At 64.3% G+C, this 56556-nt stretch carries 59 protein-coding genes and 4 tRNA genes (1 of these 63 running past the window's edge); 26 read left to right on the top strand and 37 right to left on the bottom strand.

Translation table 11 applies throughout. From position 1 onward, the window contains the following. Positions 1–12: 12 nt before the first annotated feature. The 3 genes from R2770_11625 to R2770_11615 are packed head-to-tail and all read right to left on the bottom strand — an operon-like array spanning position 13 to position 3485. Positions 13–978: a hypothetical protein gene (locus tag R2770_11625; protein ID MEZ5281109.1), complete on the bottom strand. Its 966-nt coding sequence runs from the start codon at positions 976–978 to the stop codon at positions 13–15. A gap of 24 nt (positions 979–1002) precedes the next feature. After that, on the bottom strand, positions 1003–1656 hold the full coding sequence (locus R2770_11620; GenBank protein MEZ5281108.1) for a response regulator transcription factor: 654 nt from the start codon (positions 1654–1656) through the stop codon (positions 1003–1005). Continuing rightward, positions 1647–3485: a Cpe/LpqF family protein gene (locus R2770_11615; protein MEZ5281107.1), complete on the bottom strand. Its 1839-nt coding sequence runs from the start codon at positions 3483–3485 to the stop codon at positions 1647–1649. Before R2770_11615 ends, R2770_11620 begins: the two co-directional genes overlap by 10 nt. 107 nt (positions 3486–3592) lie before the next feature. Between R2770_11615 and R2770_11610 the strand changes: the two genes are divergently transcribed. Next, positions 3593–5074 (top strand): serine hydrolase, encoded by a 1482-nt coding sequence (locus R2770_11610; protein ID MEZ5281106.1) that lies wholly within the window; start codon positions 3593–3595, stop codon positions 5072–5074. Positions 5075–5085: 11 nt separating this feature from the next. Here the strand turns inward: R2770_11610 and R2770_11605 are convergent, their stop codons facing one another. Next, positions 5086–5817 (bottom strand): DUF2071 domain-containing protein, encoded by a 732-nt coding sequence (locus tag R2770_11605; GenBank protein ID MEZ5281105.1) that lies wholly within the window; start codon positions 5815–5817, stop codon positions 5086–5088. 19 nt (positions 5818–5836) lie between these two features. Here R2770_11605 and R2770_11600 point away from each other — a divergent pair, with 19 nt between their 5' ends. Then, entirely contained in the window at positions 5837–6469 is a 633-nt protein-coding gene (locus tag R2770_11600; GenBank protein MEZ5281104.1) for a TetR/AcrR family transcriptional regulator, read from the top strand. A 35-nt stretch (positions 6470–6504) separates the two neighbouring features. Here R2770_11600 and R2770_11595 read toward each other — a convergent pair whose 3' ends face one another. From R2770_11595 to R2770_11560, 8 genes are all read right to left on the bottom strand, one after another. Next, positions 6505–7404 carry a nitroreductase family protein gene (locus R2770_11595; GenBank protein ID MEZ5281103.1) on the bottom strand — a complete coding sequence of 300 codons (900 nt, stop codon included), beginning with the start codon at positions 7402–7404 and terminating at the stop codon, positions 6505–6507. Between the two features lie 78 nt (positions 7405–7482). Then, positions 7483–8409: a cysteine synthase family protein gene (locus tag R2770_11590; GenBank protein ID MEZ5281102.1), complete on the bottom strand. Its 927-nt coding sequence runs from the start codon at positions 8407–8409 to the stop codon at positions 7483–7485. Between the two features lie 44 nt (positions 8410–8453). Beyond that, positions 8454–8990 (bottom strand): SRPBCC domain-containing protein, encoded by a 537-nt coding sequence (locus R2770_11585; GenBank protein MEZ5281101.1) that lies wholly within the window; start codon positions 8988–8990, stop codon positions 8454–8456. Next, a complete protein-coding gene (locus R2770_11580; GenBank protein ID MEZ5281100.1) occupies positions 8987–9334 on the bottom strand; it encodes a metalloregulator ArsR/SmtB family transcription factor in 348 nt (115 codons plus the stop codon). The genes R2770_11585 and R2770_11580 overlap by 4 nt, the downstream gene beginning before the upstream one ends. Positions 9335–9383: 49 nt before the next feature. Further along, complete coding sequence (locus R2770_11575) at positions 9384–10061, bottom strand: class I SAM-dependent methyltransferase (GenBank protein ID MEZ5281099.1); 678 nt, start codon at positions 10059–10061, stop codon at positions 9384–9386. A gap of 596 nt (positions 10062–10657) precedes the next feature. Further along, entirely contained in the window at positions 10658–10927 is a 270-nt protein-coding gene (locus tag R2770_11570) for a ribbon-helix-helix protein, CopG family (protein MEZ5281098.1), read from the bottom strand. Further along, complete coding sequence (locus R2770_11565) at positions 10924–11175, bottom strand: hypothetical protein (GenBank protein ID MEZ5281097.1); 252 nt, start codon at positions 11173–11175, stop codon at positions 10924–10926. The genes R2770_11570 and R2770_11565 overlap by 4 nt, the downstream gene beginning before the upstream one ends. A gap of 301 nt (positions 11176–11476) precedes the next feature. Continuing rightward, positions 11477–11701 carry a hypothetical protein gene (locus R2770_11560; GenBank protein MEZ5281096.1) on the bottom strand — a complete coding sequence of 75 codons (225 nt, stop codon included), beginning with the start codon at positions 11699–11701 and terminating at the stop codon, positions 11477–11479. A gap of 780 nt (positions 11702–12481) precedes the next feature. Between R2770_11560 and R2770_11555 the strand changes: the two genes are divergently transcribed. Then, positions 12482–12844, top strand: a complete 363-nt coding sequence (locus R2770_11555; protein ID MEZ5281095.1) for a hypothetical protein — start codon at positions 12482–12484, stop codon at positions 12842–12844. 73 nt (positions 12845–12917) lie between these two features. Here the strand turns inward: R2770_11555 and R2770_11550 are convergent, their stop codons facing one another. Beyond that, positions 12918–13748, bottom strand: a complete 831-nt coding sequence (locus R2770_11550; protein ID MEZ5281094.1) for a phosphotransferase — start codon at positions 13746–13748, stop codon at positions 12918–12920. A gap of 688 nt (positions 13749–14436) precedes the next feature. Continuing rightward, positions 14437–14510, bottom strand: a tRNA-Gly gene (locus R2770_11545). An 83-nt stretch (positions 14511–14593) separates the two neighbouring features. Here R2770_11545 and dcd point away from each other — a divergent pair. Both dcd and R2770_11535 read left to right on the top strand, forming a co-directional pair. After that, a complete protein-coding gene (dcd, locus tag R2770_11540; protein MEZ5281093.1) occupies positions 14594–15160 on the top strand; it encodes a dCTP deaminase in 567 nt (188 codons plus the stop codon). Positions 15161–15217: 57 nt separating this feature from the next. Then, complete coding sequence (locus tag R2770_11535; protein ID MEZ5281092.1) at positions 15218–16432, top strand: MFS transporter; 1215 nt, start codon at positions 15218–15220, stop codon at positions 16430–16432. 40 nt (positions 16433–16472) lie between these two features. Here the strand turns inward: R2770_11535 and R2770_11530 are convergent, their stop codons facing one another. Together R2770_11530 and R2770_11525 are read right to left on the bottom strand one after the other, a co-directional pair. Further along, the gene (locus tag R2770_11530; protein ID MEZ5281091.1) at positions 16473–19010 is read right to left on the bottom strand and encodes a heterodisulfide reductase-related iron-sulfur binding cluster; all 2538 of its coding nucleotides are present in this window, start codon (positions 19008–19010) and stop codon (positions 16473–16475) included. 46 nt (positions 19011–19056) lie between these two features. After that, positions 19057–19479, bottom strand: coding sequence for a cyclic nucleotide-binding domain-containing protein (locus R2770_11525; protein MEZ5281090.1), 423 nt, complete (start codon positions 19477–19479; stop codon positions 19057–19059). Between the two features lie 103 nt (positions 19480–19582). Between R2770_11525 and R2770_11520 the strand changes: the two genes are divergently transcribed. The 7 genes from R2770_11520 (at position 19583) to R2770_11490 (ending at position 26990) form a co-directional block, all read left to right on the top strand. After that, positions 19583–20071, top strand: coding sequence for a winged helix-turn-helix domain-containing protein (locus tag R2770_11520; protein MEZ5281089.1), 489 nt, complete (start codon positions 19583–19585; stop codon positions 20069–20071). 161 nt (positions 20072–20232) lie between these two features. Next, the gene (dnaK, locus tag R2770_11515) at positions 20233–22059 is read left to right on the top strand and encodes a molecular chaperone DnaK (GenBank protein ID MEZ5281088.1); all 1827 of its coding nucleotides are present in this window, start codon (positions 20233–20235) and stop codon (positions 22057–22059) included. Beyond that, on the top strand, positions 22056–22601 hold the full coding sequence (locus tag R2770_11510; GenBank protein MEZ5281087.1) for a nucleotide exchange factor GrpE: 546 nt from the start codon (positions 22056–22058) through the stop codon (positions 22599–22601). Before dnaK ends, R2770_11510 begins: the two co-directional genes overlap by 4 nt. Before the next feature lie 57 nt (positions 22602–22658). Further along, entirely contained in the window at positions 22659–23612 is a 954-nt protein-coding gene (locus R2770_11505) for a DnaJ C-terminal domain-containing protein (GenBank protein MEZ5281086.1), read from the top strand. 37 nt (positions 23613–23649) lie between these two features. Further along, the gene (locus tag R2770_11500; GenBank protein ID MEZ5281085.1) at positions 23650–24054 is read left to right on the top strand and encodes a helix-turn-helix transcriptional regulator; all 405 of its coding nucleotides are present in this window, start codon (positions 23650–23652) and stop codon (positions 24052–24054) included. Beyond that, positions 24055–24384, top strand: coding sequence for a hypothetical protein (locus R2770_11495; GenBank protein ID MEZ5281084.1), 330 nt, complete (start codon positions 24055–24057; stop codon positions 24382–24384). A gap of 71 nt (positions 24385–24455) precedes the next feature. Further along, positions 24456–26990, top strand: coding sequence for an AAA family ATPase (locus tag R2770_11490; protein MEZ5281083.1), 2535 nt, complete (start codon positions 24456–24458; stop codon positions 26988–26990). Positions 26991–27005: 15 nt separating this feature from the next. Here the strand turns inward: R2770_11490 and R2770_11485 are convergent, their stop codons facing one another. Continuing rightward, complete coding sequence (locus R2770_11485; protein MEZ5281082.1) at positions 27006–27635, bottom strand: hypothetical protein; 630 nt, start codon at positions 27633–27635, stop codon at positions 27006–27008. Positions 27636–27754: 119 nt separating this feature from the next. Here R2770_11485 and R2770_11480 point away from each other — a divergent pair, with 119 nt between their 5' ends. Next, positions 27755–29035, top strand: a complete 1281-nt coding sequence (locus R2770_11480) for an adenylosuccinate synthase (protein ID MEZ5281081.1) — start codon at positions 27755–27757, stop codon at positions 29033–29035. A 2-nt stretch (positions 29036–29037) separates the two neighbouring features. Continuing rightward, positions 29038–30465: an adenylosuccinate lyase gene (purB, locus tag R2770_11475; protein MEZ5281080.1), complete on the top strand. Its 1428-nt coding sequence runs from the start codon at positions 29038–29040 to the stop codon at positions 30463–30465. A gap of 79 nt (positions 30466–30544) precedes the next feature. Here purB and R2770_11470 read toward each other — a convergent pair whose 3' ends face one another. Together R2770_11470 and R2770_11465 are read right to left on the bottom strand one after the other, a co-directional pair. Then, entirely contained in the window at positions 30545–30931 is a 387-nt protein-coding gene (locus R2770_11470; protein ID MEZ5281079.1) for a hypothetical protein, read from the bottom strand. An 84-nt stretch (positions 30932–31015) separates the two neighbouring features. Further along, complete coding sequence (locus tag R2770_11465) at positions 31016–33106, bottom strand: alpha-galactosidase (GenBank protein ID MEZ5281078.1); 2091 nt, start codon at positions 33104–33106, stop codon at positions 31016–31018. Positions 33107–33274: 168 nt separating this feature from the next. On the opposite strand from R2770_11465, the gene R2770_11460 reads away from it, so the two are divergent. Next, the gene (locus R2770_11460; GenBank protein MEZ5281077.1) at positions 33275–33859 is read left to right on the top strand and encodes a hypothetical protein; all 585 of its coding nucleotides are present in this window, start codon (positions 33275–33277) and stop codon (positions 33857–33859) included. Between the two features lie 35 nt (positions 33860–33894). On the opposite strand, the gene R2770_11455 is transcribed toward R2770_11460, so the two are convergent. The 6 genes from R2770_11455 to R2770_11430 all read right to left on the bottom strand — a co-directional run bounded on the left by R2770_11455 (position 33895) and on the right by R2770_11430 (position 36852). Continuing rightward, a tRNA-Phe gene (locus tag R2770_11455) sits at positions 33895–33967 on the bottom strand. Position 33968: 1 nt separating this feature from the next. Next, a tRNA-Asp gene (locus R2770_11450) sits at positions 33969–34043 on the bottom strand. 82 nt (positions 34044–34125) lie between these two features. After that, a complete protein-coding gene (locus R2770_11445; GenBank protein ID MEZ5281076.1) occupies positions 34126–34500 on the bottom strand; it encodes a DUF983 domain-containing protein in 375 nt (124 codons plus the stop codon). 183 nt (positions 34501–34683) lie between these two features. Then, on the bottom strand, positions 34684–35787 hold the full coding sequence (locus tag R2770_11440) for a crosslink repair DNA glycosylase YcaQ family protein (GenBank protein MEZ5281075.1): 1104 nt from the start codon (positions 35785–35787) through the stop codon (positions 34684–34686). A 36-nt stretch (positions 35788–35823) separates the two neighbouring features. Next, positions 35824–36414 (bottom strand): TetR/AcrR family transcriptional regulator, encoded by a 591-nt coding sequence (locus tag R2770_11435; protein ID MEZ5281074.1) that lies wholly within the window; start codon positions 36412–36414, stop codon positions 35824–35826. A 45-nt stretch (positions 36415–36459) separates the two neighbouring features. Next, entirely contained in the window at positions 36460–36852 is a 393-nt protein-coding gene (locus tag R2770_11430) for a PGPGW domain-containing protein (GenBank protein MEZ5281073.1), read from the bottom strand. Positions 36853–36888: 36 nt separating this feature from the next. Between R2770_11430 and R2770_11425 the strand changes: the two genes are divergently transcribed. From R2770_11425 to R2770_11415, 3 genes are read left to right on the top strand one after another with little or no spacing between them, the layout of a single operon-like run. Beyond that, positions 36889–37869, top strand: coding sequence for a hypothetical protein (locus tag R2770_11425; protein MEZ5281072.1), 981 nt, complete (start codon positions 36889–36891; stop codon positions 37867–37869). 50 nt (positions 37870–37919) lie between these two features. Further along, positions 37920–39446: a M1 family metallopeptidase gene (locus tag R2770_11420; GenBank protein ID MEZ5281071.1), complete on the top strand. Its 1527-nt coding sequence runs from the start codon at positions 37920–37922 to the stop codon at positions 39444–39446. 28 nt (positions 39447–39474) lie between these two features. Next, entirely contained in the window at positions 39475–40221 is a 747-nt protein-coding gene (locus R2770_11415) for a glucose 1-dehydrogenase (protein ID MEZ5281070.1), read from the top strand. A gap of 32 nt (positions 40222–40253) precedes the next feature. Here the strand turns inward: R2770_11415 and R2770_11410 are convergent, their stop codons facing one another. The 4 genes from R2770_11410 to R2770_11395 all read right to left on the bottom strand — a co-directional run bounded on the left by R2770_11410 (position 40254) and on the right by R2770_11395 (position 44677). Next, the gene (locus R2770_11410) at positions 40254–41024 is read right to left on the bottom strand and encodes a L,D-transpeptidase (GenBank protein MEZ5281069.1); all 771 of its coding nucleotides are present in this window, start codon (positions 41022–41024) and stop codon (positions 40254–40256) included. A 5-nt stretch (positions 41025–41029) separates the two neighbouring features. Next, positions 41030–41506, bottom strand: a complete 477-nt coding sequence (locus tag R2770_11405; protein ID MEZ5281068.1) for an Ig-like domain-containing protein — start codon at positions 41504–41506, stop codon at positions 41030–41032. Positions 41507–41582: 76 nt separating this feature from the next. Beyond that, positions 41583–43586: an AAA family ATPase gene (locus tag R2770_11400; protein MEZ5281067.1), complete on the bottom strand. Its 2004-nt coding sequence runs from the start codon at positions 43584–43586 to the stop codon at positions 41583–41585. A gap of 113 nt (positions 43587–43699) precedes the next feature. Further along, positions 43700–44677, bottom strand: coding sequence for an MBL fold metallo-hydrolase (locus R2770_11395; protein MEZ5281066.1), 978 nt, complete (start codon positions 44675–44677; stop codon positions 43700–43702). Between the two features lie 108 nt (positions 44678–44785). Between R2770_11395 and R2770_11390 the strand changes: the two genes are divergently transcribed. Next, positions 44786–45706: a hypothetical protein gene (locus R2770_11390; protein MEZ5281065.1), complete on the top strand. Its 921-nt coding sequence runs from the start codon at positions 44786–44788 to the stop codon at positions 45704–45706. Then, entirely contained in the window at positions 45703–45996 is a 294-nt protein-coding gene (locus R2770_11385; GenBank protein MEZ5281064.1) for an MGMT family protein, read from the top strand. The genes R2770_11390 and R2770_11385 overlap by 4 nt, the downstream gene beginning before the upstream one ends. 9 nt (positions 45997–46005) lie before the next feature. Here R2770_11385 and rpmG read toward each other — a convergent pair whose 3' ends face one another. The 3 genes from rpmG to R2770_11370 form a co-directional block, all read right to left on the bottom strand. After that, entirely contained in the window at positions 46006–46170 is a 165-nt protein-coding gene (gene rpmG / locus R2770_11380) for a 50S ribosomal protein L33 (protein MEZ5281063.1), read from the bottom strand. Next, positions 46170–46406 carry a 50S ribosomal protein L28 gene (rpmB, locus tag R2770_11375; protein MEZ5281062.1) on the bottom strand — a complete coding sequence of 79 codons (237 nt, stop codon included), beginning with the start codon at positions 46404–46406 and terminating at the stop codon, positions 46170–46172. The genes rpmG and rpmB overlap by 1 nt, the downstream gene beginning before the upstream one ends. Before the next feature lie 123 nt (positions 46407–46529). Next, positions 46530–48161, bottom strand: a complete 1632-nt coding sequence (locus R2770_11370) for a PQQ-binding-like beta-propeller repeat protein (GenBank protein ID MEZ5281061.1) — start codon at positions 48159–48161, stop codon at positions 46530–46532. Between the two features lie 58 nt (positions 48162–48219). Here R2770_11370 and R2770_11365 point away from each other — a divergent pair, with 58 nt between their 5' ends. The 4 genes from R2770_11365 (at position 48220) to R2770_11350 (ending at position 51067) form a co-directional block, all read left to right on the top strand. Continuing rightward, positions 48220–48663, top strand: a complete 444-nt coding sequence (locus R2770_11365) for an NUDIX hydrolase (protein MEZ5281060.1) — start codon at positions 48220–48222, stop codon at positions 48661–48663. A 63-nt stretch (positions 48664–48726) separates the two neighbouring features. Next, a complete protein-coding gene (locus R2770_11360; GenBank protein MEZ5281059.1) occupies positions 48727–48957 on the top strand; it encodes a hypothetical protein in 231 nt (76 codons plus the stop codon). Between the two features lie 61 nt (positions 48958–49018). Continuing rightward, positions 49019–49708: a response regulator transcription factor gene (locus tag R2770_11355; protein MEZ5281058.1), complete on the top strand. Its 690-nt coding sequence runs from the start codon at positions 49019–49021 to the stop codon at positions 49706–49708. Positions 49709–49735: 27 nt separating this feature from the next. After that, positions 49736–51067, top strand: a complete 1332-nt coding sequence (locus R2770_11350) for a HAMP domain-containing sensor histidine kinase (protein ID MEZ5281057.1) — start codon at positions 49736–49738, stop codon at positions 51065–51067. 3 nt (positions 51068–51070) lie between these two features. Here R2770_11350 and R2770_11345 read toward each other — a convergent pair. The 5 genes from R2770_11345 to R2770_11325 all read right to left on the bottom strand — a co-directional run bounded on the left by R2770_11345 (position 51071) and on the right by R2770_11325 (position 54169). Next, positions 51071–51143: transfer RNA gene (locus tag R2770_11345), tRNA-Glu, on the bottom strand. A gap of 62 nt (positions 51144–51205) precedes the next feature. Then, positions 51206–52417 carry an MFS transporter gene (locus tag R2770_11340; GenBank protein MEZ5281056.1) on the bottom strand — a complete coding sequence of 404 codons (1212 nt, stop codon included), beginning with the start codon at positions 52415–52417 and terminating at the stop codon, positions 51206–51208. Between the two features lie 27 nt (positions 52418–52444). Next, a complete protein-coding gene (locus R2770_11335) occupies positions 52445–52933 on the bottom strand; it encodes a DUF2017 family protein (protein ID MEZ5281055.1) in 489 nt (162 codons plus the stop codon). Between the two features lies 1 nt (position 52934). Continuing rightward, complete coding sequence (gene clpS, locus R2770_11330; protein ID MEZ5281054.1) at positions 52935–53234, bottom strand: ATP-dependent Clp protease adapter ClpS; 300 nt, start codon at positions 53232–53234, stop codon at positions 52935–52937. Then, positions 53234–54169, bottom strand: coding sequence for a COX15/CtaA family protein (locus R2770_11325; GenBank protein MEZ5281053.1), 936 nt, complete (start codon positions 54167–54169; stop codon positions 53234–53236). The genes clpS and R2770_11325 overlap by 1 nt, the downstream gene beginning before the upstream one ends. Before the next feature lie 135 nt (positions 54170–54304). Here R2770_11325 and R2770_11320 point away from each other — a divergent pair, with 135 nt between their 5' ends. Together R2770_11320 and R2770_11315 are read left to right on the top strand one after the other, a co-directional pair. After that, a complete protein-coding gene (locus R2770_11320) occupies positions 54305–55231 on the top strand; it encodes a heme o synthase (GenBank protein MEZ5281052.1) in 927 nt (308 codons plus the stop codon). A gap of 208 nt (positions 55232–55439) precedes the next feature. After that, positions 55440–56556, top strand: the 5' portion of a protein-coding gene (locus tag R2770_11315) for a cbb3-type cytochrome c oxidase subunit I (GenBank protein MEZ5281051.1). It continues 536 nt past the right edge of the window; the window shows 1117 of its 1653 coding nt (coding positions 1–1117); its start codon is at positions 55440–55442; the stop codon falls past the right edge of the window.

Here is a 56556-nt window from a genome sequence, read left to right as displayed (position 1 = left end):
GCTGATCACGAGCTAGCGGAGTTGGGTGATTACCGTCGCAAGGTCGTCACGAATCAGCGGGTGAACCGATGGCGGCGCTTCGAAGCTCGTCGGCGGTTCGCTTCCGAACAGGTGCGAGTAGGTGATGAGCGCCGCGAGGAAGTAGATGGTGGGGCGCCCGTGGGGCGCGTCGTCCTCGTAGAGCTCGATCACCGGTATCTGATCCCACGGCGAGGTGCTCAGCAGGCGGGCGATGGTCGAGCCCACGGGAACGAGCTCGATTGCAACATCGGGGCGGGCCGACTGCAGCGCACCGACGTAGGCGATCCACCACTCGTGGAATCCTGTCGCGGTGTACTCGTGGTAGGCCGCGAGCGCTCGCTCGTCGGGAGGGAACTGAGAGAAGGCAGCCAGGTCGGGCCAGTTTTCGTAGATCAAGATCTCTACACCGGGCTCGGCGGCCACCACTTTGTCGATGATCTCGAGTGTCGTCGAAAGGGGCGACGGGCCTGACGGGTCGTCCTCGAACGGAGCATCGGCAGCCTGCCCCTGGATGAAGTTGGCCGGCGTCAACAACACGTGTGTGAAGTCGGCATCGCCGAATGACATCCCTGAGTCGACATCCCAGACCCCTGCCACGTTGGCGAATCCCCACTGTGGTTGGGGGCCGAGCTCGGCGTGGCTGCGGAGGAATCCGTACTGACCGTCCACTCGATAGCTGTTTGCGTCGGCCTCAGCCAGAAGGCCGAGCCAGTGGGGGACCGTGGTCTCGTCTGGTCCGGCGGGCTCGAGGGGTTCGGCGTGGACGATCAGGCTGTGTCCGAAGATGTAGTTGCGCACTTCGGGGCCGGTTCGACCGAGGTCGGGGTCGACGGACTCGGCGATGCTCGAGGTTGTGGTGCCTATGGGCGCCGCGCCTTCGTCGGCACTACACGCCGTGGCGAGGATCAAGGCGAGCGCAATCGTCAGACTCGAACGTGCGAACGGGTTCAAGGACACCTAGCGCAAGCTATCGGTGACTGGTCAAGCCGGACTGTTTGCCAAGTAGGTGAGCACCGCCTGAACACGGCGGTGAACGTCGGGCTCTGGCACGAGGTCCAGCTTCTGGAAGATGTTGCCCACGTGGGTCTCGACGGTGCGCAGATTCAGGACCAGCTGGCCAGCGATCGAGGTGTTCGTGTAGCCCTCGGCCATCAAGGACAAGACCTCTTGCTCGCGTTGGCTCAGGCGATCGATCGGGTTGTTCCGCCGCTCGCGCTGAACCACCCGTGTCACGACGGCCGGGTCGATTGCCGTGTCGCCCGAGGTAATTCGTCCTAGAGCGTCTAGGAAATGGTCGACGTCTGCGACCCGGTCTTTCAAGAGATACCCGACCCCAGCGGCCCCGGTAGAGAGAAGGTCCAGGGCGTAGCGGGTCTCGATGTGTTGGCTCAGGACCAGCACCCCGACCGCGGGGTGTGCGGCACGAACGGCAACAGCTGCCTCGAGGCCTTCTGTTGTGTGAGTTGGTGGCATCCGGATATCGACCACAAGCAGGTCGGGCCGGTGGTTGCCAACTCGAGTCACGAGGTCGACGGCATCACCGAATTGGGCTACTACTTCGTGCCCCGCCTGGGTGAGGAGGCTCGCAATGCCCTCCCGAAGCAGCACGGCGTCGTCGACCAGCATCACGCGCATGGCAACCTGACCTCGATCGTTGTGCCAACACCTTGCGGGCTGTGGAGGTGCCAGGAGCCGCCGAGGGCCAGCACCCTGTCTTCGAGATTCACCAATCCCGCCCCGCCGCCTGCCTTGGCGCCTCCGACGCCATCGTCGCAGACCGTGATTCGCAGCTCGTCCTTTTCGTGCTCGACGCCCACAGTGACGAGTGTTGCCGAGGAATGTCGGCCCGCGTTGGCCAGTGCCTCGCTGATGACGAAGTAAGCCGCATGCTCGACGTCGCTGGGGCATCGCACTTCGCCCGCAGCGATGACTTCAACAGGCACCGAGCAGGTTTCTGCCAGAGACTGCGCTGCGGCGGCAACGCCGCGCTCGAGAATCGCAGGGTGCAACCCGCGGCTGAGTTCGCGCAGCTCGACGACCGCATCCTCGAGGTCTCTGTCGAGCCTTTCGAAGAAGTCGTTCAGCTCGTGGTCAGAGCCCACACGCCTGCGTTCCAGCTGGAGCGACACGCGCATCGCCACCAGTCTTTGCTGGGCACCGTCGTGCAGGTCGCGCTCGATTCGGCGCCGAGCTTCGTCCCCAGCGTGGACGATTCGGGCCCGAGAGGCACGGACGGCGGCCAGCTGATTCGCCAGCTCGGAATGCAGCAGCGTGTTCTCCGCTTCGAGTTCCGCAGCGACGGGTCCGAGGTCGTACCGACTCCAGAACACGGTTCCTGCGATACCGACCGATGCCACAACAGCCGCTACCGGCAACGTGAGTGGTTGTGAGAGATCGACATGGCCCAGATCGAGTGCCGCCGAGACGGCCGGCACGGCAACCAGCGTCGCGGCCACACCGCAACCCAGCGTGGTCGTGACGAGGCCACGATCTCTGGTCCAGTCGGCGCGAAACTGTTGGAGCAGCAGCGCGAGGACCACCGCGCCGCACGCGGCCCCGGTTGTCCAACCCGACAGGCTGATCAGGTACCGGGCTCGATCGCCGTCACCCGAGACAAAAAGTAACTGGTCAGGCAGAGAGACGGCGGCCGTGTCAATGGCGGAGAGGGGAAGCAACGCGATGGCCGTTGCCGCCCCTACGAGCGCCAGCAGGGTGCGCCTCGGCCAGCGATACGACGAGCTCGGGCCCGTGCCGAGTGCCGCCACGGCCAAAGCGGCGATGGCTAACGGTCCAGCCAGCAGCCCGAGCGTGTATGGCAGCCGATGGCTCGCGATCTCGAGAAGCTGGGCGGTGCACAACAATCCGCCGACGACCACCCAGATCGAATCCCTACGAAGCGTGAGGATGCTCAACAGGGCGCCAATCCCGATCACACCCAAGCCAGCGGCTGCTCGTATTGCCAGTTCGCCTGCGCTGAAAGGACCTCGTCCGACCTCGACGGGGGTCACCAGCAGACCGTCGATGCGGGTCGGGTCGGTCGGCGAGCCTGCGACCGTGAGGGCGTATGTCTCGCCCGTGCGATCCGAGATCAGAGCGGCTGCTGCTGTACCCGACTCGTCTGTGTCGATTCCATAGAGGCGATAGGGGCGGTTCTCGGCGATGAAGGCAGTCTCGGCTATGAACTCGTCGGGTCCGATGCTGGCGAGGAAGCCCGGGGAGAACCGCGCAGACACCGTGGCGACACTCAGGTCCGACCCATTGATCACTTCTAAGGCCCAGGCCAGGTGGTTCTCTGCGATCGATCGATCCGGGTCAGGAGATCCGGCTAGGACGTCGAGGTCATCGTTTCGCGGTCTTTCGGTGCCCGAATGTGCAGCGATAGCCCAAACAACGATTCCTACCGACGCTGCGACCGCGACGAGGGTGGGCCACAAGACGGCTGCCCTTCCCGGTTCATTCTCCACCGCTCGATTGTCGCATCGCCTTGGCCGGATCGGCTCCGTGTCTCCACGGAGGATCGTCCCGTGGGCCTACTGGTGATTTGGTCGGGTGCCGTACATAGGTTCTTGCCATGGGACTTCGAATCATGCTGACGGTGTTCGTGACTGCTTTGGTGGCTGCATCCTGCTCGTCCGACGGGTCGTCTTCGTCTGGCGAGACCTCGCCCACGACCGACTCTGTCGCTGTCACCACAACCGCTCAGTCCGAGCGACCGGCGACGACCAGCTCGACAGCACTCGAAACCGAGCCCGAGCCCGAGTCGTCGCCGGCACGGATGCGGTTGGATTGGTTTGTTGCGGCACTCAACGCAGCCGAGCCGCCCACCGACCAAGAGATCGAACAGCAGTTCTCGCCTGAGTTCCTGGCCCAGGTGCCGCCATTTCAGTTGGTACAGGGTGCGGCCCAGATGACCGCAGCGATGGACCTGCCCATCACTATCGAGTCGATCGAGTCAGAGTCACCCGACGGCACCGCTCTAGAGGCAGTGCTCGTGTCCGCCGACGGCACCGCTCGGCTGCGAGTGTCGTTGGTTGTTGGCGCCGACGAGCCACACCTCATCGAGGGGCTACTGGGTGTACCCGATGTCGAGGTCGAGTTCCCCGAAGACCTGACCATCGACAGGCTCGACGAGACCCTGCTGTCTTTGGGCGCGAACTCGTCGCTCGGTATCTATGAAGTGACCGACGGCGAGTGCGTCGCCCTTCACGAGATACGCGCAGCAGATCAGGTAGTGCTGGGCTCGGTGTTCAAGCTCTGGGTCCTGGCCGACCTCGCAGACCGAATCGCTGCGGGCGAGGCATCTTGGGCAGACATGGTCGAGGTCGAAGACAGGTACAAATCATCTCCGGATGGTGAGGTATTCGGGCTGGAGGCTGGAACCGAGATATCGGTCGAAGATCTGGCCATGGCGATGATTTCGATCTCCGACAACAGCGCTACCGATCACCTGATCGCGTATCTGGGTCGAGATTCGATCGAGTCAGCCCTGGCTCGGATCGGAGTGTCTGATCCCGCGGCGAACACGCCGTTGCTGTCAACGGCTGCGCTGTTCCAGCTCAAGTTTGTCGCCGCCGATCCGAGCTCGGCCGCATACCGGGCACTCGACGAAGCTGGGCGACGGGCCCTTCTCGAAGAGATCGACGATGCGGTGCTGCCTTGGGCCGCCGATCCGAACTCCGTCGACCTCATCAACGCCGACGGCGTGGCGATCGATCAACCACGAGACCTCGATCTCGAGTGGTTCGCGACTCCACGCGATCTCTGCCTGACCCACGTCTACTTGGCCAAGCAGGCTGAACAGCCGGGCCTCGAACCCGTGGCCGAGATCCTCGAGGCCAATCCAGGTCTTGGATTGCCCTTCGATCGTGGCCGGTGGCCCGTTATTCGCTTCAAGGGTGGCTCAGAGCCCGGAGTGATCGCCGGCGCCTGGTGGTTCGAAGGCGACGACGGCCGGCGCTACGTAGTGGCCGGTGGCGTTAGCGACCCCAACCGTACTGTCGACGAGGTCGAAGCCTCGGTGGCACTGGCGTCTGCGGTCACGCTGTTGGGCTGAAGCCTGCTCGGCTAGCGAAGCCCGTGAGGGAAGCCGATGCGCACTTCGGTTCCAGGTGACCAGTGCACCACTGGTTCGCCTGTGGGGGCGGGCAGGCCGGCGGCCTCCATCAGGCTGTCGTCCAGCTCCAGCAGCTCGGCCCGGTGCAACGGCCAGGGGTCGTGTTGGACGCGGGCGTATCGCAGCCCGTTTCGCTTGGCGCTGTAGAGGCGCCACAGGGCTGTCAGGAAGTGATCGAAGGCGCCGAGTTCCTCGGGTGCGTATTGTTCGCCAACCCGAACCTGCACAACGGACGCAACTCCTCTTGGCCCTGGCCAGCGCCTGGCGGTTTCGTAGCGGTAGACCTCTTCTCGATGGTCGAGGGTCATCTTGGCCCAGAAGTAGGGGAGCCTGTAGGTGGTGCGGGCGGTGGCAACCGCGGCAAGCCGTGCTGCCTCGAGCGACATGGACCAGACACCACGCGTTCCGTCGGGGGCGGTCACGTAGGTGCGCACGTTTGTCTCGGGGAAGTTCGAGAGCCAGGGCAGAGCAGGCCCCCACGGAAGGCGGACCTGCATCTTGAATGGCACCAATCCCACCCACGCCTTTCCGTCGTAGGTGTCGACTGTGAGCCCCTCGGGCAACAGGCGCTGCACGTGTTCGGGCTCGTATGCCCAGTGGATGAAGGTCAGAAGGTCCCACCGATGGACCATCGTCGCCCGCTCGACCTCGAACGGGCACGTCGCTTCGTACTCGGTGGACATGCTGTTATCATACGAACGTATGAACGAAGAGGCAACGCACCAGCGAAGATCCGCGGGTGAATCGTCCTCCGAAACACAGAGGGCGCTGCTGCGGGCGGCCAGGGAGTGTGTTGCCGAGTTGGGTCTCGCCAAGACCACCAGCCGCACCATCGCCAACCGGGCCGAAGCCAACCTGGCTTCGATCACCTATTACTTCGGCAGCAAGGACGCACTGATCGCCGAGGCTCTCTTCGGCGAGCTCGAAGCCCGGTTGTCTCCGGTGCTAGATGCCCTCGAGGGCTCTTCCGGGGATGCTGCCCAGGGTCTCGGAGCTGCGATTCAGGCCTTGGTCGCCGACTTCGAGAGTTCTCGAGACCAGCTGCCGGTCTTCATCCAGGCTCTGGTTGCTTCGGGCGACGGCGGACCTCTGGGCGACCGAGCTCGGGTGTTGCTCGGTTCCCTTCAGGCGAGGCTGGCCGAGTTGATCGGGAGGTTGAAGCAGCACGGCGTCGCCGCCAGGTGGGTCGAGCCCGACGCGATGGCTGCCTTGATCATCGCCGTAGGCAATGGGGTAGCCCTTCAGGCGATGATCCGGCACGACACCGACATTTCGGTGCTCGCCGCTCAGTTCGGCGGGTTGCTGCTCGCATCAGCGGTTGATGCGAACCAGTGACACATACCCATGACTCCCGCGCGAAGCGAAGGCTTTCAATCCGCCTGCCTGACGGTCTCGACGATGGTCTGCAGCCTTGCATCGAGTGCGGCACGAGATGCTGACGCATCGTCTCCGCCTGCTGCGTGTACCCGGACTCTGGTGCCGCCGGGAATCTGCTCGACATCGACACGCAGGTCGGCGAGTTCGGATTCCGCGATCGCTGAGCTGACCGCCGCGGGACTCACCTTGACGTCTGCCTCGGCCACGACCTCGACGCGTGTGGGGTCATCGGCCGAGGGTCTGGTCTGGCCGAAACGGTCGAAGTAGGTGATGTCGCGGGCCGGACGCCGTCGTTTCGACGGCGAGAAGTCGACGCCCTTGGTATAGGCCACCGGGAAGAGACAGATCTGGGTGACGTCGTCGGGCAGTTCGAGCAACTCGGCGACCGCGTCGGCCTGACCGAGGTACATCGTCGTCCAGACCGAACCAAGCCCGCGACTGCGCAATGCGACCATGAAGCTCCACGCCGACTGGATAACCGAATCGAACAGCCCCGGCCGGCCGCTGCCGTCGTGTCGGCCGATGATCGTCGGGATCACCAGTGCGGGCATCGATGCGATGCTTTCTGCGAGACGCTTCGCTCCCTGCATCATCCGCGCGTTGGGGTGGTTGGTGCCTTCGAGCCGTTCGGCGGTCTCGATCACCCAGCTTCCGCCGGCCGCCAGGTACAACTCGGCGAGCCGGTCCTTTGTCGCCTGGTCGCGGATGATCATCCACCGGCGGCTGCCCATGTTCCCGCCTGTTGGTGCCTGCTCGGCAATGTCGATGCAGTCGAGCAGCACCTGATCTTCGACCGGCTTCTCCAGATCCAACCGCATGCGCACAGCCCGGGTCGTGGTCAGCGCGTGGTCGACGACGTCGATGTACCCATCTGTTCCAGGGAGAAGTTCCATCGCCTCAGTGTTGCGGGGACTGCTCGGCCGAACATAGCCGCACCAGGAATTGAAGGTGCGTTCGAGGTCGTTCCGAGTTCACCTGTACAGAGGGCCGTTCAAGTATTTGAGTCCCGAGTCGGGCTGAAGCGAGACGACACGGTGTCCGGGTCCGAGTTCCCTGGCAAGGCGAGCGGCCGCGAGGATGCTGGCACCACCGCTGGGGCCGGTCCAGACCCCCTCGACCCTGGCCAGCTCGCGAGCGGCCGCGAAGGCATCTTGGGTGCTCACCGCGTCGAGCCGGTCGTAGGTGTCGGGTGTGATGAGTGGCGGGACAAAGCCGACCCCACCGCCTTCGATCATGTGGCTTCCAGCTGGCCGTCCTGCGATGACGGCGGATTCTTCGGGCTCGACGACGGTGCGGATGACGTCGGGCCAACGCTCGCTGATTGGGCGGCTCGTTCCGATGTACGCGCCACCGACACCCACATAGACGGCCAGGCCGTGGATCTCGCCGTCGATCTGTTCGACCAGCTCACGGCCGATCTGCAGATAGCCGTCCAGTGTGTCGAGGTTGTTGAACTGATCCGTGGGAAAGGCGCCCTCCTGCTCGACGATCTCGGCCGCGCGAGCCTGCATCTGTGGGATCAGGGCGGGATGAATACCTTCGTCGCTGTGGATCAGTTCGAGGTCGGCACCAAAGGCGCGCATGGTCAGGAGCTTTTCCTCGGCGAACGCGTTCGAGGGCACAATCCGCAGTGGGTAGCCCTTGATGCTGCAGACGAAGGCGAGCGAACTCCCCGTTGATCCGCCCGTGTACTCGACGACGGTCTGGCCGGGTTGCAGCTCACCCCTTGCCTCTGCTCCTTCGATCATGGCGAGGGCCATGCGGTCCTTGTACGAGCCTGTTGGATTGGCCGCCTCGAGTTTGACCCAGATCTCCGCCGCCTCGGGTCCGCCAAACGACGACAGCCTTGCGACCGGGGTCCTTCCAATTGCTGCTAGTGCGCCCGGCCGATTCTCCATGCGGCGGACCCTACTTCACCGCCTCGCCTCAGGAGCGTGGGCGGTCAGGTCGACACCAGTTCGTCAAGCGTGGCCAGCGAGCTGGTGAGGCCGGCTGCCGACTGCTCCATGAACGTCTCGGGATCCTCGGGGTCGGGCAGGTCGACCTGCATCGTCATCAGCGTGAACCCGTCGCCGGTCGGCTCGAAAGTCAACGTCTGGACGGTCGCCGGGCCGGTCGGATCGGCGTCGCCCATCACGAACCACTCGTCGGCGTCGAGTCGAGCGGGTCGGTCGATGTGGGTGTAGGTGCCGTACCAGGCCATCGATCCGAAGCCGGGGATGACCATGGCGTAGTGGTAGCGGCCGCCTTCGACGGGGTCTGACTCGCATACGGTCATCTCCGAACCGGCAGGAGCGGCCGACGGGAACCAGATGCGCAGGTCGGCCGGATCGGTGAAGGCCCGGAAGACGCGATCGGGCGGGGCGCCGAACACCCGGACGCACCGATACGACGAACCGTCCTCGTTCAGCTCGATCTTGGCCGATCCTCTTCGGGCATCGAGGGTCGACAGGTCGGTTGGGGTGCTGTGGTCGGTCATGTGCGGTTCTCCTGGGAGGCGCTGGATTCGGTGTCGTTGGAAACGAGTTCGTCCAAGGTGTCGAAACGGGCTTGCCAGACGTCCTCGAAGGAAGCAAACCAGTCGTGTGCGGCCTGCAACCCTCGCCCGTCGAGGCGATAGCGGCGATAGCGGCCGTCGGTTCGGGCCGAGACGAGCGACGCGCGAGTCAAGACCTTGAGGTGCTTCGATACCTGGGGTTGCCGCAGGCCCGAGGCGTCGACGAGCTCGGACACGGTCGACTCGCGTTGGTGGTGCAGCAGCTGCAACAGATGGCGGCGGTTTGGCTCGCCCACGGCGTCGAGGACGAGAGCGGTGTCGATCACGCTCAGCAAGGTACATATTCCCCTAGAGGAATGCAACCTCCGGGGATGTTCAAGTCGTCCGGACGGCCATTTCGAGCCCGTTGCTCATGGGGAGCGTCATGGTGGTGAAGCCGTTACTGGGGTCATCCAGGAAGTTGAACAGTCCCTCGTAATCGGCTCGGCGTGTGATCGTGTTGTCGGCGATGATGACGCCTCCGACGGGAATGCGGGGAGCGACGAGTTCGACGGTGGCGGGCACCATGGCAACCCAGATGTCCAGCAGCAGCAAGTCGACCGGTCCGTCATCAGGGCCGAGCGTCTGCCTGAGATCACCCTCGCGCAGCTCGATGAGGTCGGACACACCGGCGGACTCGAAGTTCTGTCGAGCGACCGCAACCTTCTCGGTCTCACGTTCGGTCCCGATCACAACCCCGCCACCGTTGTCGCGAACAGCGGTGGCGAGAAACAACGTCGATACACCGAACGAGGTGCCCGCCTCGACGATTCGCCGGGCCCCACGCATCCGGCACAGCAGATAACAAAGCTCGGCCTTGTCTCGATCTAGCGCCACGTACTTGTCCGCCCAGAAGGCTCGTCCGGCCTCGACCTCGGCTTCGGTTCCGATCGTGGACCGGCTTCCCTCACCGCTCAGCCACCGCTGGTTGTCGGCTTCTTGGGCATCGTTGGCTGCGTAGAGCCGGTCCAGCGTGGACCTGATGCGCTCGTCGTCGCGCAGTGAGTTCGTCATGGCTTCTCCTCGGGCTGACGACCGTCAGCTTGCTCCAGGATCTATGCCTGGGCGAGTTCAGGGGCTTGCGGGTGGCCGGTGCCCCCAGAAGCTGGGCTTGGTCAGTTGTGTGACGGTCCAGGAGTTGTGATCAGCCGGAACGGTCGATCGTCGATCTTCAAAGCCGTTGCACAAAACGTGACCATGTTCTGTCCCATCACCGCTCACAGTGAGAAAGCGCGCCCGCAGGCGGACTTGCTCTACATAGAGTGACGAAGCTCGGACGTCTCGTCGCTCAAAGTGACGAAACGCGCCCGCGGACGGCATAGAGCTGACTCGATGGGTTCGAACCTGACCGGGGTGAGATTCAGGAGAGCGAGCAGCCGTAGCGATGGTTCTCCAGCTCCGACCTCCAACAATCGAAGCGAAGTCCTGCGGCCGATGACCTGCGGTACCCGGCCCTGATCCCCTGACCTGGGCTTTCGCTTGCGAGCGGATGACGGGAATCGAACCCGCGTTCTCAACTATCCAATCGCGAACAGAAGCGAGCGGAACGGATGCTTCTGTGTGATTGACGGCATCTTGCGCCTTCGACGGTCGGAGTTTGGGCGCATGTCTCAGAGGTAGGCGTCGAGCGCGTCTCGGATCACTTGGCTTTCGGACTTGGCGTCGGCGTCGGCTCGTTCCTTGATGCGGTGCTTGTAGCTGGATGGGGCGCGAAACGTCAGGACCTCGGCCTTGGTGTCGCCGATGCGTGGTGAACGCCGTCGGGTCTTCTTGATCTTCTCGATGTCGTCGGGGTTGAAGTCGGCGTTCTCGAAGTCGTCGGCGATTGCGGCGATTTCGCTGTCGGTGAGTGTCTTGCCGGTCTTGGTGCGTCGGGTCATGAGTCTTCTCCGGTGAGGTAGGCCCGGAACACGGGTCGGAGTGGCATGGCGTGGATGATCAGGTCGTCGTCTTCGAGTTGGAGATAGAGCAGTTCTAGAAGGTTGCCAGCGGTGTCGGCCCCGATGCAGAGGCCCTTTGCCGGTTCGTCCTCGGGGTCAATGTCGTAGAAGCCAAGTGCGTTCTCCCACGCGTGTGAGATCTGCTCGTCGTTGAGGTCGTGGCGATATGCCGACGAATGGATCTCCATCGGCCTTAAGTGTAATACGTTTAAGGGAGGCCGGTGTTCATGGTCACTGTCGCCGATTGACACTCGTCGGCAAGGCTACGGTCGATGCTGAGGAGGCTCAGCAGCCGAAGCCGGCACGGAGGCCGTGTTGGGACTGGGCGGCTTAGTTACTCGGTGATTGGTGGATGGTCTCCGTGGAGGCGGCGGCTCAGCCACCGCGGCCAGCGGTGTTCCCACTGCAAACGGGAGATGGCCACGGCGACCTGCAACGGGTGTTCGAGGTCAGTGTCGACGAATGAGCGGACCAATGGGTCGTTCCGTATCAGCTCCATGAGGCCATCGAGATCGACCGCGTCAGTCGGTCGAGGCGGGTGGAACCATTTACAACCTTCACCTCGTATTGCCGTCCCGTGTCGTCGATCACGGCTTCGTACTCGCCGTTCTCTATGTCGATGGGCTCCATGAACGCGGCCGCCTGCGAAACGCTCGGTTCGACGTTGACCCCTCCGTCGCCGAAGATGAAGATGGCTCGGACCTGGTCTTTCAAGACGCCAGTCTGCCGTGTCGACGGGGGCCGTCCAAGCCCCGGGACAAGGCTCAATCGCGCAGGCAGGGGCTTGCAGCCGAAGGCGTGAAGTCGCCGCGCGCCCCTACTCTTCTGGTCCATGAGCGAGTTGCCTTCCTTCCGCTTTCCTGACCCTGTTCGACAAGAGGCGATCGTCAGTCGAGAGATCACGTGTGTTGTCTGCGGTCAGCCTCGCGAGTACTGATACCAAGGACCGGTGTCTGGCCTGGGTCGGGTCGAGCCGGAGAAGATCTGCCCGTGGTGCATCCATGACGGCTCCGCGGCGGCGAAGCTCGGTGTCAGCTTTCTTGATCGACTTGCAGTTCTCGGTCTTCGGGCTGAGATCCAGGAAGTCGTGACGACGCGGACGCCCTGCTACACCGGCTGGCAAGAGCCCAGCTGGCGGACTCACTGCGATGACGCTTGCGAGTTCGTCGGCCGGGTAGGGACGACGGAGCTCTCCGAGTTTCCACCTGAGGCCACCGAGGCTGTCCGGCGTTCTGCCCGTGAATGGGTCGAATCCGATGAAGAGTGTGAGGAGCTGCTCCGCTCGTGGTATCGCGATGCCGACCTCTCTGCGTACCTATTCCGCTGCCTGCATTGCGGGGCCTTTGACGCCCATGTTGATGCTTCATGAGTGGATCGGTTCCGAAGGCCTGGTCGGGCTGGCGTGTCTTGGCACTTGTTGTCGTCCTACTGGCCGCTTCTGGGTGTAGCGGAACATCGGACTGCCGAGACGTCGCTGCGGCCGACTCGGAAGAGTTGGCTGTTCGAGCCATCGTCAGCATGGCGGAGAATGTGGACCGACCTGTCTTGCTCCAACTGGAGGATCGTGCCGGTCTCCGTACCGCCATCGAACAAGAGCTTGGAGACGTCACCTACGTGACCGGCCAGGAGATCGCCGAACTTCGCTTGTCCGGTGAGTCGTTCCCGAATGGTGCTGTTGTGCTCTCGCTGGGCGAGATGCAATTCCACGACCGCCTTCCCATTGTCGGGATCGAAGTGACCAGGCGACCGGACCCAGACATGTCCGAGCAGCACTTCGTCCTGTTCATGCGCGAATCCGGCGACTGGGTCCAGGTTTATCCTGACGACGTCGGGGTCTTCTTTGACCTTGGCACTTAGGCGTATCGGAGTTCTCGAGTTCGGTGGAGATCACCTCAACCACGGCGCTGGTCATCACCACAACGTTCTGCGGCTACAGCGGGGTCGAGTTCGTAGTCGTATCCCGTCCGGCTGCACCGGCGGACCTGCTTCTGATCGGACGCTGTTCGGGGGTCCCTACCTGCGTGCTGAAGCATTGGCGCATTAGCACTCCAACCTCGGGCATCGCTTCGATCGGGCCGAACCCATGTTCAACCAGCCATCGAATGTTCGACAGGCTTCGCAGCGACCACCACGCCGCGACGAGTTCACGGTCAACCTCAGCTCCGTAGCCGGCGATCACATCGTCGAGGCGTTCGGGATAGCCGAGGGTGAGCGTCGCGAGGTCATAGAGGGCGTCGCCTTGGGCTGCTTCGGACCAGTCGATGATTGCAGTCACCTCGTCGCCCGACACAAAGACATGGTCGACCTGTAAGTCGCCGTGGATGAAGCACGGTTTCCACGTCCGCAACACCCTCTCGGCGAGCTCTCGATTCCGTCTCACGACCGCCGTGGGCAGCACGTTGTTGGCGGTGAGCCACTCACTCTCTGCTTCGAGACGCGCCGCTATTTCGTCAACCCCTCGCCCCGGCCACGGCGGCAACGGCGCGTCATGCAGCGCCCGAACCGCCGCACCCGCAGCGACCCACGCAGCTGTCGACGCCGAGGACGGATCACCGAGATGACCGAGCGGTCGGCCTGCTGCTGCGGCGAGCGTAAGCACCGGTGGCTTCCGCCACAGCACCTCAGGTGTGGGAACCGGAGCCAACCCCATTGCTTCGACCTCTACATCGATCCGGTTCTGGTCCGAGTCGACCTTCAGGAAGACCTCGCCCACACGCAACGTCGCACGCTCGCTGTGCGCAACCACCACCTCGACTTCCATGGCGGAAGCCTAGGAGAACCTCGAACCGTCCCGAGCAGAATCCGCCAGGTCGCGGTGCAGACGTTCGGCCTCGGCTCCCCGTGAGCGGATCGTGGCCACACAAAGCGACCGTCCCCGACCCAAGTGGTCCGGACGGTTCGAGCAGGAGCCTCCGGGTCGACTCGAAGTCTGGTGCCGAAGCTGGTCTTGCCACTGGCGGTGTATCCGTCTACGACGCCGCGCAGACGTGAGGGGCTCATGGCGATGATGCGAGCGGCAAGCGCGTTGATCAGCTTGCACCGGTCGAGGGAGATCGACGACGGCAAGGCCTGTGCAGGGTTGAAACGGACTCGTAGGCGTCAACTGGCCCAGGTCTGGCTCCTCAAACAAGTTGTTGGATCATATCAATCAACTTGTATGTGAAGTTGTTAGTCGTGGCCTCGCCCGGATCGAAGCGAGCCAAGTGCCAGGCTCGGGTGGCTGCCTTGGTGGCGAAGGTCGTGTCGGCGGGAACCTGCTTGCCGAGGTGCCAGCAGCGGCGCCTGGTTGCGCCCACTAGGCAGTTTCCGCGTGTTGCCGAACGGTCTGCCGCCCACCTGTGACCTCTCGTGCCTACTACGGTCCGATGTTCTAGGCACGCTATACGCACGAAACCTGGTGTGATCCACCTGCGAATCCCGATCGTGGTCCCCTGACCTGGGCTTTCGCTTGGAGCGGGTGACGGGAATCGAACCCGCGTTCTCAGCTTGGGAAGCTGATGTTCTACCATTGAACTACACCCGCAGGGCCGCCTCGGCGGCTGCGACCAGGTGAGTGTAGCGCCGCTGACGGCGCGGCCCCAGCCGCCAAACTACGATGCGGCGGTCATGATTCTCTCCGACCGCACCATCCGCGACGAGATCGCCGCCGGCCGCATCGTCATCGAACCACTCGACGAAGCCTGCATCCAGCCCTCGTCGGTCGACCTTCACCTGGACGACACCTTCCGCGTCTTTCGAAACCACACCCAGCGTGTGATCGACGTCAAGGAAGACCAGACCGACCTCACCGAAGAGGTGGTCGTAGAGGGAGACGACGCCTTCATCTTGCATCCCGGCGAGTTCGCCCTCGGGTCCACCCTCGAACGGGTGGCCATTCCCAACGACCTGGTCGGGCGTATCGAAGGCAAGTCCTCGCTGGGCCGCCTCGGATTGTTGATCCACACCACTGCCGGATTCGTCGATGCCGGATGGGATGGATATCTGACGCTCGAGTTGTCGAACGTCGCCAACCTTCCCATCACGCTGTATCCGGGGATGAAGATCGGCCAGATCAGCTTTATCAAGATGACCACCGAGGCCGACACCCCGTACGGCTCCAGCGCCCTCGGCTCGAAGTACAAGGGTCAGCGCGGGCCGACCCCCAGCCGATACCACGAGAACTTCAAGCGCTGACCCACAAGCCGAAATCATCAGAAGCCCCACTGTCCGGCGGTCTACCGTGACCGTCCCATGGACGACGACCAACTAGCAGGCCGCGTAGAGCGCATCTATCTGAACCTGGGATTCGTCTTCGGGTTCGTCATGATGTGCTTCGCTGTGGCAGCGACGGTCGCATGGGTCACCGAGGCAGGCCTGTCACCCACCCGGCTCATCATCATGGGGTCGGTGCTGGAGGCGACAGCTCTGCTGTTCGAGGTGCCCACCGGCGTTGTCGCCGATCGGCACAGCCGCAAATGGTCGACCGTCATCGGCTATGTGCTTGTAGGTCTCGGTGTTCTGACCAGCTTGTCGACGACCTACTGGATCCTCCTGGTTGGCCAGTTCATCTGGGGTTTGGGCTTCACCTTCCAGAGCGGAGCGGTAACCGCCTGGGCCACCGACCAGCTGGGTCGCGACATCGATGAGCTGATCGTCGAACAGGCGCGCAGGCGCAGCCTCGGGTTCGTGGTCGGCATCGTCGTTGGAACGGCGATCGGCTCGATCAACCTGTTCTGGGCCATCGGCCTGGCCGGACTGGTCGCGATCGGGACGGCCGCACTGCTCGCCTTCGTCATGCCCGAGCCGGTCAAACCTGCTGGTGCAGACCAGCCGGAGTCGGCACTGCAGACGGCTCGCAACGGTTGGAATGTCGTCCGCCCGTACCCGATGGTGAGGTTGGTGATGCTCGTCGCGCTCCTCGGCGGCGCAGGGTCTGAGGTGCTCGATCGCCTGTACACCAAGCGACTGATCGACATCGGAGTGCCGTTCGCCGACCCGGTGGTGATCATCGGCGCGCTGCTGCTGTTTGCCCAGCTCGGCTCGTGGTGGGTGCTCGGCCGCGTGGTCAATCGCCTCGGCGGACGCGAGATAGGGGCGGGCGCGATCGGGGCAGCGTACGCAACCACGGCCCTGGCGTCCTTCGCCCTGGCCCTCGGGCCGGTGTTTGCGATCGCTGCCGCCGGACAGTTCGTCTCGCGTATCTCGAGGGCGACCATAGAGCCGATCGAATCGGTCGTCGTCAACCGTCGAGCCCGATCGCAAGAACGAGCGACGATTCTGTCGTTCCACGGTCAGGCCGACGCCCTGGGTCAGGCGCTGGGCGGCCCGACGATGGCCCTGGTCGCCTGGGTCTCGACGACCAGCACCGCCATGGCGGCCGGCGCCTCGCTGTACGCGGTTGCCGCAGCGATCGCCTTGACCCGCAAAACCGGAAAGGGTGACGACCCGGCCGCAGCGAGCGGCTAGATCGTCACCCTTCCTGGCACTCAGTAGGCCGAGGCCAGCGTCAGTTCTGGTTCTTCTCGGCGGCGAAGTCGGCCGCCTGACCCTTCCAGTTCTCACGGTCGATGCGGTCGGGGAAGTCTTGTTCTTCCTCGAGGGCGTCGATCTCTTCCTGGGACAGTGCTGCGATTTGCTCGAAGGTGACGATGCCCTTCGTGTGCAGCCAGGCCTCGAGCACAGGGCCTATGCCCTTGATGCGCTTCAGATCGTCTGGCGCGATCTCAACGGCCTCGACCTCAGCGGCCTCGACGGCAGCTGTCTCGGCCGTCTCGACTACCTCTGCCGGAGCTACCAGCGTGGCCACGGGCGCACCGCCACCGGCGAGAGGCGTGTCGTACAGCAACTCGCTGGGGGTCTCGACCCTTCCGCCACCGCCGGCCTCGGACTTCTCGATGGCCTCCAGCAGGTGCATCGAGATGTCGGCGACCTTCAGGCTCTCGTCGGCGCCGTTGAGCTTGGTGCCGTCGTCCATCATCACGTAGCAGAACGGGCAGGCGGTTGCGATGCGGGTGGCTCCGGTCTCCATCAGCTCGGCCGACCGGGCCTCGTTGACCGAAACGCCGATGTGTTCTTCCATCCACATCCGGGCGCCACCAGCGCCGCAGCACATTCCCTTGGTGCCGTTGCGCGGTGCCTCGACGATCTCGACACCAGCCAGAGAGCCGATGACCTTACGGGGAGCGCTGTAGACGTCGTTGTGGCGGCCCAGGTAGCAGCTGTCGTGGTACACCACCCGCTCGTCGAGGCGGGCGCCCGCCAGATCGAGTCGGCCCGAATCGATCAGATCGCTCAGCATCTGGCTGTGGTGGATGACCTCGTAGTGCCCCTCGAGCTGGGGGTACTCGTTCTTCAGGGTGTTGAAGCAGTGCGGGCACTGGGTGACGATCTTCTTGACGCCCATCTCGTTGAGCATCTCGATGTTCTGCATCGCCAGCATCTGGAACAGGTACTCGTTGCCCGAGCGTCGGGCCGAGTCGCCGGTGCACATCTCGGATGGACCCAGGATCGCGAAGTCGACCCCAGCCCGATGCAGGAGCTTGGCGGTGGCTTCCGACACCTTGCGGTTCTTGTCGTCGAATGCGCCGGCGCAGCCGACCCAGTACAGGTACTCGGCCTCGAATGGGTCGCCGCCGTCGATGATGTTGACGAAGTCGAGCGATTCGGCCCAGTCGCCGCGCTCGGCGTTGTTGATGTTCCACGGGTTGAAGTTGTTCTCCATGCCGCGGAAGGCACCGCCGAGCTCGCTCGGGAAATCGGACTCCATCAGGGTGAGGTAGCGGCGCATGTCGAGGATCTTGTCGAGGATCTCGATGTTGACCGGGCAGATCTCGTCGCACGCCTTGCAGCTGGTGCACGACCAGATCTCATCGGTGGTGATGCGCTCGAAGACGCTGTCGGCGGTGACCGTGATGTCCTTGTCGACACCGATCGGGGGTGTGACGGCAGGCGAACCGGTGCGGGCCATGACCTCGCCGGTCTTCAACACGATCTCGCGCGGATCGAGTGGCTTGCCTGTGGCGTGAGCCGGACACACCGAGGTGCAGCGCCCACACATGGTGCATGCGTCTGTGTCGAGCAGCTGCTTCCAGGTGAAGTCGGCGATCTCGGTTGCGCCGAAACTCTCGAGCTCGGTCTCCATCAGGTTGGGCATCGCCCGCATGGCGCCCTTGGGGCGGTCCTTGTCCTTCAGGTACATGTTCAGCGGCGAGGTGAACATGTGGCGCAGCATCGTGATCGGCAGGATCACCAGGAACGCCATGAAGCTGACCACGTGCAGGATCCACATCGCCTGATGCCAACCTGCCACCGCATCGACGCTGTCGACCAACCCCGACAGTGGATAGCCGATGAACGACCACTTCTCGTGATCGGGGCGTCCGTCTACGGCGATGCGGAACATCTCGGCGAGGAAGCCGGTGACACCGATGGCGAACAGCACGCCGAGCACCACAGCGTGTTCTGGCCTGGTCTTGATGCGGATTCGGTAGGGGCGCTGGACGTAGCGGCGGATGATGGCCCAAACCACGCCGATCATGTAGATGAGGCCGCCGAAGTCACCGACAAACGCGAAGCCCTGGTAGACGCCGCCGTGGAGGAACTTGAGCTCGGTCGGCAACTGGTGGTCGATCTCGAGGGTGGTGGTGACACCCAGCAGGATGAAGAAGCCGTAGTACAGCATCAAGTGCATGAGACCGGCGCCGGGATCGCGCAGCAGTGTCTGCATGAGCACGCCGGCACGCCAGTCCTTGATGCGGCGGTGGGCGTTGTCGGCGCGCAGCTGGCGACGATCGGGCTGGCCCCGCTCCCAGTTCTTGACGCGCATGGCGAACATCCAGGCGCCGTAGACCAGCAGAACCGGGATGACCGTGTAGAAGACGATCTTCAGCCCCGTGGGGATGTTGCCGAACACCGTGCGGTGAATCGGCGAGTCCCCTTCGAATTCGAACACGGACGCGGCGATTCCCGACAAGACGGTGACCGTGGCCATGACGGCACCGAAGGCGAGAACCAGCTGATGTGGCTTGATGCGGCGAATGTTCACGCCGCAAACCGTATCCGAGCCGCGGCCCGCGATCGAACGTGGATTGTCAGCCGAAGATCTTGCGGTCGAGATCGCGCACCTTGCTGGCGAGCGTTCCGGCCAGCTTGATGGCGATCGTCGGCGAGTCCTTCAGAATCTTCTGGAAGTCGCGAGACTTGATGCGAAGCAGCTTGACGTCGGAGTCGGCCACCACCGTCGCGGTGCGTGGGCCGTGATCGAGAAGCGACAGTTCGCCGATCGAGTCACCGGCGCCCAGCGTGGCGATCTTGCGGCCATTGCGCTTGACCACCGCCTCGCCGGCCAGGACCACGAATGTCTCGGTTCCCTGGTCGCCTTGGTCGACGATGACGGCACCAGCCGCCATATCGACCTCGTCGGCAACGCGTGCGATGTGGTCGAGCTCCTTCTTCGAGCAACCGGAAAAGAGATCGAGATCGGAGAGGAATCCGATGTGTTCAGTGCGCCCCATGTGCGCAGTGTAGGTATTTCTCGACGGCCGTGCCCAACAATGCGTCAGAGCCGTTCATATTCGCGAAACACTCACGTCACACACCCTCTTTAGCTTTCCGGCGATGGAGGTCGTACAAGTTCCCTGGCCCGGCGGTGATCAGCTCCGCCGGGATCTCTCGGCAGAGAACCTGCCGAGGCTTCTGATCGTCAGTAACGGTTCGGCGCCGCCGCTGGTGGCCGACCCGCTCGAGGACTGGATTCGCGTGCCTGCGACCGACGAGGACATCGAGGCCAGGGTGCGAACCCTGGCTCGGCGTGCCGAGCAGATCAACTCGCCCAGCATCGACGAAGACGGAGTTCTGAGCTACGACGGCTATCAGGTGCCGCTGCCGCCGGTGGAGGCTCGGCTGGCAGAACACCTGGTCAGGCGAATGGGTGCGGTGGCGAGCCGTACCGAACTGGCCCGCGCCGGATGGCCAGGTGGCATGCCCACACGCAACGCACTCGACGTGCGCATTCTGCGGCTTCGCCGACGGGTCGAGCCGAGGGGCCTGTTGATTCGCACGGTGCGCCACCGCGGATACCTGATGGAGGCTGCTCCAAGGCACTGACGACGATTCCACGGCCACCAATCAAACAAGTTGTAAATACCACACTCAGGTTTTATGATTGTCCCTGTCAGTGTGAGGCGGAATCCGCGTGATTCCCCGCCACACTGGCGAAACAGCCGGGCCGCCGGTCCGGTTCTCGCAACCACAGGAGACATCGCACAATGGCCAAGGCCGTAGGAATCGACCTGGGTACAACCAACTCCGTCGTCGCCGTCCTCGAGGGTGGCGAACCCACCGTCATCGCCAACGCCGAGGGCGCCCGTACCACCCCGTCGGTCGTTGGCTTCAGCAAGAGCGGCGAGGTTCTCGTCGGCGAGGTCGCAAAGCGCCAGGCCGTCACCAACCCCGCTCGCACCATCTCGTCGGTCAAGCGTCACATCGGCACCGACTGGAAGATCGACATCGACGGCAAGAACTACACCGCCTCTGAGATCTCGGCGCGCGTCCTTCAGAAGCTCAAGCGCGACGCAGAGGCCTACCTCGGCGAGCCGGTCACCCAGGCCGTCATCACCGTTCCCGCATACTTCGACGATTCGCAGCGCACCGCCACCAAGGAAGCCGGCCAGATCGCCGGCCTCGAGGTGCTTCGCATCATCAACGAGCCGACCGCGGCCGCATTGGCCTATGGCCTCGACAAGGAAGACGAAGATCAGACCATCCTGGTGTTCGACCTCGGCGGTGGCACGTTCGACGTGTCGGTCCTCGAGATCGGTGATGGTGTGTTCGAGGTCAAGAGCACGTCGGGCGACACCAACCTGGGCGGCGACGACTGGGACAACGCCGTCATCGATTGGCTGATCAAGCAGTTCAAGGGCGAGCACGGTGTCGATCTCGGCGCCGATGCCATGGCCAAGCAGCGGCTGAAGGAAGCTGCCGAGCAGGCCAAAAAGGAGCTCTCGTCCAAGACGAGCACCCAGATCAACCTGCCTTTCATCACCGCCACCGACGCCGGGCCGCTGCACCTCGACTACGAGCTCACCAGGGCCCGGTTCCAGGAGATGACCAGCGACCTCGTCGCCCGCTGCAAGTCGCCTTTCGAGCAGGCCATCAAGGACGCCGGCCTGTCGAAGAGCGACGTCGACCACGTCATCATGGTCGGCGGCTCGACCCGCATGCCTGCCGTTCAGGACCTCGTCCGTGAGCTCACGGGCAAAGACCCGCATCAGGGCGTCAACCCCGACGAGGTCGTCGGCGTCGGCGCTGCCGTGCAGGCCGGCGTGCTGAAGGGCGAGGTCAAAGACGTCTTGTTGCTCGACGTCACCCCCTTGTCGCTCGGCATCGAGACCAAGGGCGGTCTCATGACCAAGCTGATCGAGCGCAACACGACCATCCCGACCAAGCGCTCCGAGACCTTCACCACCGCCGAAGACATGCAGCCCTCGGTCGAGATCCACGTGCTGCAGGGCGAGCGCGAGATGGCCAGCTACAACAAGACGTTGGGCAAGTTCCAGCTCGTCGACCTGCCGCCCGCTCCTCGCGGAGTGCCCCAGATCGAGGTCACATTCGACATCGATGCCAACGGCATCGTCCATGTCTCGGCCAAGGATCGCGCCACCGGAAACCAGCAGTCCATCACCATCACCGGGCAGTCGTCCGTGTCCAAGGACGACATCGAGTCGATGATCAAGGATGCAGAGGCCCATGCCGAGGAAGACCGCAAGCGCCGCGAGCAGGCCGAGGTCCGTAACAACGGCGACGCCCTCGTCTACTCGACCGAAAAGGCCCTGCGCGACCACGGCGAGTCGATGCCCGAGGCCGACCGCCAGCCGGTCGAGGCTGCCTTGAGCGAACTCAAGGCCGCCCTCGAAGGTGAAGACATCGACCAGATCAAGCAAAAGACCGACGCCCTCGGCCAGGTCAGCCAGGCCTTCTTCCAGAAGGTCTACGAGAACGCTGCCCAGCAGGCCGAGAGCACCGAGTCTTCATCTGGTGGCTCTTCGTCCGATGACGACGTCGTCGACGCCGAGATCGTGGAAGACGACCAGTGAGCAACGACCCGACCAACGAACCCGACGTCGACGATGGTGTCCGGTCCGAGGTCGCGCCCGATCCGGTCGGGGCAGCCGAAGAAGCCGCCCCGACCGAGGTCGACGACATCACTGTCGAGGATTTGATCTCGAGCCTCGAGCAGGTGACGGCTCAACGCGACGAATACCTGCAGACCGCCCAGCGCATCCAGGCCGAGTTCGACAACTTCCGGCGTCGCAGCACGGCCGAGGCTGCCGAGCGAGCGGCTGCGGGGGCCCAACGCCTGGCCGAGGCCTTGCTGCCCGTTCTCGACGCATGCGACTCGGCTGTGGCCCAAGGCGAAGAGGCGATCACCGCCATCCGCAGCCAACTGCACAGCGTGCTCGAACGCGAGGGGCTCCAGCGCGTCGCCGCCGAGGGTCAAGTGTTCGATCCAAACGTGCACGAGGCCGTCATGCACGAGGCCGGCGACGGCGACCCGGTCGTGGCCGAAGAGTTCAGGCCCGGATACACCTTCCAGGGGCGGGTCCTCAGAGCAGCGATGGTCAAGGTCCAGGGCTGAGCTCTGTCGATCCGACCTACATCAACAACGAACCGTCCGCCTGAGAGGAGGTGACCCGTGGCGGTGCAACGTGAGTGGTTCGACAAGGACTATTACGCGACCCTTGGCGTGAAGCCGGACGCAACCGCCAAGGAGATCACCAAGGCATATCGCAAGCTCGCCCGCGAGTATCACCCCGATGCCACGGGTGGCGACGACGAGAAGTTCAAAGAGATCTCCGCTGCCTACGACGTCGTCGGCGATGCCGAGACCCGAAAGGAATACGACGAGGCCAGGCGCATCGGCCCCGGCGCGGCGGGTTTCTCGGGCGGTCCGTTCACCGGCGCCCCCGGTGGCTTCCAGGTGCGCTTCGACGACATGTCAGACGTGGGCGGTCTCGGCGACATCTTCGGCGGGCTGTTCGGTAGGCGGGGTGGCCCCGGAGCGCGCAGCGCGGGCATCCGCGGTGTCGATCAGGAGGCTCGCCTGCATCTGGGCTTCAACGAAGCCGTCAACGGCGTCACCACGACCGTGCATCTCAGTACGGACGTTCCTACGGCGACCGGCATCGAGCGTCGCACTCGTGAGGTGAAGGTGCGCATACCGCCCGGCGTCGACGACGGCCAGCGCATTCGTCTCAAGGGAAAGGGCGGCCCGGGTCGAGGCGGAGGCGAACCTGGCGATCTCTATGTCGTCATCGACGTTCAGCCGCACGAGATCTTCGGCCGCTCGGGACGCGATCTCACCATCACGGTGCCCATCTCGTTCCCCGAGGCCGCGTTGGGCGCATCTGTGAAAGTGCCGACGTTCGACAACTCGACCGTCACGTTGAAGGTTCCTCCGGGCACACGTTCGGGCAAGACATTCCGCGTCAAAGGTCGGGGTGTGGCAACTTCTAAGGGCACAGGAGACCTGCTGGTGACCGTCGAGGTAGTCGTTCCCCAGAAGCTCACCAAGAAAGAGCGCGAGGCAATAGAGGCGCTTGCAGAGGTGACCGACTGGTCGCCGCGCGAGCATCTCGACAACGCCTAGGCCGCCAAACCAGCACATCGATATCCGGGACGATCCCATGACCCCATCTGGAGACAGCAAGAGCGAAATCGCAAGGGCCCTCTACGTGATCTCGGTCGCGGCCGAATTGGCCGGGGTCCATGCCCAGACCCTGCGGATATACGAGCGCAAGGGTCTGGTCGAGCCGGCGCGCACCCCAGGCGGCAGCCGCCGGTACAGCGACCGCGACATCCAAAGGCTCCAGCGCATCCAAGAGCTCACCAACGAGGGTCTCAATCTGGCGGGCGTCAAGCGCGTCCTGGACCTGGAAGCCGAGAACGAACGGCTTCGATCCGAGATAGCCAAGATCCGCCAGCAGGCAGCTTCGGCCATCGAAGAGGTCAGGCGCGAGCATCGGCGCGATCTGGTGCCGCTACAGCAGGCCGTGGTGCGCTGGGAGGCTCACCCCCGAGGCGGACGTTAGGTGGACATCATCGAGCTGGTCTCGCTGCTGCTGGCACTGCTGGGTGCGTCGATCCTGTTGTTCGGCGTCGCATTGTTCGTCTCCAACAAGGTCAACGATCGACGTATGGCCCAGGTCAGCGGGCCATACCTGGTCAGGATCGGTCCGGCGAAGGGCCGTGGTCGCGATGGCGACGATCTCGAAGAGCGATTCGACAGCCTCGACGCCGCTCGGTCTGCGGCCGAGCAGGCCCTGCTGGGTTGGCCCGAGCGAGCGGTTGCCCATGTGTTGGGGCAGCGCACCGACGGCGACTGGGACGTCGTCGACAGGGTCGAGGTTCTCCATCCCTAGACCGAAGACAAAGGGCGAAAACCTGATAACAGCACTATCAACTTTCCTGATGGTGGGGGTATACTCAGATCATGGCAATTGATCCGAACCGCTGGACCCTGAAGACCCAGGAGGCCATGGCGGCCGCGCTCACAGCGGCTCGCGATGCAAGCAACCCCGAGGTCACCCCCGACCACCTTCTCGCCGCCCTGCTGGGCCAGGAAGAAGGTGTGGTGCTTCCGCTGGTGACCAAGCTCGGCCTCCAGCCCCTGTCCCTTCGCAACGCTGCATCCGATGCGATCGAACGTCTGCCCAGCAGCTACGGGGGCTCTGAGCCGCGCATGAGTCGCGACCTCATCTCGGTCATCGAAACCGCAGACACCGTGAGGGTCGAACTCGGCGACGAGTACCTCAGCACCGAACACATCGTCGTGGCGCTGGCCAACGGTCCCGAGAACTCCGATCGCCGGGCACGTATCGATGTGCCCCGCGAGCAGGTCATCGAAGCTTTGCGCTCGATCCGTGGCAGCCGGCGAGTCACCAACCAGCGGCCCGAAGACACCTTCGAGTCGCTCGAGAAGTTCGGAACCGACCTCACCCAGGCAGCTCTCGAGGGCAAGCTCGACCCGGTCATCGGCCGCGACGACGAGGTGCGCAGGGTCATTCAGGTCCTGTCCAGGCGCACAAAGAACAACCCGGTGCTCATCGGCGAGCCTGGGGTCGGCAAGACGGCGATCGTCGAAGGCTTGGCCAGGCGTATCGCCGAAGGCGATGTTCCCGAGAGCCTCAAGCACAAGCGGCTGGTGTCGCTCGACATGTCTGCGCTGGTGGCTGGGGCCAAATACCGCGGCGAATTCGAAGAACGCCTTCAGGCGGTGCTGGCCGAGATCAAGGACAGCGACGGCGAGGTCATCACCTTCATCGACGAACTCCACACCATCGTCGGTGCCGGCGCCAGCGGCGACTCGGCCATGGACGCGGGCAACATGCTCAAGCCGATGCTCGCCCGTGGCGAGCTGCGAATGATCGGCGCCACCACCCTCGACGAGTACCGCGCCCACATCGAAAAAGACCCGGCGCTCGAGCGACGCTTCCAGCCGGTACTGGTCGGCGAACCTTCGGTAACCGACACCGTGGCCATCCTTCGGGGGCTCAAGGAGCGTTACGAGGTTCATCACGGTGTGCGAATCCAGGACGCCGCTCTGCTGAGTGCTGCCGTCTTGTCCGACCGCTACCTGAGCGACCGCTTCTTGCCAGACAAGGCCATCGACCTCATGGACGAGGCCGCAAGTCGCCTGCGCATCGAGATCGACTCGATGCCGATGGAGATCGACGTGGTCGACAGGCGTATCCGTCAGCTCGAGATCGAGCTGGTGGCACTGGCCAAGGAGAGCGATCCGGTCAGCGTCGAGCGCCGCAACGAGATCGAGGCAAGGCTCGCCGACGACAAGGAGAAGCTGGCGGGCATGACCGCCCACTGGGAGCTCGAGAAGGCCGCCATCGACAAGATCCGTGCCATCAAGTCCGAGATCGAGCGTCTCAACGGTGAGCTGGAGCGCGAAGTCGACCTCGAGAAGGCCGCCGAGATCCGCTATGGAAAGCTGCCCGAGCTGACCCGACGTGTCGATGCAGCCACCGAGGAGCTTCGCCGGCTTCAGGCCGAGCAGAGGATGCTGAAGGAGGAGGTCGAGCCAGAGGACATCGCCGAGGTGGTCGCCCGCTGGACCGGCATACCGGTGTCGCGCCTTCTCGAGAGCGAGGCCGACAAGCTGGTGCACCTCGAGACGCTGCTGCACGAGCGTGTCGTCGGACAACACGACGCGGTGTCGGTGGTGGCCAACGCCATCCGCCGCAGCCGGGCCGGGCTGTCCGACCCCAACCGGCCCATCGGAACCTTCTTGTTCCTCGGCCCCACCGGCGTCGGAAAGACCGAACTGGCCAGGGCTCTGGCCCAGGTGATGTTCGACGACGAGCGCGCCATGATCCGCATCGACATGAGCGAGTACATGGAGAAGCACTCGGTCAGTCGCCTGATCGGGGCGCCTCCGGGTTATGTCGGTCACGACGAGGGCGGCCAGCTCACCGAGAGCGTGCGTCGCAAGCCCTACTCGGTGATCCTGCTAGACGAGGTCGAGAAGGCCCACCAGGACGTGTTCAACGTGCTGCTGCAGGTCTTCGACGACGGACGCCTCACCGACGGACAGGGGCGCACTGTCGATTTCACCAACGTCGTGGTGATCATGACGTCGAACCTGCCGGGCGACCCGGCCGACTTCTTCCGTCCCGAGTTCATCAACCGCATCGACGACATAGTCAGGTTCCACGAGCTGACGCGCGAAAACATGGCGCCCATCGTCGAGATGCAGTTGGAGGCGGTTCGCCATCGTCTCGACGATCGGGGAATCGAACTCGACGTCAGCACCGAGGCCATCAACAAACTGGCAGACCTTGGCTACGACCCGGCCTTTGGCGCACGACCGCTCAAGCGCACCATCCAGCGAGAGATCGTCGATCGACTTGCCATGATCCTGCTCAGCCGGCCGGTCGAGGACGATTCTGTCGCCGAGGTCGACGTGGTCGACGGTCAACTCGAAGTACGGGTGCGGGTGCCAGCCCACCAGGTCTGAGGCACAAAACCGAGTTCAGGATCGGGCGAGCGCTTCGAGTTCGTGGGCCATGTTTTCGTGGGCCTGGGCCTGCCATGCCAAACGTGCAGGCGCCGTGTTGAAGACCCGGCTGCGCTCGAGCATTCCCCTCAGGAAGGCCGAGCGTCCGGCGATGAATGTCGCATCGTCCAGGTGCCCATACTCAGCGCGCACTCCTCCTCTGTAGCTGTCGTAAGCCGCCGGCTCGGCGCCCAGGATCGACAGGTCGGCGTCGACGACCAGGCAACCTTCGAGGTCCCCTTCGGCCACCGAGTGTCCGGCGGTCAACAGGACCAGCCGGGCCACCTGCTCGACAGTGGCCTCGGGCACGAGCCCGCCCAGCGACTGCCGGGCCAGGTCGGCGCTGCGAGCCTCGTTGTCGGTCGACTGAGCGTCGTAGACCGCGTCGTGATACCACACGGCCAGTTCGAGCGACACCTTCACCGCAGGGTCGCGAACGTCGAGTTCGTCGGCCAACCAAGTGGTCGCGCCCAACATCCGGTCGAGGTGTTCCGTGTCGTGATAGGCACGCTGGGGCTGGCTCCACATCCGAAGCAAGGCCTCCAGCCGGGAGGCCAGCGGGGCCTGCCGGCTCAAGAACCGCAGTGAGTTGCTGACGTGGCGCACGGGTCCATGTTCGCGCGGCAGGTCGTCGCTGCATCCGGAAAGCACATTTTCGGTGAGGTGCGAGTCCGGGGAGATATAGGATCGTCCAACGTCGTGCACACCCGACGTTTGGAGACCGTGTGCCTGCTTCTATCGCGGTTGGTACCCAATGGGGCGACGAGGGCAAGGGCCGCGTCGTAGACGTGGTGGCCAAGGAATCGACCCTCGTGGTTCGGTATCAGGGGGGTCACAACGCTGGCCACACTCTCGTGGTCGATGGTGAGACGTTCGCCCTGCAGCTGATACCCAGCGGCGTCCTCTATGACCATGTGACGCCGATCATCGGAAACGGTGTCGTGGTCGACCCCGTCACCTTGCTGGCCGAGATCGACACGCTCGAACGAAAGGGTGTCGACTGCAGCCGCATTAGGGTTTCTTCGCACTGCCACCTGGTCATGCCGTACCACCAGGTACTCGACGCGTTGAGCGAAGAACGCCTGGGAGATTCGAAGCTCGGAACCACCAAGCGCGGCATCGGCCCGGCCTACTCGGACAAGACCGCTCGTCTGGGTGTGCGAATGGAGCATCTCGCAGATCCGGCGACGTTCAAGCAGATGGTGGCGGCGTCGCTGCTGGACAAGAACCACCTGATGCGCGAGGTGCACGGCCACGAAGGCTTCGATCCGGCTGCGCTGGCCGAGCAGTTCCTCGACGAGATCGCGCCCCGAGTGCTGCCGTATGTGGCGGACACCATCGACATGATTCATCAGTCGCTCGATCGCGGTGAGCGAATCTTGTTCGAGGGTGCTCAGGCGACCTTCCTCGACGTCGATCACGGAACGTATCCATACGTGACCTCGTCCAATCCGGTAGCCGGGTTCGCCGCGGTTGGTGCTGGTGTCGGGCCCAACGTGTTCGACCGCATCATCGGTATCACCAAGGCCTACGTCACCCGGGTTGGCAGCGGCCCGTTTGTTACCGAGCTGCTCGACGACACCGGCGACATCCTCGTCGAGCGGGGCCGCGAGTATGGCGTAAACACCGGCCGCCGGCGCCGTCCTGGCTGGTTCGACGCCGTCATGGGTCGCCACGCGGCTCGGCTCAATGGCCTCACCGAGATTGCCCTCACCAAGCTCGACATCCTCGACTCGTTCGAAACGATCAAGGTATGCGTCGCCTACGAGATAGACGGCGTCGAGCGTTCCGTGATGCCCGATCGATTCGCCGACCTCGAGAAGGCCAAGCCGGTGTATGTCGAGCTCCCGGGGTGGGAAGAAGATCTGTCTGGCATCACCGAGGCCAACCAACTGCCGCCGCGGGCAATGGACTACATCCGCTTCCTCGAGCAGCAAGTCGGTGTACCCGTAGGCCTGGTGTGTGTTGGCCCGGGACGAGAGCAATACCTGCAGCTCGGGCGCTGACGGTGTCTGCCAAACCCGCGATCTCCAACGTTCTGGCCGATCGTTATGCCAGCACGCAGATGTGTGCGATCTGGTCGCCAGAAGCCAAGGTGGTTCGCGAGCGCCAGTTCTGGATTGCGGTCCTTGAGGCCCAGCGCGCCGCTGGGGTCGAGGTGCCACAGAAGGTCGTCGACGACTACAGAAGGGTTGTCGACCAGGTCGACCTGGGATCGATCCGCGAGCGCGAGAGGGTCACTCTTCACGACGTAAAGGCCCGGATCGAAGAATTCTGCGATCTGGCCGGCCACGAGCACATCCACAAGGGCCTCACCAGCCGCGACCTGACCGAGAACGTCGAGCAGGTCCAGATCAAGGACTCGCTGCTGCTGGTGCGTCGCAGCGCTCTGGCCGTGCTGGCGCGAATGGGCGCGAGGGCCGGCGAGTACTCGTCGCTTGTGATGACCGGCCGGTCTCACAACGTCGCCGCCCAAGCGACGACCCTGGGCAAGCGCTTCGCATCGCTGGCCGACGAACTGATCAGCGCCATCGACAGGCTCGACGCCTTGCTGGACAACTATCGGCTACGGGGCATCAAGGGCCCTGTGGGCACCCAACTCGATCAGGTCGAGTTGCTCGGTACGGCTGAGGCCGCCAACACCATCGAGCGGTCGATTGCCGACGAACTGGGATTTTCCGCCACGTTCGACAGTGTCGGTCAGGTCTATCCGCGATCGCTGGACCTAGAGGTGGTGTCGGCCCTTTGCCAGATCGTCTCGCCGCTGGCCAACATGGCGCTGATGGTTCGCCTGATGGCCGGAGCCGAACTGCTGACCGAGGGATTTCGGCCCGGCCAAGTCGGCTCGTCTGCCATGCCGCACAAGATGAACACCCGCTCGACCGAGAGGATCGGTGGGTTCATGACCATCTTGCGCGGGCACCTCACGATGGCCTCGAGTCTTGCCGGCGACCAGTGGAACGAAGGTGATGTCAGCTGCTCGGTCGTCAGGCGAGTGCTGCTGCCCGACGCATTCTTCGCGACCGATGGAGCCCTGCAAACCGCTGCGACTGTGTTGGACGACCTCGGGGCCTACCCCGAGATGCTCGGACGAGAGCTCGAGCGCTATCTGCCGTTCTTGGCGTCGACCAAGCTCTTGGTGGCGGCCGTAAAGGCCGGAGTTGGCCGCGAGCATGCTCACGAGATCATCAAGAAGCACGCCGTTGCCGCGGCGCTGGCGATGCGTGAGCGGGCCGCCGACAACACGATGCTGGACGACCTTGCAGACGATCCGGACTTCCCGCTGGACCGCACCGAGATCGGGTCGCTGATAGGCGACCGGCTTCAGTTCGTGGGCCTGGCGGGTGAACAGGTGGCCGCCGTGGTGGGCCGCATCGAAGAGCTGCTTGCGACCGACCCCGATGCCGCGGCTGAGGTGCCTGAACCGATCCTTTGACCGGCGCGACCAAAAAGCCGAAGGCCGGCGACCCTGGAGCCGCCGACCTTCGAAGATCCACCGTATTGATTTGGCTGAGTCAGGAGCCTCTCTTGATGCCAGCCGACTTCAACACTGCAGCTGAGACACCAAATTCTCGCCAAGTGGCATATTCGATGCCCTTGCGGTCGCCGTAATCCTTTGCGACTGAAATGAAGCCTTGTTCAAGTGAAGAGATGTCGACTATCTCCTCACGCTCCTGGAGTTCTTTTTCGAGATCTCGCCGCTCTTGCATGAGGTCGAGCTTGGCTATGCCGGTGGCCGATTCGAGCTCGGAGGCGATCGATTCGAGCTTGGCCTTGATGCCCTCGACTGTGCGCTTGCGGCCACGCTTGGGGCGATGGGTCTCGAGGGCCTCGAGATAAGCCCTTACCGCCGCTCCCTCAGACCTACCTCTGGCAAGTGCAGCTTTGTGTTCTTCTGACATTGGTGATTTGTTCGGTGGAACCATGACGGTCATTATCCCGGTTTGATCCGGCTGCTTCCAACATCGATGGGATTAATGGAGCGCTCAGTTGACGGCGGTGAATTCGATGATCAGACATGTCTCGGGGTCGAGAGGAGGCAATGGAAGGCCCTGACGCTCGAACGTCTTACCGCTGGAGCGGACGGGCCCCGGGAACCACGGGGGCTTGCGCCGTGCTGCCCGGCGCGGCAGCCCGAGCTCTGATGCCAGCGAAGCGACGTATTCGGCGTGCGGATCCAGCCCGACCGGGTGAAAGTTCAGCGGCAACTCGCTGCTGCCTGTCGCAACCTGCGAAAGGCAGAACACCGCCTGTGTGGCGTCGGGTGAGACGACCCCGTGGGCCACCACCGAAGGATCGGGGTGGTCCAGCCGTACGACATTGCCGCTGTGCAGCAGAGGCCGAAGACGTTTGTGGGCGGCGACCGCTGCGGCCAGCCGGGCGAGGTCTTCTTCCCCGGCCTCGAGCAGGTTCCACTCGATGCCCAAATGGCCGAACAGGGCGGTGGCGGCCCTGAAAGCCAGCGTCTGGGTTCGGCCGGTGGTGTGGGAGGTGGCCGGACCTATGTGAGAACCCATGACCTCAGGAGGGAACAGCACCGAGAAGCCTCGCTGAATTGCCTGGCGTTCGAGAGCGTCGTTGCAGTCCGACGTCCAGATTCGACAGGCGCGCCGCAGCACGGCGAGGTCGGCGCGCCCACCTCCCGAGGCGCAGCTCTCGATCTCGACCTGGGGGTGGGCTTCGCGAATGCGATCGAGCAGCGAATACAGACCGATCACATGGCCGCGAGCGCCTGGCCGGCCCCCGTGCGAGCCCTGCACGATGTCGCGGTTCATGTCCCACTTGAGATAGCCGATCGGATACCGCTGCAACAGGGCGTCGATCGAGGCGAAGAGATGATCTGCCACCTCGGGACGCCCGAGGTCCAGCACCAGCTGGTGTCGACCCTGAAGAGGCACGTAGCCCGGAGTTGTCAACGTCCAATCGGGGTGTGCCCGGTACAGCTCCGAGTCGGGGTTGACCATCTCGGGCTCCACCCACAGGCCGAACTCCATCCCGAGGACGGTTACGCGGTCGATCAGGGGGTCGAGGCCTTCTGGCCAGACATCGGGGCTGACCCACCAGTCACCCAAACCGGCTCGGTCGTTGCGTCGTCCGCCGAACCAGCCGTCGTCCAGGATGAACCGCTCGACGCCAACCTGAGCGGCTGCATCGGCCAGAGCGCATAGCCGTTCCAGGTCGTGGTCGAAGTAGACGGCTTCCCACGTGTTGAGGCTGACCGGCCTTGGCCTCGAGATCGGCAGGAAGCTGCGGGCGTGTGCGTGGAAGGCCTGGCTGAGGGAGGTGAGGCCGCAGTTCGACCACGCGACGACGACTTCGGGCATCGAATAGCTTTGCCCCGGTTCGAGCATGACCTCGCCAGGAGCGATCAGCTCGCCGGCCTGTATGTGCCGTCTGCCGTCGGCGAGAACCTCGGCGGCGAGTTCGTGGTTGCCGCTCCATGCGAGTTGCACCCCCCACAAGCTCCCGTGTTGTTCGCCGAACCCGGCGGTGCCCGCTATCAGCGCCGGAGCGCTCTGATGCGATGTGCGACCGCGGCGGTTCTCGACCACCCGCAGCCCTGTCCACGGCTCGCGACACAACGAGAACTCGCGTGCCCATCGCCCCCGGAACGACACCAGCTCGGTGGCCGTTGCCGGCACCGGAATGGACGGCGACAGCCTCGACAGCACGTAGATCGAAGGGCCGGTGTTGGTGAGCGAGGTGCGAACCACCAGCACGTCGTCGATCACCAACTCGATCTCGAGCTCCAGTTGGGCGATGGGGTCATGCAACTTGACCCAAAGGCGCGTGGTATCGGCCTCATACGCGACACAGCCAAACCTCGGCGACCACGCCGTACCGTCGCTGCGCATGCCCATGAGCCCGGGCCGGCCCATGTGACCGTTCGATTCTTCGGCCACGATGCCCAGCGGAACCGGTTCGTCGAGCCCACCGTGCGCGACCGCCCTGCCCAGCAGTTCTCGTGAAGGCGAGAAGGCGGGCCCGATGCTGACTATCTCGGGCATCTTGTCGCTGACGGCCACGGTTGCCGAGAGCCGCTGGCCCTCGATGGTCACAAGAGTCGGCTCGATCACCGCGCTAGTGATAGCAGCTCACTTGATTCCCGACGTCGCCACGTTCTCGACGATGTTGAAACAGGATGATCGTCGCAGAGATGATCAGCACCAGGTTCTTTGCATTTGGGCGACAGTCTGTGGCGCGTGCATCACTTTGGGCGGCGGGAGCTGGTACTCGTTGGGTATGTGAGCGGGCAGAGTCGATCCGAGCGGCTTTCCAATCTCGATGTGGTCACGATGGTGGTTCTGGCTCTGGTGATGTCGGGCGCGGTTGGCGCAACCCTCATACGCCAGTCTTCGATCGATTCGACAGCCTCTGCCCGCCTGGTCATCACCGATCCCGTCGATGGCTGGCTCGACGGTCCGGGCGGCCTCGAGGCAGACCTCGAACTGGCCGCGGCGGCCGTACCCGAGGCCGTGGTGGTGAGGATCGGTCGCGATGGGCGGTCGCTCGAGTTCAAGGCCTCGGGCGGATCGTCAGCGACGAACCAGACCCTGCTGGCCCAGAGCCTCGCCGCCTACGAGGTCAAAAGGTCGAACCTGCGCGCCGAACTGGAGAGGCGACTCGAGTTTCTGCCGGCACTGGTGGAGGTCGCGGCGGTCAGGAGCGACCAGGGCACCGAAACCGCCCAATGGATGGTTCGGCTAGCCGGCTCGTGGAACACGTCGCCTGTCGAGTCGAGACTCGAGTCGATCGACCGTGTTCTGAGCGAGGCGTTCTGGCAGGTCGCTGCGCCCGAAACAGCCCTGGCAGCAACCGACAAAAACTGAACGAACCCGGACCGAAGCCCGGGTTCGTCGTGCAGTGGTCGGGACCGGCGTCGATCCGGTGACCTACCGCTTTTCAGGCGGTCGCTCTGCCGACTGAGCTACCCGACCGCGGTCCCGACGGGATTTGAACCCGCGACCTCCGGCTTGACAGGCCGGCGTGAACTCCAAACTTCACCACGGGACCAACCGCAGTTCGAACGAGGCCGTACGACCCTGTTCGAAGGAGCGACTAATGATGGACCGAACGATTACGTTTCGCAACCCGTTTAGGACGATTTCTCGGCCAGCTGGTTCTCGGGCAAGTACTCGTCGTGCACCTCGCCGGGCTGGGGCGGGCGCAAGATGGCATCCATCGCCATCCAGAAGGTGCGAGTCGGCCTGAACATGACCAGCGGCGCCAGTATCGCAATGGGAAGAAGGATCAGCAGCATGGTCGCGATCGGGAACTCTGGGTAGAAGACGATCAGCGTCACGCCCAGTGCCACAAACAACATGAAGAAGGTGACCATGGTGTTGACGGCCAGCGCCCCGAGCCAGTGGCCCTCGAGGCGTTCGTAGTGCAGGCCGCACTGCGGGCAGTCCTCGATCATCTTGAAAACGCCGGTGAACAGCTTCCCCCGCCCACACACCGGGCACTGCATGCGACAGCCGCGGCGAAGTGTGCGAGCCCACGGTAGGCCAATGGGTTTTGAGGGGGTTGGAGGATTCATCGGTCTCCGTTCGGCCGCAACCGGGGTTTCAGAACTCTGCATCGAGGGCTCCCGACAGGTCACCTACCCGGCTGACCTTAACATTGTCCGTACCAATATAGTCGGCCAGTTGTCTCAGTTCTTGAGCCAGGGCTCTGACCGTGTCGGCGGGGTCGTCGTCGCTGGCTTCCCCCCACGCAGCGCGACACAACAAGGCGCCACCTTGGCGGTCGTGTTTGAGGTCGACCCGCGCCCTGATGGCGTCGTTGTGCAAGAAGGGCAGAACGTAGTAGCCGTACTTGCGTTTCGGCGCTGGAACATAGATCTCGATCCGGTAGTGGAACCCAAACAGTCGCTCTGCGCGGGTCGGTGCCAGACGAGGGGGTCGAACGGGCTGACGAGCGCCGATTGTGAAACCGTCCTCGACGGCTTGGTGTGGGCCATGAGGTAGCCCGGCTCAGTCCAACCTTCCACTGCGACCTCGACCAGCTCGCCGTCGGCCACCAACTCGGCGACGTGTCGCTTCACATCGGTCTTCTTGAGCCGGTGGTAGTCGGTGATATCGCCGATCGATGCCACACCCAGATGTCGGGTGGCCAGGCGCACCAGTTCGCGGTGAGCCACCTCTCGATCGGTGGGCTCGCGCGACGCCCACTCGGGCAAGACCCGGTCCATCAGGTCATAGCGGCGTTCGAACTGGGCGCCCCTCGTCGCACCGACATCGCCGATTCGAAACAGCCACTCGATTGCGATCTTTGCCTCGTCCCAACCCCACCACGGGCCCCGGCGTCCGGATCGCTGATCGAGGTCCCCTGCGCCGATTGGGCCATTGTCACGAACCTGTTCGAGAACATCGTCGATCAGAGCTTGGTGTTCCTCGACCCATGCCCTGGTGCTGGGTCGCACACCGACGAAACGTCGCGCTTCGTCGCGCCTCCAGTGGAAGAGGTGATGGTGTTGGGCGGGCAGGAACGACGCCTCGTGCACCCAGCCCTCGACCAGCGATCCGTCGTCGGCCAGCCTCGTCAGAACCGAATCGTCGTGGTCGCCCAGCCTGGAATACAGGACCAAATGGTGTGACCTCGCCAAGACGTTGACCGAGTCGATCTGGACCAGGCCGATGTCGTCGAGCACCTTGCGCAGATGCCTCCGATCGACACGCCCCTGCGGTCGCGGCTTGCTCAGCCCGTGGGCCCTGATCGCCACGCGGCGGGCCGTCAGCGCGCTGAGCTTGTCCATGCCCATCGAGTATGGACGCAAACCGACGCTTCGGCCTCAGCCGAGAAGCGCGCCCGCCAGCTTCACCGTGACGCCGATGGTGGCCGCTCGGCTCAGGCCCGACGTCGCGTGTAAGCGCTCCCATGTGGAGAAATCAAAAACAGCGTCGAGCCCGCCGAGGGTGGCCTCGGGGTCCGGCGTGTCGGCTATCTCGGCACCGAAGGTCGACGCGATCTCGGCCCGATCGATCTGCCGGCCACGCTGCATGATGAAAGCAACCGTTGCCGAACGGTTCTCGGCCACCAGACCGGCCCTGACAACTGGGGCCGTGATCGACCAGCGTGTGAAACGGTGTTCGGCGAAGCTCTGAAGCCTCTGGTCGAGACGCATGTCTGCGGCAGGGGGGCGTGTGGCGGCTCTCCACTCGGCCTCACTTCGTGCCGACACCTCGAGAATCAGCGACTTCATGTCGTCGAAGTGGTGGTACACCGACCTGGTCGAAAGTCCTGCTTGTTCGGCAACCATTGCCGCGGTTGGGCGCAGTTGGCCTTCGCTGTAGAGCTGAATCAGTGCGTCGACGATCGCCTCGCGGTTCCGACGTCCTCGCAGGACGCGGCCATCGACAGATCCGTCGGCGGTGGCAGTCATGGCGACCATTCAACACAAGTCGGCCGCGTTCGCAAAATGCTCGCGTCAGCGCAGCAAGAACCACCACACCGAACCGGCAACTGCCGCAGCGGTGACAAATGCCATTGTGACCAGTGTCGACCGAGGAATTCTGCCGTCGGAGTCTGTTGGAATTCGGTCTTGGATCTTCTGCAGCAAGCGGTCGGCCCAGGCCACATCGCGCGCCAGAATCGTCAGCCCCAACGCCAGCAACAACAGCCCAGGACCAGGTCCGATCATGGCCACCAGACCTGCCAGACAGACGATTGTTCCCAACGTCATCCTGGCCAGCCGCACCACGATGTGGGCCTTGGCTGCACCCTCGGTGTGCTCGCGATATCCGGTCTCGAGCTCGGCCTCGATGGCTGCCTCTGTCCAGTTGTGCTCGTCGCGTTGGTCGTCGTCGCTGCGGGCGTTCATCTGTAGGGCCGGCCTCTCGTCATAGCATCGTTCCCGGTGAACAGTCTTCGGGGTCCAGCAGCAAACGCCACCGCCCAATCGCGAGTTCCTGCAAGGGCGGCCTTGGTGGGCAATCCCTCCGATGGTTACGGCGGTGCCGTGCTGGGCCTACCGTTGTCTTCGGTCTCGGCCACCGTCGGTGCTGTCTGCCGCAAACCGACCGGCGAACTCGATGGGGGCCTGGCTCGACTCGTGGCCGCGGCCACAGAGGTCGTGACGCGGTCGGGATGGCCTGTACCCGCTTCGCTCGACTGGTTCGTCGACACCACGATTCCGCGCGAGGTCGGCCTGTCGGGTTCCAGTGCGGTGATCCTCGGCGTGATCGAGACACTGGCCCAATTCGCCGGGATAGACCATTCTCCAGACGTCTTTGCTGCGATGGCCCTCAGCGCCGAGGTCGACGTGTTGGGTTGGACGGCCGGGCTCCAGGACCGCGTGCTGCAGGCCCACAACCGGCCGCTGCTGATGGACTTCGATCCAGGCCTGATGACACAGGTGGACGGGTGGCCTGCGGGCAGATACACCCCCATCGATGCGCGCCTGCTGCCTGCGGTGGTCTTCGTGGCTTATAGAGCCGACATGGGTGAACCGTCGCACGCGGCGTTGGGTCGCACTCGGCTACGCCTCGATCAGGTGCATGCGGTCATGGCCGATTCGGCCGACCTGGCTCGAAGGGCTCACCAGTGCCTGCTCAGCCACGACCTCGCCGGCTTCGGTGACGCTATGAACCGTTCGTTTCAGAACCGGTGTGAGGTTCTGGAGGTGGACGTCCGGCAGATCGAGTTGGTCGACACCTACCGCGACATCGGGGGCGTGGCGGTGAACTCGGCCGGTTCCGGTGGTTCGGTTTCTGGCGCCGTAATCGCCGGTGACCCGGTCGAGGCGCTTGCACGGATAGAGGCGACGGCGACCCGCTGCGGGCACGGCCTCATCGTCGCGCAGGGCGGCCAACTGAGCCCGCAGGCGCGTCGCCCCTAGACGCGAGCGCGTCGTACCAAGGCCCGGGTTCGTCGCTACCTTGGGCCACCATGCGATCGGCGTTGCTCTTTGCGGTGGTGTGCCTGCTTGCCGTGGCTTGTGGCGACGACGGCCTCGAGGGCTATACGTCGGATCGGTCGGAAGTGGCCGAGGACGTCACCACGACCATCGACGGGTCGGTTGCCATACCCACCACCCCTGACACCACGGCGGTCCCGGAATCCACGACGACTACCCGCGCACCCCAGCCGGCGGCCGAGCACGGAATCGATGCGGCACCAGGCCTGGGCGACGCCTACTTTCCCTCGCTCGGCAACGAGGGGTACGACGCCATTTCCTATGACTTGCGGCTCGACGTCGACACGACGACCGACACAGTGCAGGGCGCGATGACGATGCAGGCGAGGGCGCTATTGGACCTCAGGTCTTTCAGCCTCGACTTCGTCGGCATGGATGTGGTCGAGGCGGTCGTCGACGGCATCGCTGTCGAGTACGCACACGAGGACGGCGAGTTGGTGTTGTTCGCGGCCGAGACGATTGCGTCCGGGTCGACCTTCGAGGTCGACGTCACCTATGAGGGCACGCCCACATTGGTCGACTCGCCGGCCTGGCGATCAGGGGTCGGATGGATCGATGCCGGGCCGTTCAGTTACGTCGTCAGCGAACCATCGGGCGCCCATGGGTTCTATCCGGTCAACGACCACCCCAGCGACAAGGCCATCTATCGCTTCGAGATAACTGCGCCATCCGAAGACGAGGTCATCGCCAACGGGCTGTTGACCTCGAGGACCGAACTGCCAGACGGCACCACGACGTGGATCTATGAGCCGCGCGATCCCATGGCCAGCTATCTGGTGACCATCGCCATCGGAAACTTCTTGCTGACCGAATCGACCAGCGATTCGGGGTTGGTGTTGCGCGATGCCCTGGCGCCTCCGTTCGCCCCACTGGCCGACACGATCACCCAGATGCACACCGAGATGATCGACCACTTCGAAGACCTCTTCGGCCCGTACCCGTTCGAGGCATACGGCGCGTTGGTGGTCGACGACGATTTCGGTGGAGCACTCGAGAATCAAACCCTGTCGGTGTTCTCGGGCTCGATCATGCGCGGATCGATCATCGAGGATGTCGTCGCCCACGAGTTGGCTCACCAGTGGTTCGGCGATGCCGTCACGCCGGTGCGCTGGCGCGACATCTGGTTGAACGAGGGTTTTGCGACCTATGCCGAGTGGCTTTGGCGCGACGCCAAATACCCAGACTTCGACATCGATGCCCACGCTCGCGACCTGGCCGACAGGGGACGGGGCCTGTGGGGCCCGCCTGGCGATCCGGGTCCTGGCGACCTGTTCGCATCGACCGTGTACATCCGGGGCGGTCTGACCCTGCACGCGCTGCGGCGCACCGTCGGCGACGATGCCTTCTTCGAGATCTTGCGCACCTACGTCGAGCGAAATCTCCACTCGACCGTGGGCACCGAAGACTTCATCGCAGTCAGCGAGGAGGTGTCGGCTATGGATCTGGCCACTCTGTTCGACGCCTGGCTCTATGAAGGTCAGACCCCAGAACTACCCTGACGCCCCTGCGATGTGCCAGGCTCAGCCCATGTCAGAGGGGTTGCTTTCAGGAAGAGTGGTTCTGATCACCGGCGGTAGCCGTGGCCAGGGCGAGGCCGAGGCCCGGCTTTGCCGGGCCCAGGGGGCCGAGGTGGTCATCACCGACGTGTTGACCGACCAGGGCCAGGCGCTGGCCGACGAGATCGGCGCTCACTTCATGCATCACGACGTCGTCGACGAGGCGCGGTGGGCCGAGGTGGTTGCCGAGACGCTCGACCGTCATGGCCGTATCGATGGCCTGGTCAACAACGCCGGTGTCTTCTTGGTGAGGCCGATGTGTGAAACCTCGCTCGCCGACTACAACCGCGTCGTCGACATCAACCAAACCGGCGTCTTCCTGGGGATGAAGGCCGTGGCCGAAGCCATGAAAGACCGCGGTTCGGGGAGCATCGTCAACATCTCCAGCATCGCCGGGTTGTCGGGCGCCGGAGGCTCCGCTTTTGCCTACGTCGCGTCCAAGTGGGCGGTAAGGGGTATGAGCAAGGCGGCGGCGCGTGAACTGGGGCCTTTCGGTGTGCGGGTCAACAGCGTGCATCCCGGCATCATCGAGACCCAGATGCTCGAGCACTTCACCGTTCTGGGCGACGACTGGCACTCACGGCTTCGCAGCACCATCCCGATGGCTCGCACGGCCGAGGCCGACGAGGTAGCCAACGTTGTGTTGTTCCTATTGTCCGAGATGGCTTCGTACTGCAGCGGGCACGAGTTCGTCGTCGACGGAGCCATGCGGGCCTGAGCGATGCAGCCCGGCTGGTCCCAGTAGGTGACTCAGTAGATCGTCACCGGGGTGCCAAGGGGCACCTTGCCGGCCAGGAACATGATCACGTCGTTGTGCACCCGGGCACATCCGTGAGACACGGCCTGGCCCAGCGATCTGGGTGTGTTGGTGCCGTGTATGGCGACCTGACCGTCACCGCCCGCGTACTCGGTCAGCACCTCCGAGTACAGCGCCAGACCCAGGGCGAAGGGGCCGTACAGCGCATCTGGGTCGGTTGAAGCCACCCGATCGGTCACAAACGTTCGGCCGGTGGGCGTGGGATTGGCCTGGCTGCCCACGGCCGTCTCTCCACGAATCAACAGTTCCTCGCCGTCGTACAGTCGCAGCTCGCGCTGTTCGAGGTCGATCTCGATGTGCAGTGTCGTCCACATCAGGTCGACGTCGTCTGCCCATACCCATCCCGCGGTTCCGTTCGGCCGCTGGTTGAGCATTACCTCGATCCATTCGTCGTGAGGACCGGGCGTGCCCACCACCGACAGGGTCGTGGTAGATCCGAAGTCGGTGGTTGGGTCCAGCAGCGCCACCTGGGTGCCGCCGGGAGCGTCCAGCACCGAGGTGAGGCCCTTCACCCTGGCGATGTAGGCGGCACCCTCGGGTACCGCTTCCCAGTCGATCGGTTCGATGGTGGCGCGGGCGACGTCGCGAACCGCCGGTTGCGCCGGGTCCGGGTCAGACGAGGAGCTCGCAGCGCCCGCGGTGGCGGTGCACGCCGAAGCGGTCAGCGCCAGCGCGGCCAAGAGCCAGGCAAGCCTCGGCTTCATCGCCTTCAGCCGGTGAACGTCGGAAGCGTCGTGACAGGTGGCTCGACGTCCGGATCGGCCTCGCCACCGCCATCGGGCTTGTCATTGGACACCACGATGGTGACTCGCGCCTGGTCGGTTCCACACGAGCCGTCGTCGACGTGATAGCTGAACGAATCTTCGCCCTCGAAACCCAAGCCCGGTTCGTAGACGACCTTGCCGTCCTCGACGGAGGCCTCGCCGTGGGTCGCAGGGGTGACGGACGAGATAGTCAGAGCGTCACCGTCGAAGTCGACATCGTTGGCCAGGACGTCGATGGCGATGGCACCGCTGGGTTCGACCCAAGCGTCGTCGTCGATGGCCAGGGGGGCGCTGTTGACGCCTGCCAGGGCCCCGATGCCGTCGCAAGTGGGCTCATCGTCATCGGCCGCGTTGGCCGACCCACCCATGACGACGAGGGCACAAAGCGCACCACCCGCTGCCAGAACTCGTGCTTTCGACATCGACCGCATGGGGTTCCGTCGGCGGAATCTGGCCGGTTGTGAGGCTAGGGGCCACCGATTTGGCCGTTTCGAGGACTCAGCCGAGGTCGGCCGGGAGCGGTCTGGCGTGGATTATGTGAAGCTGCTGCACCGCTCTGGTCAGCGCCACGTAGAGCACTCGGGCGCCGTGGGTCCAAGCGTCGACTATGGCCGCCGGCTCCACCAGAACTACGGCGTCGAATTCGAGACCCTTTGCCGACGCCGCATCGATCACCGAGACTTCGCCTCCGCCTGGATGTTCGGCGACCATGCCGTTCAGCGAGGACTCCTCGTCGGGGCAACACAGCACGGCAACACTCCTGAACACCTCGGCCAGGCGTCGGGCGGTATCTGCAGACACTTCCAGCAGCTCGTCGCGACCACAGCGGATATGCACCGGTTCGGAGCCGCCGTGACGAACCGAACGCGACGGTGCCAGTCCAGGGGCAGCGGTCGGAAGCAGGCGTGACGCGTAGTCCAGCAGGGTCGCGGGCAGCCGATATCCAACGGTCAACTCGACCATCTCGGGGGCGTGTGGATGGCCTTCGTCGTCGGAGATACCCAGGTGCTCGGCAGCTTGTTCCCAGCTGTTTTGGCTGGCAGGCGTTGTTGCCTGGGCCAGATCGCCCAGAACGGTCATCGACGCGCGTTTTGCGCGCCGGCGGATCATCCTCAGCGCCATCGCCGACAGGTCTTGGGCCTCGTCGACGATGACGTGACCGAACGACATCGGTGCCGTCCCGTTCAGCAGCCACTCGAGTTCGTCGAGCAGGATCAGATCGGCCGACGTCCATCGCTCGTCGCCGACCTTTTTCGCCTTGGCGCGCGCTAGGAGATCTCTCGAATCGGCCAGTGCGGTTTGTTTCATCACCCGGTCGCGCAAGCGCGGGCTCGAATAGAGCTGGCGCAGCAGGTTGACGCCGCTTTGCGACGGCCAGATCTTGGAGATGGCGTCAGCCCATTCGCGCGACCCTCGAAGCCGCCTGCGCAGGTCGTCCATCTGCAGTCGCTCATCTGGATGCCGCTCGTGGCGGGCTGCCAACGCCATGGTCGCCGCCCGTTGCTGAAAGCCTTCGCGTGCCGAGTTGAGCGCGCCACCGGGTTGCAGCACTGCGTCGATCAGTCCGGCGACGTCGTCGGCGTCGATACGAAGAATCCGATGCCCAAGGGGCACCTCGATCGATGCGGTGCTGATGCGGTCGCGCGCCAGGCGCAGCAGCACGTCGGCCATCTCGACGTCTCCCTTGACGATGGCGACCTCTTCTGAATCTGCGCCCTTGGCGAAGACCCGAGGGTTGGCGACGCCCTCGACGGTCAACTGGGTGACGGCGTGTTCGCCCAGCGAGGGCAAGACGTTGCTGATGTAGCGCAGGAACCTCTGGTTGGGTCCTACGACCAGCACGCCTTCGTGGTCCAGTTGCTCACGATGTTCGTACAGCAGAAATGCTGCACGGTGCAGGCCAACGGCCGTTTTCCCGGTGCCTGGGCCGCCTTGAACTATCAGCGTCTTCTCGAGCGGAGCGCGGATCACAACATCCTGCTCGGCCTGGATGGTTGCAACGATGTCGCGCATCTCGCCGGTACGAGAGCGCTCCAGCTCCGCAAGCAGAGGGTCGGGCACCCCACCGCCACCTTCGGCGACGTCGCTGTCGAAGTCCTCGGTGAACACCGCGACGACGCGGTGGTCTTCGACCGTATGGCGCTTTCGGTAGCGAAGCTCGAGCGAGTCCCGCATGGTCGCCCGATAGAACGGGGTCGCTGCTGGGGCTCGCCAGTCGATGACAACCGGCTCGGATCGTTCGTCTTCGATGTGGCGCCGGCCGACGTACAACTCGTCGCGACCATCGTCGATGGAGCCGAAGAACACGCCGTTGGGGTCGTCGACGAGGCTGGCCAGGCGTCGACGCAGGGTCCATTCGGCAATTGCAGCATCGACCTCGTTGGCCGCGCCGGCTGCGGCAACGGCCGCCGACGTCTTTGCCCGCATGTCTGCCAGCAGCTCGCGTGCACGGTCGTGCACACCCTGCTCGTGCAGGGTCAAGGAATCGGGTTGGCCTTGCATGGTCTGGGACGATCTCCTGAGCCGGTGGTGGTTGCCGTAGCGGAGGAGACGTGCGCAGCGGTGGATTCAGGCCCGTCGACGTCGTCGAAGAAATGTAGCAGCGGCCGTTCTGGTCAGGTCAGTGAATAGCGGTCGGTGAGCCTGTTGGTTCCGCTCTCGGAGACCACGGCGCCCTTGTCGACGAGGCCGAGCAGATGGGCATGAACCGAGCGTGCCGCCGCGGGCCACAACTTCTTGTGTACCGCTGCGTACAGGGTGGGAACCATCTCCTGGATCGTGTGAACACCGGTTGACAGCTGCTCGAGTATCTGGTTCTCGCGATTCAGGCGATGTTGCACCAGGTCTGAGACGTGCTTGCTGGGGTTGGTGATGGGCGCCCCGTGGGTGGGCCAATAGGTGGCCTCGCTGCGCTCGAGCAGTTTGTGGAGGCTCGACATGTATTGCGACATGTTTCCGTCCGGCGCCGAGATTACGGTGCTGGACCAACCCATCACGTGGTCGCCAGAGAACAGCGATGCGCCCTCGTCCCATGCGAAACACAGGTGGTTCGAGGTATGGCCGGGCGTGTGCACGGCCTCGATGGTCCACCCGTCGCCGGCGATTACATCACCGTCGACCAGCCTCACGTCTGGATCGAAATCGGCGTCGAAGCCACCGTCATCGTGATGGTCTTCGTCCTGCGAATCACCGGCGCTGGCCTCGACCTCGTCTGCGTCGTCGATTCCGAAATCGATCGTGTCGGTTGGGTCGGGTTCGGGCATCGAGCCGTGGGGTCCAAAACCATAGGTCAAGGCCCCCGTCTTTCGAGCGAACGGGGTGGCCAGCGGCGAATGGTCGCGGTGGGTGTGGGTCACCAGTACGTGCGTGACCTCGTCGGCTGCTACTGCGTTCATCAGGGCCTCGAGGTGCGAGTCGATGGTGGGGCCCGGATCGATGACGGCAACCGACGTACCCGAACCGACTATGTAGGTTCCGGTGCCGCGGAATGTGAACCTCGATGGATTCTTCGCTATGACGCGTCTGAGGCCCGGAGCCACCTGCTGAACGGTTGCGGTGGGTTCGTCGAAATCGAGGTTGAAATCAGGGGGCACGACACTGATCTTCGTTCAACGTTGTGGTGTGGGCAAGCCCGCGCCGCAACGTAGTCCCCTCGCAGCGCTAGGATCGGTCTCTTGCGGGCGCTATGGGAGTGTGGAACGGTGTCAACAACGACGGGCCGAGGCGCGAAGCGGGCGGGCCGCAGCGCCACCAATACCAACCGAAACCTGTTGGCGGCTCTGCTCATCGTCGCGGGTGCGGTGTTGATCGCCGTGTCACCGGTTTCCGCCGACGGTGAAGCCGTTCAGTGCGCCGATGTCTCGTTCGACTTCGACACCCTGGGCCAGGGTCCGCTGACGAAGAACAACCCGACGTTCGGCCCGGTGGCCGTATCGGTCCCAGCGGGCACCTACGACATCATCTTGGTCTCCTCAGATCCCACGCATGCTCCTGGGGCCTACACCGATCAGATGCACGAGTCGTGGTTCCTGGTCACAGACTCGGGCTTCACCAGCCCCGTTACCCCCGACCTGGCCGACGCAGACCTGTCGACGTCGATCGTCATCAACGGCATCAACCTGGGTGCCACCACCCAAATCACGGCGGTTTGGGCGGGCCAGGCCCCGTCCTTCGACAGCGTTCACCCGGCCGTGACCTTCCGATGTGTCATCGAGCCGTCGACCACGACCACGGCTGGGCCCACCACAACCCTTCCAGCGACATCGACCACGGTGCCCACAACCCTTCCAGCGACGTCGACCACTGGGCCCGCAACCACTGCGCCCACCACCACTGGGGTCGTCACCTCGACGACCGAGGGCGCCACCTCGACGACCGTTGCCATCTCCACCACGACCGAGGGCGGCATCGTCGGTGGCCTCGGGTCCACCACCACAACCGGTTTGGGGCAGACCGGCGATGGCGAAGACGGCACGGCTGGGCAAGACGTGCTCGCCTACACGGGGCTCAAGACCAATCTGGCCGTCGCGGGCGTCAGCCTCATCGCTGCAGGTATCGCTCTGGTCGTGTGCGGGTCGTATCTCGACCGGCGCAAGCTGGCCGTGGTTCACGCCGCGCCTTGAGCGACAGCGAGTTCGAGCGGGCCGTTCGGGCCGTAGTGCAGTCTCTCGAGCCAGGTGAGATAGCTACCTACGGAGAGGTGGCTGCCGAAGCCGGTAAACCTCGTGCTGCGCGCGCCGTGGGTGCGATCTTGTCCAAGGGCGGAATCGACGGGTGGTGGCGGGTCGTGAACGCGTCGGGACGTCTGGTACCCGGCCTTGAAACAGAACACCTCCGGCGCCTGAACGCCGAAGGTGTCAAAACCCGCAATGGGAAGGTTGTGATGCGGTCGGCGCGAAGGGCCGACGACTAGCGCTGTTGGTTAGCGCTCTTCCTTGAACACGACGTGGCGGCGAAGCACGGGGTCGTACTTCTTGAGCTCGATGCGCTCGCGTGTGTTCGACTTGTTCTTGCGGGTCACGTAGGTGGTGCCGGTGCCCTCGGTCGAACGCAGCTTGATGATCGGGCGCTTGTCTGACTTGGCCATCAGATCTTCTCCCCACGGCGACGCATGTCGGCCAAGACGGCCTCGATGCCCTTCTTGTTGATCGTCTTGATGCCCTTGGTGCTCACCGTGAGCGTCACCCAGCGCTTCTCGCTGGGAACCCAGAAGCGCTGCTTCTGGATATTGGGCTTGATCCACCGCTTGGTGCGGCGATGCGAGTGGGACACGTTGAAGCCCGTGGTCGGGCGCTTACCCGTGACCTGGCAAACCTTGCTCATCGCTTCGAAGACCTCGTTGAAGAACTTTGGCGTACCGAACAAGCGACAAGGACAAGTGAACAGTCGCGAACACGCCGACGTAAAAAGCTACCAGCAGTTTCGTCGGTCGCGCCAACAGAAGTTTCAGTTCGGTCGATGATCTCCGATCGCGTGCACCTTGCCCCCGCGCGTGCCCACATAGATCGTTCCGTCCCAAACCGCCGGGGTGGACTCGATACAGCCACCGATGTCGACCCGCCACAGCTCGGTTGGTGTCGCTCTGGTGTCGCTCACGTCGAAGGCGTGCAGAACGCCGTTGCAGTCTCCCTGGATCAACACGTCGTCGACGACGACGGGTGATTGCCAAAGAGGGCCGACCAGGTTCAAGGTCCAGACGATCTCGCCGTTTTGGCGGTCGATGCCCAGCACTCGGCCGCCGTCGGTGGCAGCGATGACGATGTCGCGGTAAAGGGCCGAGGTGGCCCATACGCCCCCGTCCAGCCGAGCGCTGTCGTCTATCGACCACACGATTGGGTCGTCTGGCTTGGAGGGGTCCAGCTTGATGATCTGTCCGACTTCACGAGCCCGGGCCAAGCCACGCTCGTACTCGGCGCCGACGTACAGGAATCCTTCGTCGTCGATGACGATCGATGCGTCGACGTCGTCACCGGTCCAGAACCGGAACACCCGCTCGGGTTCGACTCCCTCGGCCAGACCTTCGATGTCCCAGCCTTGTACCAAGCCACCCGAGTTGGCGAAGTAGACGACGTTGCCCGAGATCGCCACCGAGTTCTCGATCGATACGTTGTTACCCACAGCCCGAACCAGCTCGTCGTCCCAGCCGGCGGCGTGGAAGACGATCTCGGGATCGACCTGCACCAGGCCGTCGGGCCCGAGCGTGCGGTTCAGTTTGACGATGTGGAACCTCGAGTTCTCACCGCCTTCGAACAGATAGTCGTCGATGATCAGCGCCGCGCCGTCCCAGTCGTTGTTCCACTTGGTGGGGCCGACATCGTTGGCGGCCAGCCGCCAGAGCTCGACGAGTTCGCCGCCCGGGCGGTCCCACGCGAGCACCCGGAAGTAGTTGTCGCGCGAACCCGAGTAGATCAACGGGAAGCCGTCGGGGTCGATCGTGACGCTTCCCTTGATGATGTCGCCTGTCGTGAATGCATCGAACTCGGGTTCACCGCTGTCGGCGTTCAGCACGTGTATGGCTCGGTCGTAGGCCCCGAAGGCCATCCAAGTCTCGTCGTCCACCTCCCAGACCGAGGGCTGGCCCGTCCACCCGGTTCCGCACCAGGTGCGGGTCTGTCCGCCCGATGTCGACTCCGAACACATCGAACCCGAGTCGGGAAACGACCACAGCACCTGGGGATTGGTAGGCACGGGACCCTTGCCGTAGAAGGTGCGCGTCGGTGATCCCCTGAACGTCAACAGTCCGTCGACTGTGTCCGACCACGGAACGCCGACCGCCTGGGGGTGCACCCACCCGTCGAACGGAAACGTCGTGCTGGTGGTCGTGGTCGAAGTCGTGGTCGACGTTGTGGTTGCAGCCTCGGTGGAGGTGGTGCTCGATTCGATGGTCTGGGTTTCCTGGCCGGCCGGCGGCGACGACGTGGTCGGCCCAGCTTCGAAGATCGAGGTAGGCGCGGCGGTGTCACTCGAGCCGTTTGCGTCTAGTCGCAACGCCAGGGCTGCAACGATGACCGCAGCAATGAGTAGGCCCACCAGCACTGCGAGTCGCCGGGGGGAGACGCTCTGTGGCCCATCGTTCATCGTTCAACACGATATGCAGCCGGGCCGACCACAAGTGCAAACCGCTAGCTTCTGATCGATGGGCAGATTCTCGAGAGCCGTTGTCGACCGCGCCGCTGGTGGCGTGGTCTGCCGTCAGGGACCGGACGAACCGGAGATCCTTCTGGTTCACCGCAGTCGCTACGACGATTGGGCACTGCCCAAAGGCCACGTTGACGACGGCGAATCGTGGTCCGAAACGGCCCGTCGCGAGGTGTTGGAGGAGACCGGCGTGCGCGCCCAGGTGTCGGGTGCCGCGGTGCCCGTCAGCTACACCCTGCCCGGAACGGGATCCGATCCTGGCTCGGGCGACGAGGTGGTCAAGATCGTGGTGTTCTACCCCATGCAGGTGCTCGAGGAGGGTTGTGGCACCCCCGACCCCGACGAGGTCGACGCCGTCGAGTGGGTGCCGGTGGGCTCGTGTCCCGAGAAGATGTCCTACGCCGACGAGGTGCAGATTCTGGTTCGTATGGGGTTGGCGTAGCGCGCGGGGCGTCGGGTTCGCTAGCGTGTTCGGGTCAGTCGCCATCGGAGGAAGTCAGGTTCAATGAACAGCTGGGGCCCCGCATTCATTCGCAGTGCAGTCGTAACGGTCGGGTTCTTGGTGTTTTCGTTCGTCCTGAACGTGATCATCACCACCGTTGGTAACGACCCGGTCGCCGAGTACGAGAAGAAGCATCACGACGAAGAGGGCGACCATTCCGAGGACGAGGGTGACCACTCCGAGGACGAGGGTGACCACTCCGAAGAGGGCTTCGGCGTCGTCTTCGTCGGCTGAGCTGCCGGTTTCTCACACTTTCTTCACTCTCGTGCGGTACCTCTGATTGCGGAGGTGCCCTATGGCCGAGGCAGCGCACAAGATTCTCGTCGTCGACGACGACCGCGGCGTTCGCACGTCGCTAGAGCGCGCCCTGATATTCGAGGGCTACGTCGTGGACACGGCGAGCGACGGCGTGAAGGCCCTCGATCAGCTCGACGAGTCGATCTCGGCCATGGTGCTGGATGTCTCGATGCCGAACATGGACGGGCTCGAGGTGTGTCGCCGGGTGCGCGCATCGGGCGCCGATCTGCCGATCTTGGTGTTGACTGCACGGCACACCACGTCGGATCGGGTTGCGGGCTTGGACGCCGGCGCCGACGACTATCTCGTCAAACCGTTCGCCTTGGAAGAACTGCTGGCGCGGGTGCGCGCCCTCTTGCGGCGGGTCGACAAGCGCTCGACCGAGTCCGACGAGCTGGCTTTCGGCGACATGCGGCTCGACCGCGGCACCCGGATGGTGCATCGCGGCGATCGGCGGATCGACCTGACCCGCACCGAGTTCGCCCTTTTGGAGTTGCTGATGGAGCGACCGGGCCAGGTGCTCACCCGCGACCAGATCTACGAGCACGTCTGGGGCTACGACTCGTCGACCAGCAGCAACTCGCTAGAGGTCTACATCGGCTACCTGAGACGAAAGACCGAAGAGGGCGGCGAGCCTCGTCTGGTGCACACCGTGCGAGGGATCGGTTATGTGGTCCGGGCTGACTGATACACCCCAGACGATGGGCGATGCACCGTGAGCATCCGCACCCGAGTTGGCGTGCTGACCGCTGTGGTGACTGCGGTGGCCGTGGTGTTGGTGTCGTTCGTGTCGTGGGTGTCGGCCAACCGCGCCATGCGCGACACGGTCGATTCGCAGCTTCGCGAGCGCGCCGCGGCGTTGGTGCCCGACGGCGATCGCCGCCCGGCACCGTTCCTGGCCGGCGACGTCAGCGTGCAGTTCATCAACGCGACGGGAACCGTGGTGCGTTTTGGTGAGCTGACCGTTCAGGTCACCACAGACGACATCTCGGTCGCCGAGTCCGGTAGTGGACAGGTACTGCGCGACGAGGTGGCGATGACCGCAGATGGTGAGACGTTGCGCGTGCGCGTGCTCACCGTGCCGGCGCGCGTGCCCGAGGCGCGGGTTCGTGGCGCTGTGATGCTCGCCAGGCCCCTGTCGGGGATCGAGGGCTCGCTCGAGCGACTGCGCGGTGCTCTGGTGCTGCTGTCGTTGGCGGGGGTCGGCATGGCGGGTCTGGCGGGCCTGGCCATCGGGCACCGGGCGATGCGCCCCGTGTCGCGCCTCACCGAAGCCGCCGAGGACGTCTCTCGCACCCGTCAGCTCGACACGCGCATCGAGATCGAACGCAACGACGAGCTGGGCCGATTGGCGCACAGTTTCAACACCATGCTGGGCGCTCTGCAGCAGTCACGTGAACAACAAGAGCGCCTGGTGTACGACGCCAGCCACGAGCTTCGGACCCCACTGACCAGCCTGCGTACCAACATCGAGTTGCTGAAGCGGGCCGACTCTCTGACGCCAGAGCAGAGGGCCCCGATTCTCGACGATGTGTTGTTCGAGCTAGACGAGCTGACCGCCCTGGTCAGCGAGCTGGTCGACCTGGCGACCGACCAGCACCGAGAGGGCGAAGCAGAGCGAATCGACCTGGCCGAGCTGACCGCGATGGTGGTCGAACGTCACCGGCGCCGCAGCCCGGTGGTGATCGAACTAGAGGCACAGCCGTCTTCCATCGTCGGGGTGCCCGCTCTGGTCGAACGTGCGGTCAGCAACCTGATCGACAACGCCATCAAGTTCTCGCCCGCAGACGCAACGGTGTATGTCGTGGTCGCGGGAGGCGCCGTCGAGGTCAGCGACGAGGGTCCCGGGATCGACCCAGCCGACCGAAGCTCGGTGTTCGAGAGGTTCTGGCGTGCTCCCAATGCCCGCACCTTGCCGGGGTCGGGGCTGGGCCTGTCGATCGTGGCCCAGGTCGCCGAATCTCATGGAGGCACGGCTCAGGTCATCGACGGCGCAACTTCGGGTGCCACGGTGCGGCTGGCGTTTCCCTCAGCCGACGAGGCCTAGTAGCACCCCCAACGGGATTCGAACCCGTGCTGCCGGCGTGAAAGGCCGGTGTCCTAGGCCGCTAGACGATGGGGGCTGGACCGCCACATGGTAGAGCCTCATCAGGCCATTCGACACCCCAAAATCGGGCCGGGCGGATCAGCTGACCTGGCGACCTGCTGCCGAATCACCCCGCGAGCCGATGCTGAACATCACCGCGGTGACGGCCACCAGAACAGCGGCGACGTACATGGCGGTGGGCAGCGACGTCGACTCGCCTATGAACCCCAACAAGGGAGGAGCGGCCAGGAACCCGACGTCGCCGGCAGACCGATACAACGCCACCGCCATGCCCCGTAGGTTTGGTGGTGCGATGTCGGCCACATAGGCCGCAGGCGCGGGCCCCGCGGTGCCGGTTCCCAGCGTCATGATGATGTTGCCGACGACGAAGCCGCCGGCGCTGGTCGACGACGCGACCACGGCGGTTCCGGCCGCCGCCATGACGCCAGAGAACAAGATCACCGAGCTTCGGCCCAACCGGTCCGACGCCCACGCGGCGGGCATCAGGGTGAACAGGGTCATGAAACCCGTCACCATGAACACCAGCCCAATCTCGCTGGGGCCCCAGTCGAGGGCCTCGGTTGCGTGCAGCGGGGTCAGGGTGCCCCTGGTGCCGGCGCGGGTCATGAAGATCGTCGCCGTGACAGCGGCCACCAGCAGGAATCGTTTCGTGGTCAGGAACGTCCACGCGCTGACGGGAGGCTGATCCGGGTCGACCTCGCCGGTGTCGGCCTGGCCGCGGGTCTCGGGTAGGCGTACCGCTGCGTAGATCGCGGTGGCGATGGCCGTGACTCCCACGACGTGGAAGGGCGTTGAAAGGCTGTAGGTGTCGGCGACCAGGCCGCCGATGCCCGGACCCACAGCCACACCAACGCTGAGAGCCCACTGGTTGGTGGCCACGTATCGAGCCCGCTTCTCGGGTGGGGCGATGTCGATCAGATAGATCATCGCCCCGCTCATGTAGAACGCCGACCCGCCTCCGGCTATGAACCGCCAGAACAGCAGGGTCCATATCGAGTCGGCAAAGCCTGAGCCGAACATTCCGACGGCGGTGATGATCGGTCCGCCGATCAGCAGCACCCGCCTGCCGAACCGGTCGGCCAGCATGCCGGCCGGGATGTTCAGGATCAGCCGGGCCAGAGCGAACACGGTCAGCGTCAAGCCGACCATCTCTGCGCCGACACCGAAGTCCTTTGCGTAGAGCGGCAAGACGGGCGACACGATGCCCTGGCCGACCATGACCAGGAACGTCGAGCCACACAGGACCAGGAGCGCTTCTGAGTTTCTCAGCCGTTGGAGCAAGGCCGTCACGGCGTCTTGCTATCACCAATGGCGCTGTCAGGCGTACTCGGATGCGTCGAGTAGCTCGCCCAGGAGAAACCCGAGGTAGTGATACATGGCGACCGCGGCGTCGGTGGGGTCTTCTGGATCGAGCTGATCTGGGTCGTCGTCCTCGCTGACGTCGAGTCGCGTGCCCAACACCAGGCGGATGTCGTTGATGGCCGCTATCCACGCCTCGTGTTGCTCGAAGCTGAGGCGTTCGTTCCTGACCGTCGCCTCCACCAGGTCGAGGCGATCGAGTCTCGCCGCCAACAGGCGGTCTCTGGAACTCGCCTGAAACTCGAGGTCGAGGTCGGGGTCTTCTGCGTGCGCTGTGGGAAACAGCCTGCGAACGGCCTCGTCGACATGGCCTGTAGGAGCCACGTCGACCAACAGGTCGCGCAGTTGTGGAATCAGGTGGGCGATGAGGTCGCGTTCGTCCGGGGTGATGTCGAAGTTCACCCCAGACGATGTGCGCTTGATGCGGCGCCGGTTGAAAAGCCCCACGTCACTTGTCCTGCTGCATGGTTGCCCACAGCCCGTATTCGTGCAGCCGAAACACATCGCGTTCGGCCTCGAACCGGGTGCCGTTCGAAACCACCGCGCGGCCCTTTTCGTGAACGTCGAGCATCAGCATGGTCGCCTTCTCGCGCGAGTAGCCGAACAGCTTCTGGAACACCATCACGACGTATCCCATCAAGTTGATGGGATCGTTCCAGACGATGACCACCCACGGAACGTCCTCTTCGACGTCGGTGCCGGTGTCGCCTTCGCGAACAGGCGTGGTCGACGTCGAACCCACCGGCATCATCGAGCGGCCGACAACTCGCGTTCGGAGACGTCAACCGACGCCGCGGCGTGCATGGCGAGTCGCACGGCGATGGTGAATATCACGCCCGAGATCGCTACGTGAACCGCGGCCAGGGCCGCCGGCGTGCCCGTGAAGTACTGGATGTAACCCAGTGTTCCCTGTGCCACCGACGAGATCACCAGCCACCTGACCGTGCGTTTCACGGCCGAGACCTGCTCGCCCCTGTCGGTGGCCGCGTCGAGACTGAGCCAGGTGACTATCAGCAGAGCGATCAGCACCCACACGCTCGAGGCGTGGAGCCTGGCCGCCCAGCGGAGCGAGACGTCGAGGCGCTCGGCGGTCTCGTCGCCTGCGTGGGGCCCTGCGGCCGTGACCACGGTGCCCAGGAACAAGATCACACAGGTCCAGGCAGCGGTAGCGGCCACCAGGAAGCGGGCCCGCGGCGCGGCGATGGGCACGTCAGCAGACCCCTCGATCAGATGGGTCGATTGCACGACCAGCATGGTTGCCAACGCTATGGGTACAAGGGTCAGCAGGTAGTGGCCCATCACCATGCTCGGAGCGAGATCCCACAGCACCGTGATGCCACCCAGTACGGCGTTGGCCAACACGAAGACGATGATCCACCACGACTTGGCGACAAATCCGGGCTGACGTGGCGACATCCGGCGGGCGAGAACCAGGGTTCCGATGCATGCCGCAACGATCACGAAGCTGAACAGACGATTGGCGTATTCGATGACGCCGTGGATGTCGGCCTCGGGAACCAGCGACGTCTCGGTGCAAGTGGGCCAGTTAGAGCATCCCAAGCCCGAACCGCTCAACCTCACACCGGCGCCCGTGAAGATCACTGCGACCAGCGTCACCAGCGAGGCCGTGGCCCAGCGCCGGAACTTCACCAGTTGGTCGGGGTGGCTCGTCGATCGTGACACGTTCATGGAAGCTATTGCCCCGCGCAGCCCACCGCCACCCTCGAAGGTCACTAATCGGGGCCGATTCGCCCGACGGCCACGAGGAAACGAAGGCTTCTCTGGCCGTTTCGTCGCCAAGCCTCTATCGTTTCGGCCGTGACCGACGTAAGCGCCACCCCCCACGCTCCCTCGCGTCCCGGCACCGGGCGTGTTCGGCCGCGCGCGCTGGCATTTGTTGCGCTGACCAAGCCGCGAATCGTCGAACTGCTGCTCGTCACGACGATTCCCACCATGATCGTCGCCGAGGACGGGCTGCCCTCGGTGTGGCTCATGATCGCGACCTTCGTCGGAGGCGCCCTTTCGGCCGGCGGCGCCAACGCCTACAACATGTACGTCGATCGCGACATAGACGCCCTCATGGAGCGCACCAAGGGACGTCCGCTCGTCACCGGCGAGGTTTCGCCACGCGAGGCCCTCGTCTTCGCCACCGCAATCGAGGTCGCGGCTTTCGTGTTGCTGGCCACCACCGTCAACTTGTTGTCGGCGGTGTTGGCGTTGTCGGCGTGCTTGTTCTACGTGATCGTCTACACGATCTGGCTCAAGCGCACCTCCAAGCAGAACATCGTCATCGGCGGTGCGGCGGGTGCTGTTCCCGTGCTGGTCGGCTGGGCCGCAATCGACAATTCGTTGCCAGCCGAAGCGTGGTTGTTGTTCTTCTTGATGTTCATGTGGACGCCGCCCCATTTCTGGGCGCTTGCCATCAAGTACGCCGAGGACTATCGCAGCGCCGACGTCCCGATGCTGCCCGCAGTTGCATCGGCGAAGTCCACCGCCGTGCAGATGATCGTCTACACGGTGCCCGTGGTGGTTTCGGGTGTCGCGTTCGGTCCGCTGGCGGGTTTGGGGCCCATATATGCCGTCGCCGCGGTTGCGGCGGGCGCCGTGTTCATGTGGCACACGGTCAGGCTCTTGAGCGACCTGTCGGCCCGTCGGGCCATGAAGGTGTTCGGATACTCCATCACGTATGTCACAGTGGTGTTCGCGGCGATGGCCGTCGACGTCCTCGTGAGGGGTGGCTTGTGAGTCGCAACCGAGTGCAGGGCGTCTTCGCCGGCTCGTCGCTTCCACATCCGCTCTCGGGGTGCTTCCCCGACATTTCGATGCCTGGCATTCTGCTGACTAGAGTCCCGAACCGAATTCCATCGTCCGCCCCGGCCGTCGGCCTGCACACGCACGCGCGTTCAGTGCAGACGTCGGCCCGTCGACCTGTCCACCAAAGCGAGTCCGTGCGATGACCGAATCTGCCCCACAGACCGAGCTTCCGCCTCCGCCATCGGAGGATCCGAGCCTGCTCGGTCTGATCAACACGACCGACCACCGCCGCATCGGGCGGATGTTCATGGTCGTCTCGACGATGGTGCTGGTCGCCACCCTTGTTCTCGAGGTGCTCGTGCGACTCGACCTCACGAGCTCTGACGGCTTCGTGGTGCTCGACGAGTCCACCTGGGCACAGGCCTATGCCCTGACACGTGATGGCTTCGTGTTCTTGTTCCTGGTGCCGTTCTTCCTGGGGTTGGCGATCAACGTCGTGCCGTTGCAGATCGGAGCCGGTCGCCTGGCCTTCCCCCGTGCGGCGTTGGCATCGTTTTGGACCTGGATGTTCGGCGCTGTCGCCCTGGTGGGCGCCTACCTCGCCAACGGTGGTCCGTTCGGAGGCACCCGCCTCGACAGCGAGGGCGTCGACCTGCACCTGATCGCCTTGGGCACGGTCATCACCGCCCTGTTGCTCGGGGCGATAACGGTTGCCACGACGATCTTCTCGATGAGGGCGCCAGGGCTGCACATGGACCAACTGCCCGCCTTCAGCTGGGCGAGCCTGGTAACCGCGATCGGCCTGCTGCTTTCGATGCCGGTCCTGTTGGCCAACCTGGCGCTGCTGTACATCGATCACCGCTACAGCACGCGTTTCGACTTCGACTTCCTCGGCGGCAACGCCGGGATATGGCAACACATCGAGTGGGTCTACCGCACCCCGCAACTGTTCCTGTTCATCGTCCCCGTGCTGGGTGTGATCGGCGAGATCCTGCCTGTCACAGCCGGTCGGCGCGTGGTCGCAGGAGCCATAGCCACGGCGGGTGTCGGCGCAGTTGGCGTCTTCGGCATCGGCGCCTGGGCCCAGCTCGGCGGGGTCGAGGGCAACAAGGTCGCCGACGGCTGGCAGGGCATCGTGTACCTGGGCTTCATAGCCGGTGCGGGCCTCGGCATCTTCATCGCCGTGATGCTGAACATCATCACCGTCGCCGCTTCCAAGCGCATTCCCAAGTCGGGCCCGGCGTTCAGCGCCCTGATCGCTTCGGTCATGGTGCTGCTGGCAGCTGCAGTCGCCGTAGCGGGCGCCCTTCTCGACT

This window comes from Acidimicrobiales bacterium (assembly GCA_041394185.1).
GTDB lineage: Bacteria > Actinomycetota > Acidimicrobiia > Acidimicrobiales > Poriferisodalaceae > JAAETH01.
The sequence above is the reverse complement of the archived record's forward strand: the minus strand, read 5'-3'. Positions and strand labels throughout refer to the sequence as shown.

Bases quoted from the DNA above. Each gene is read 5' to 3' on its own strand.
- R2770_11620 (MEZ5281108.1), bottom strand. From the start codon at position 1,656: ATGCGCGTGATGCTGGTCGACGACGCCGTGCTGCTTCGGGAGGGCATT.
- R2770_11405 (MEZ5281068.1), bottom strand. From the start codon at position 41,506: ATGTCGAAAGCACGAGTTCTGGCAGCGGGTGGTGCGCTTTGTGCCCTC.
- R2770_11605 (MEZ5281105.1), bottom strand. From the start codon at position 5,817: ATGTCCACCGAGTACGAAGCGACGTGCCCGTTCGAGGTCGAGCGGGCG.
- R2770_11440 (MEZ5281075.1), bottom strand. From the start codon at position 35,787: ATGGACAAGCTCAGCGCGCTGACGGCCCGCCGCGTGGCGATCAGGGCC.
- R2770_11610 (MEZ5281106.1), top strand. From the start codon at position 3,593: ATGGGACTTCGAATCATGCTGACGGTGTTCGTGACTGCTTTGGTGGCT.
- R2770_11360 (MEZ5281059.1), top strand. From the start codon at position 48,727: ATGAACAGCTGGGGCCCCGCATTCATTCGCAGTGCAGTCGTAACGGTC.
- R2770_11500 (MEZ5281085.1), top strand. From the start codon at position 23,650: ATGACCCCATCTGGAGACAGCAAGAGCGAAATCGCAAGGGCCCTCTAC.
- R2770_11470 (MEZ5281079.1), bottom strand. From the start codon at position 30,931: ATGTCAGAAGAACACAAAGCTGCACTTGCCAGAGGTAGGTCTGAGGGA.
- R2770_11445 (MEZ5281076.1), bottom strand. From the start codon at position 34,500: ATGCAGTGCCCGGTGTGTGGGCGGGGGAAGCTGTTCACCGGCGTTTTC.
- R2770_11570 (MEZ5281098.1), bottom strand. From the start codon at position 10,927: ATGACCCGACGCACCAAGACCGGCAAGACACTCACCGACAGCGAAATC.
- rpmG (MEZ5281063.1), bottom strand. From the start codon at position 46,170: ATGGCCAAGTCAGACAAGCGCCCGATCATCAAGCTGCGTTCGACCGAG.
- R2770_11525 (MEZ5281090.1), bottom strand. From the start codon at position 19,479: ATGGGGCGCACTGAACACATCGGATTCCTCTCCGATCTCGATCTCTTT.
- dcd (MEZ5281093.1), top strand. From the start codon at position 14,594: ATGATTCTCTCCGACCGCACCATCCGCGACGAGATCGCCGCCGGCCGC.
- R2770_11575 (MEZ5281099.1), bottom strand. From the start codon at position 10,061: ATGACGAACTCACTGCGCGACGACGAGCGCATCAGGTCCACGCTGGAC.
- R2770_11430 (MEZ5281073.1), bottom strand. From the start codon at position 36,852: ATGAACGCCCGCAGCGACGACGACCAACGCGACGAGCACAACTGGACA.
- rpmB (MEZ5281062.1), bottom strand. From the start codon at position 46,406: ATGAGCAAGGTTTGCCAGGTCACGGGTAAGCGCCCGACCACGGGCTTC.
- R2770_11420 (MEZ5281071.1), top strand. From the start codon at position 37,920: ATGCGATCGGCGTTGCTCTTTGCGGTGGTGTGCCTGCTTGCCGTGGCT.
- R2770_11400 (MEZ5281067.1), bottom strand. From the start codon at position 43,586: ATGCAAGGCCAACCCGATTCCTTGACCCTGCACGAGCAGGGTGTGCAC.
- R2770_11565 (MEZ5281097.1), bottom strand. From the start codon at position 11,175: ATGGAGATCCATTCGTCGGCATATCGCCACGACCTCAACGACGAGCAG.
- R2770_11490 (MEZ5281083.1), top strand. From the start codon at position 24,456: ATGGCAATTGATCCGAACCGCTGGACCCTGAAGACCCAGGAGGCCATG.
- R2770_11370 (MEZ5281061.1), bottom strand. From the start codon at position 48,161: ATGAACGATGGGCCACAGAGCGTCTCCCCCCGGCGACTCGCAGTGCTG.
- clpS (MEZ5281054.1), bottom strand. From the start codon at position 53,234: ATGCCGGTGGGTTCGACGTCGACCACGCCTGTTCGCGAAGGCGACACC.
- R2770_11585 (MEZ5281101.1), bottom strand. From the start codon at position 8,990: ATGACCGACCACAGCACCCCAACCGACCTGTCGACCCTCGATGCCCGA.
- R2770_11410 (MEZ5281069.1), bottom strand. From the start codon at position 41,024: ATGAAGCCGAGGCTTGCCTGGCTCTTGGCCGCGCTGGCGCTGACCGCT.
- R2770_11600 (MEZ5281104.1), top strand. From the start codon at position 5,837: ATGAACGAAGAGGCAACGCACCAGCGAAGATCCGCGGGTGAATCGTCC.
- R2770_11435 (MEZ5281074.1), bottom strand. From the start codon at position 36,414: ATGACTGCCACCGCCGACGGATCTGTCGATGGCCGCGTCCTGCGAGGA.
- R2770_11355 (MEZ5281058.1), top strand. From the start codon at position 49,019: ATGGCCGAGGCAGCGCACAAGATTCTCGTCGTCGACGACGACCGCGGC.
- R2770_11550 (MEZ5281094.1), bottom strand. From the start codon at position 13,748: ATGGAAGTCGAGGTGGTGGTTGCGCACAGCGAGCGTGCGACGTTGCGT.
- R2770_11590 (MEZ5281102.1), bottom strand. From the start codon at position 8,409: ATGGAGAATCGGCCGGGCGCACTAGCAGCAATTGGAAGGACCCCGGTC.
- R2770_11595 (MEZ5281103.1), bottom strand. From the start codon at position 7,404: ATGGAACTTCTCCCTGGAACAGATGGGTACATCGACGTCGTCGACCAC.
- R2770_11365 (MEZ5281060.1), top strand. From the start codon at position 48,220: ATGGGCAGATTCTCGAGAGCCGTTGTCGACCGCGCCGCTGGTGGCGTG.
- R2770_11535 (MEZ5281092.1), top strand. From the start codon at position 15,218: ATGGACGACGACCAACTAGCAGGCCGCGTAGAGCGCATCTATCTGAAC.
- dnaK (MEZ5281088.1), top strand. From the start codon at position 20,233: ATGGCCAAGGCCGTAGGAATCGACCTGGGTACAACCAACTCCGTCGTC.
- R2770_11520 (MEZ5281089.1), top strand. From the start codon at position 19,583: ATGGAGGTCGTACAAGTTCCCTGGCCCGGCGGTGATCAGCTCCGCCGG.
- R2770_11415 (MEZ5281070.1), top strand. From the start codon at position 39,475: ATGTCAGAGGGGTTGCTTTCAGGAAGAGTGGTTCTGATCACCGGCGGT.